This window comes from Hydrogenophaga aromaticivorans (assembly GCF_013387465.1).
Classification (GTDB): domain Bacteria; phylum Pseudomonadota; class Gammaproteobacteria; order Burkholderiales; family Burkholderiaceae_C; genus Hydrogenophaga; species Hydrogenophaga aromaticivorans.
The window spans coordinates 11,232-61,927 of record NZ_VYGV01000015.1 but is presented as its reverse complement, the minus strand read 5'-3'; the positions used below and the strand labels follow the sequence as shown (position 1 = coordinate 61,927).

The 50,696-nt window shown below is 67.2% G+C and carries 53 protein-coding genes and 1 pseudogene; 24 read left to right on the top strand and 30 right to left on the bottom strand.

Features of this window, described 5'->3' with window-relative positions:
* The 5 genes from F3K02_RS27575 to F3K02_RS15580 all read left to right on the top strand — a co-directional run.
* Positions 1-901 (top strand): sigma-54-dependent Fis family transcriptional regulator (locus tag F3K02_RS27575; protein WP_246309524.1); only part of this gene is annotated, 901 nt, incomplete at its 5' end.
* Positions 902-1,089: 188 nt separating this feature from the next.
* Positions 1,090-2,886, top strand: coding sequence for an NAD(P)/FAD-dependent oxidoreductase (locus F3K02_RS15595; RefSeq protein WP_177136551.1), 1,797 nt, complete (start codon positions 1,090-1,092; stop codon positions 2,884-2,886).
* A 174-nt stretch (positions 2,887-3,060) separates the two neighbouring features.
* Positions 3,061-3,459 (top strand): COG4315 family predicted lipoprotein, encoded by a 399-nt coding sequence (locus F3K02_RS15590; RefSeq protein ID WP_177136550.1) that lies wholly within the window; start codon positions 3,061-3,063, stop codon positions 3,457-3,459.
* A gap of 72 nt (positions 3,460-3,531) precedes the next feature.
* Entirely contained in the window at positions 3,532-4,101 is a 570-nt protein-coding gene (locus F3K02_RS15585) for a sigma-70 family RNA polymerase sigma factor (protein WP_177136549.1), read from the top strand.
* A complete protein-coding gene (locus tag F3K02_RS15580; protein ID WP_177136548.1) occupies positions 4,098-4,823 on the top strand; it encodes an anti-sigma factor in 726 nt (241 codons plus the stop codon). The genes F3K02_RS15585 and F3K02_RS15580 overlap by 4 nt, the downstream gene beginning before the upstream one ends.
* 42 nt (positions 4,824-4,865) lie before the next feature.
* Here the strand turns inward: F3K02_RS15580 and F3K02_RS15575 are convergent, their stop codons facing one another.
* From F3K02_RS15575 to F3K02_RS27565, 3 genes and pseudogenes are all read right to left on the bottom strand, one after another.
* Entirely contained in the window at positions 4,866-5,765 is a 900-nt protein-coding gene (locus F3K02_RS15575) for a DMT family transporter (RefSeq protein WP_177136547.1), read from the bottom strand.
* An 86-nt stretch (positions 5,766-5,851) separates the two neighbouring features.
* Entirely contained in the window at positions 5,852-6,310 is a 459-nt protein-coding gene (locus F3K02_RS28015; protein ID WP_343067100.1) for a MarR family winged helix-turn-helix transcriptional regulator, read from the bottom strand.
* A 96-nt stretch (positions 6,311-6,406) separates the two neighbouring features.
* Positions 6,407-6,925, bottom strand: a pseudogene (locus F3K02_RS27565) (flavin reductase family protein); the annotation flags it as partial.
* Positions 6,926-7,012: 87 nt separating this feature from the next.
* On the opposite strand from F3K02_RS27565, the gene F3K02_RS15565 reads away from it, so the two are divergent.
* From F3K02_RS15565 to F3K02_RS15550, 4 genes are all read left to right on the top strand, one after another.
* Entirely contained in the window at positions 7,013-8,062 is a 1,050-nt protein-coding gene (locus F3K02_RS15565; RefSeq protein WP_177136545.1) for a 2,5-dihydroxypyridine 5,6-dioxygenase NicX family protein, read from the top strand.
* Positions 8,059-8,874 carry an alpha/beta fold hydrolase gene (locus tag F3K02_RS15560; protein ID WP_177136785.1) on the top strand — a complete coding sequence of 272 codons (816 nt, stop codon included), beginning with the start codon at positions 8,059-8,061 and terminating at the stop codon, positions 8,872-8,874. Before F3K02_RS15565 ends, F3K02_RS15560 begins: the two co-directional genes overlap by 4 nt.
* 32 nt (positions 8,875-8,906) lie before the next feature.
* A complete protein-coding gene (locus F3K02_RS15555; protein WP_177136544.1) occupies positions 8,907-10,175 on the top strand; it encodes an acyl-CoA dehydrogenase family protein in 1,269 nt (422 codons plus the stop codon).
* Positions 10,176-10,256: 81 nt separating this feature from the next.
* Positions 10,257-11,189, top strand: coding sequence for a M14 family zinc carboxypeptidase (locus tag F3K02_RS15550; RefSeq protein ID WP_177136543.1), 933 nt, complete (start codon positions 10,257-10,259; stop codon positions 11,187-11,189).
* Positions 11,190-11,257: 68 nt separating this feature from the next.
* Here the strand turns inward: F3K02_RS15550 and F3K02_RS15545 are convergent, their stop codons facing one another.
* Both F3K02_RS15545 and F3K02_RS15540 read right to left on the bottom strand, forming a co-directional pair.
* Positions 11,258-12,814, bottom strand: a complete 1,557-nt coding sequence (locus F3K02_RS15545; RefSeq protein ID WP_177136542.1) for an alanine/glycine:cation symporter family protein — start codon at positions 12,812-12,814, stop codon at positions 11,258-11,260.
* 127 nt (positions 12,815-12,941) lie between these two features.
* Entirely contained in the window at positions 12,942-14,300 is a 1,359-nt protein-coding gene (locus tag F3K02_RS15540; protein WP_177136541.1) for a D-amino acid dehydrogenase, read from the bottom strand.
* Between the two features lie 183 nt (positions 14,301-14,483).
* On the opposite strand from F3K02_RS15540, the gene F3K02_RS15535 reads away from it, so the two are divergent.
* Complete coding sequence (locus F3K02_RS15535) at positions 14,484-15,404, top strand: LysR family transcriptional regulator ArgP (RefSeq protein WP_177136540.1); 921 nt, start codon at positions 14,484-14,486, stop codon at positions 15,402-15,404.
* Positions 15,405-15,445: 41 nt separating this feature from the next.
* Here the strand turns inward: F3K02_RS15535 and F3K02_RS15530 are convergent, their stop codons facing one another.
* Positions 15,446-15,898, bottom strand: coding sequence for a fasciclin domain-containing protein (locus F3K02_RS15530; RefSeq protein WP_177136539.1), 453 nt, complete (start codon positions 15,896-15,898; stop codon positions 15,446-15,448).
* Positions 15,899-16,176: 278 nt separating this feature from the next.
* Here F3K02_RS15530 and F3K02_RS15525 point away from each other — a divergent pair, with 278 nt between their 5' ends.
* Entirely contained in the window at positions 16,177-16,815 is a 639-nt protein-coding gene (locus F3K02_RS15525) for a TetR/AcrR family transcriptional regulator (protein ID WP_246309522.1), read from the top strand.
* A 211-nt stretch (positions 16,816-17,026) separates the two neighbouring features.
* On the opposite strand, the gene F3K02_RS15520 is transcribed toward F3K02_RS15525, so the two are convergent.
* From F3K02_RS15520 to F3K02_RS15505, 4 genes are read right to left on the bottom strand one after another with little or no spacing between them, the layout of a single operon-like run.
* On the bottom strand, positions 17,027-17,449 hold the full coding sequence (locus F3K02_RS15520) for a universal stress protein (protein ID WP_177136538.1): 423 nt from the start codon (positions 17,447-17,449) through the stop codon (positions 17,027-17,029).
* A 34-nt stretch (positions 17,450-17,483) separates the two neighbouring features.
* Entirely contained in the window at positions 17,484-18,371 is an 888-nt protein-coding gene (locus tag F3K02_RS15515) for a metallophosphoesterase (protein WP_177136537.1), read from the bottom strand.
* 34 nt (positions 18,372-18,405) lie between these two features.
* Positions 18,406-18,798, bottom strand: a complete 393-nt coding sequence (locus tag F3K02_RS15510; RefSeq protein ID WP_177136536.1) for a universal stress protein — start codon at positions 18,796-18,798, stop codon at positions 18,406-18,408.
* A gap of 41 nt (positions 18,799-18,839) precedes the next feature.
* Positions 18,840-19,805: a LysR family transcriptional regulator gene (locus F3K02_RS15505; RefSeq protein WP_177136535.1), complete on the bottom strand. Its 966-nt coding sequence runs from the start codon at positions 19,803-19,805 to the stop codon at positions 18,840-18,842.
* Between the two features lie 102 nt (positions 19,806-19,907).
* Here F3K02_RS15505 and F3K02_RS15500 point away from each other — a divergent pair, with 102 nt between their 5' ends.
* A complete protein-coding gene (locus F3K02_RS15500) occupies positions 19,908-20,459 on the top strand; it encodes a hypothetical protein (protein ID WP_177136534.1) in 552 nt (183 codons plus the stop codon).
* Between the two features lie 129 nt (positions 20,460-20,588).
* Here F3K02_RS15500 and F3K02_RS15495 read toward each other — a convergent pair whose 3' ends face one another.
* Positions 20,589-22,460 (bottom strand): phosphoenolpyruvate carboxykinase (GTP), encoded by a 1,872-nt coding sequence (locus F3K02_RS15495; protein WP_177136533.1) that lies wholly within the window; start codon positions 22,458-22,460, stop codon positions 20,589-20,591.
* Positions 22,461-22,632: 172 nt separating this feature from the next.
* On the opposite strand from F3K02_RS15495, the gene F3K02_RS15490 reads away from it, so the two are divergent.
* Entirely contained in the window at positions 22,633-22,857 is a 225-nt protein-coding gene (locus F3K02_RS15490) for a hypothetical protein (RefSeq protein ID WP_177136532.1), read from the top strand.
* Here the strand turns inward: F3K02_RS15490 and F3K02_RS15485 are convergent.
* The 4 genes from F3K02_RS15485 to F3K02_RS15470 form a co-directional block, all read right to left on the bottom strand.
* On the bottom strand, positions 22,847-22,990 hold the full coding sequence (locus F3K02_RS15485; RefSeq protein WP_177136531.1) for a hypothetical protein: 144 nt from the start codon (positions 22,988-22,990) through the stop codon (positions 22,847-22,849). The two genes, F3K02_RS15490 and F3K02_RS15485, sit on opposite strands and share 11 nt — an antisense overlap.
* 85 nt (positions 22,991-23,075) lie before the next feature.
* Positions 23,076-23,519: a PaaI family thioesterase gene (locus F3K02_RS15480; protein WP_177136530.1), complete on the bottom strand. Its 444-nt coding sequence runs from the start codon at positions 23,517-23,519 to the stop codon at positions 23,076-23,078.
* An 8-nt stretch (positions 23,520-23,527) separates the two neighbouring features.
* Positions 23,528-24,994, bottom strand: coding sequence for a mechanosensitive ion channel (locus tag F3K02_RS15475; protein ID WP_177136529.1), 1,467 nt, complete (start codon positions 24,992-24,994; stop codon positions 23,528-23,530).
* Positions 24,995-25,190: 196 nt separating this feature from the next.
* The gene (locus F3K02_RS15470) at positions 25,191-26,390 is read right to left on the bottom strand and encodes a threonine ammonia-lyase (protein WP_177136528.1); all 1,200 of its coding nucleotides are present in this window, start codon (positions 26,388-26,390) and stop codon (positions 25,191-25,193) included.
* 317 nt (positions 26,391-26,707) lie between these two features.
* On the opposite strand from F3K02_RS15470, the gene F3K02_RS15465 reads away from it, so the two are divergent.
* Positions 26,708-28,972, top strand: a complete 2,265-nt coding sequence (locus tag F3K02_RS15465) for an ATP-binding protein (RefSeq protein ID WP_425485612.1) — start codon at positions 26,708-26,710, stop codon at positions 28,970-28,972.
* Between the two features lie 143 nt (positions 28,973-29,115).
* Here the strand turns inward: F3K02_RS15465 and F3K02_RS15460 are convergent, their stop codons facing one another.
* The 4 genes from F3K02_RS15460 to F3K02_RS15445 form a co-directional block, all read right to left on the bottom strand.
* Positions 29,116-29,856, bottom strand: coding sequence for a glutamine amidotransferase (locus tag F3K02_RS15460; RefSeq protein ID WP_177136526.1), 741 nt, complete (start codon positions 29,854-29,856; stop codon positions 29,116-29,118).
* A gap of 300 nt (positions 29,857-30,156) precedes the next feature.
* Entirely contained in the window at positions 30,157-30,501 is a 345-nt protein-coding gene (locus F3K02_RS15455; RefSeq protein WP_177136525.1) for a hypothetical protein, read from the bottom strand.
* 189 nt (positions 30,502-30,690) lie between these two features.
* Complete coding sequence (gene recQ / locus F3K02_RS15450; RefSeq protein WP_177136524.1) at positions 30,691-32,592, bottom strand: DNA helicase RecQ; 1,902 nt, start codon at positions 32,590-32,592, stop codon at positions 30,691-30,693.
* A 120-nt stretch (positions 32,593-32,712) separates the two neighbouring features.
* Positions 32,713-33,132, bottom strand: a complete 420-nt coding sequence (locus F3K02_RS15445) for a rhodanese-like domain-containing protein (protein ID WP_177136523.1) — start codon at positions 33,130-33,132, stop codon at positions 32,713-32,715.
* Between the two features lie 133 nt (positions 33,133-33,265).
* Here F3K02_RS15445 and F3K02_RS15440 point away from each other — a divergent pair, with 133 nt between their 5' ends.
* Complete coding sequence (locus F3K02_RS15440; RefSeq protein ID WP_177136522.1) at positions 33,266-34,345, top strand: homocysteine S-methyltransferase family protein; 1,080 nt, start codon at positions 33,266-33,268, stop codon at positions 34,343-34,345.
* Positions 34,346-34,357: 12 nt separating this feature from the next.
* Here the strand turns inward: F3K02_RS15440 and F3K02_RS27310 are convergent, their stop codons facing one another.
* Positions 34,358-34,627 (bottom strand): hypothetical protein, encoded by a 270-nt coding sequence (locus F3K02_RS27310; RefSeq protein WP_218179474.1) that lies wholly within the window; start codon positions 34,625-34,627, stop codon positions 34,358-34,360.
* 540 nt (positions 34,628-35,167) lie between these two features.
* Here F3K02_RS27310 and F3K02_RS15430 point away from each other — a divergent pair.
* Positions 35,168-36,118, top strand: coding sequence for a TerC family protein (locus tag F3K02_RS15430; RefSeq protein WP_177136520.1), 951 nt, complete (start codon positions 35,168-35,170; stop codon positions 36,116-36,118).
* Positions 36,119-36,121: 3 nt separating this feature from the next.
* Here the strand turns inward: F3K02_RS15430 and F3K02_RS15425 are convergent, their stop codons facing one another.
* The 3 genes from F3K02_RS15425 to F3K02_RS15415 are packed head-to-tail and all read right to left on the bottom strand — an operon-like array spanning position 36,122 to position 37,771.
* Positions 36,122-36,484: a DUF1304 domain-containing protein gene (locus F3K02_RS15425; RefSeq protein WP_177136519.1), complete on the bottom strand. Its 363-nt coding sequence runs from the start codon at positions 36,482-36,484 to the stop codon at positions 36,122-36,124.
* 48 nt (positions 36,485-36,532) lie between these two features.
* Positions 36,533-37,195, bottom strand: coding sequence for a hypothetical protein (locus F3K02_RS15420; RefSeq protein ID WP_177136518.1), 663 nt, complete (start codon positions 37,193-37,195; stop codon positions 36,533-36,535).
* 42 nt (positions 37,196-37,237) lie between these two features.
* Positions 37,238-37,771: an Mpo1 family 2-hydroxy fatty acid dioxygenase gene (locus F3K02_RS15415; protein WP_177136517.1), complete on the bottom strand. Its 534-nt coding sequence runs from the start codon at positions 37,769-37,771 to the stop codon at positions 37,238-37,240.
* Positions 37,772-37,870: 99 nt separating this feature from the next.
* Here F3K02_RS15415 and F3K02_RS15410 point away from each other — a divergent pair, with 99 nt between their 5' ends.
* On the top strand, positions 37,871-38,542 hold the full coding sequence (locus F3K02_RS15410; RefSeq protein ID WP_177136516.1) for a Crp/Fnr family transcriptional regulator: 672 nt from the start codon (positions 37,871-37,873) through the stop codon (positions 38,540-38,542).
* A gap of 45 nt (positions 38,543-38,587) precedes the next feature.
* On the opposite strand, the gene F3K02_RS15405 is transcribed toward F3K02_RS15410, so the two are convergent.
* Positions 38,588-39,208 carry a cyclic nucleotide-binding domain-containing protein gene (locus tag F3K02_RS15405; protein ID WP_177136515.1) on the bottom strand — a complete coding sequence of 207 codons (621 nt, stop codon included), beginning with the start codon at positions 39,206-39,208 and terminating at the stop codon, positions 38,588-38,590.
* Between the two features lie 102 nt (positions 39,209-39,310).
* Between F3K02_RS15405 and F3K02_RS15400 the strand changes: the two genes are divergently transcribed.
* From F3K02_RS15400 to cynS, 6 genes are all read left to right on the top strand, one after another.
* Positions 39,311-40,516 (top strand): sensor histidine kinase, encoded by a 1,206-nt coding sequence (locus F3K02_RS15400; protein ID WP_177136514.1) that lies wholly within the window; start codon positions 39,311-39,313, stop codon positions 40,514-40,516.
* Positions 40,513-41,190 (top strand): response regulator transcription factor, encoded by a 678-nt coding sequence (locus F3K02_RS15395; RefSeq protein WP_177136513.1) that lies wholly within the window; start codon positions 40,513-40,515, stop codon positions 41,188-41,190. The genes F3K02_RS15400 and F3K02_RS15395 overlap by 4 nt, the downstream gene beginning before the upstream one ends.
* Positions 41,191-41,335: 145 nt before the next feature.
* Positions 41,336-42,745, top strand: coding sequence for a CmpA/NrtA family ABC transporter substrate-binding protein (locus F3K02_RS15390; RefSeq protein WP_177136512.1), 1,410 nt, complete (start codon positions 41,336-41,338; stop codon positions 42,743-42,745).
* A 2-nt stretch (positions 42,746-42,747) separates the two neighbouring features.
* Positions 42,748-43,611 (top strand): nitrate ABC transporter permease, encoded by an 864-nt coding sequence (ntrB, locus tag F3K02_RS15385; protein WP_177136511.1) that lies wholly within the window; start codon positions 42,748-42,750, stop codon positions 43,609-43,611.
* Positions 43,601-44,473 (top strand): ABC transporter ATP-binding protein, encoded by an 873-nt coding sequence (locus F3K02_RS15380; RefSeq protein ID WP_177136510.1) that lies wholly within the window; start codon positions 43,601-43,603, stop codon positions 44,471-44,473. Before ntrB ends, F3K02_RS15380 begins: the two co-directional genes overlap by 11 nt.
* A gap of 37 nt (positions 44,474-44,510) precedes the next feature.
* Complete coding sequence (gene cynS, locus F3K02_RS15375; RefSeq protein ID WP_177136509.1) at positions 44,511-44,954, top strand: cyanase; 444 nt, start codon at positions 44,511-44,513, stop codon at positions 44,952-44,954.
* A gap of 121 nt (positions 44,955-45,075) precedes the next feature.
* On the opposite strand, the gene F3K02_RS15370 is transcribed toward cynS, so the two are convergent.
* From F3K02_RS15370 to F3K02_RS15355, 4 genes are all read right to left on the bottom strand, one after another.
* Positions 45,076-45,471: a type II toxin-antitoxin system VapC family toxin gene (locus F3K02_RS15370; protein ID WP_177136508.1), complete on the bottom strand. Its 396-nt coding sequence runs from the start codon at positions 45,469-45,471 to the stop codon at positions 45,076-45,078.
* Positions 45,471-45,683 carry an AbrB/MazE/SpoVT family DNA-binding domain-containing protein gene (locus F3K02_RS15365; protein WP_177136507.1) on the bottom strand — a complete coding sequence of 71 codons (213 nt, stop codon included), beginning with the start codon at positions 45,681-45,683 and terminating at the stop codon, positions 45,471-45,473. The genes F3K02_RS15370 and F3K02_RS15365 overlap by 1 nt, the downstream gene beginning before the upstream one ends.
* Before the next feature lie 65 nt (positions 45,684-45,748).
* Entirely contained in the window at positions 45,749-46,618 is an 870-nt protein-coding gene (locus F3K02_RS15360; RefSeq protein WP_177136506.1) for a pirin family protein, read from the bottom strand.
* A 25-nt stretch (positions 46,619-46,643) separates the two neighbouring features.
* Entirely contained in the window at positions 46,644-47,534 is an 891-nt protein-coding gene (locus tag F3K02_RS15355) for a pirin family protein (RefSeq protein WP_177136505.1), read from the bottom strand.
* Positions 47,535-47,634: 100 nt separating this feature from the next.
* Here F3K02_RS15355 and F3K02_RS15350 point away from each other — a divergent pair, with 100 nt between their 5' ends.
* Positions 47,635-48,666: an RNA methyltransferase gene (locus F3K02_RS15350; protein WP_177136504.1), complete on the top strand. Its 1,032-nt coding sequence runs from the start codon at positions 47,635-47,637 to the stop codon at positions 48,664-48,666.
* Between the two features lie 11 nt (positions 48,667-48,677).
* Here F3K02_RS15350 and F3K02_RS15345 read toward each other — a convergent pair whose 3' ends face one another.
* Together F3K02_RS15345 and F3K02_RS15340 are read right to left on the bottom strand one after the other, a co-directional pair.
* Positions 48,678-49,610: an MBL fold metallo-hydrolase gene (locus tag F3K02_RS15345; protein ID WP_177136503.1), complete on the bottom strand. Its 933-nt coding sequence runs from the start codon at positions 49,608-49,610 to the stop codon at positions 48,678-48,680.
* 97 nt (positions 49,611-49,707) lie between these two features.
* The coding region (locus tag F3K02_RS15340) for an FAD-dependent oxidoreductase (RefSeq protein ID WP_246309520.1) at positions 49,708-50,696 on the bottom strand (989 nt) is incomplete at its 5' end.

The window sequence follows — 50,696 nt, the reverse complement described above, 5'->3', positions numbered from 1 at the left end:
GGACCGGCAGGTGGAGCGCGTGGCGCGGCTGGTGAACACGCCGATCAGCCTGCTGATCACGGGCGAGACGGGTTCGGGCAAGGAGTTTTTTGCCAAGGCGGTGCACAGCAGCAGCGAGCGCCGCGCGCGGCCCTTCGTGGCGGTGAACTGCGCGGCGATTCCCGAGCACCTGATCGAGAGCGAGCTGTTCGGCCACCTGCCCGGCAGCTTCTCGGGCGCTTCGCCCAAGGGCAAGCGCGGCCTGATCGCCGAGGCCGACGGCGGCACGCTGTTTCTGGACGAGATCGGCGACATGCCGCTGGCGCTGCAGGCGCGGCTGCTGCGCGTGCTGTCGGAGCGCGAGGTGCTGCCGGTGGGCGCGACAAAACCGGTGCCGGTGAACATCCGCGTGATCGCGGCGACGCACGCGCCGCTGGAGCAGCTGGTGCTGGGCGGGCGTTTCCGCGACGACCTGTATTACCGCCTGAAGGGCGCGCACATCCAGTTGCCGCCGCTGCGCGAGCGCAGCGACCTGGGCGCCATGATCACGCGGCTGCTGGGCGGGCGCTCGCTCACGCCCGCCGCGCTGCAGCGGCTGCTGGCGCACCGCTGGCCGGGCAACCTGCGCGAGCTGCGCAACGTGCTGGACTACGCGGGGAGTCTGTGCGCGGATGGAGCGATCGACCTGGACGATCTGCCGGAGTTGCAGGCGGGTCGGTTGGCGGTGCGTTCTTCTGACCCCGGCGTTGCAACCGTTCCAGAAGACGGGCCGGAAGCCTTGCTGCAGGCGCTGCGTGCGGCGCACTGGAACGTGAGCGCGGTGGCGCGCGCCATGGGGCTGTCGCGCATGACCTTGTACCGAAGAATGAAGCGGGCGGCCATCGTTCCCCCGAACAGGCAGGACGATCCCTCGCTCCACTGAAAGCCCGGCCGCAGGGCTGTGACACCTGTCACTCCGAAGGGTGACAGGTGCACGGGGTGTGACACCCGCACCGCTTCTGGAAGCCTCGGCAAATCAAGCACTTGCGCGTGTCCACCACATGGCACGGGTCTTGAGAAGGGAAGGGTACCGGTCCGCATCGAGGCCGGCATCCACAGGAGACAAGACCCATGACCGACACCACGCCCTCCCAGCGGGCTCAACGCTGGCTGGACGCCTTCGGCGCCGCCCTGGCTTCCGGCAACCCCGAGGCCGTATTGCCGCTGTTCGACGCCGACTGCTACTGGCGCGACCTCGTTGCATTCACCTGGAACATCCGCACGCAGGAAGGCCACGAGGCCGTGCGCGACATGCTCGCGGCGCGCCAGGCCGAGACCGGCGCGTCCAACTTCCAGCTCGACGGCGAGGCCACCGAGGCCGACGGCGTGACCGACGCCTGGTTCACCTTCGAGACCACGGTCTCGCGCGGACGCGGCCACCTGCGCCTGAAAGGTGACAAGGCCTGGACGCTGCTGACCACCATGGTCGAGCTGAAGGGCTTTGAAGAGAAGAAGGGCACGCGCCGCATCAAGGGCGCGGAGCACGGCGCGCAGCAGGGGCGCAAGAGCTGGCTGGAGCGGCGCCACGAAGAAGAGGCGCGCCTGGGCTACGACGAGCAGCCCTACACGGTGATCATCGGCGGCGGCCAGGGCGGCATCATCCTGGCCGCGCGGCTGCGCCGCCTGGGCGTGCCGACCATCGTGATCGAGAAGAACCCGCGGGCGGGCGACAGCTGGCGCAACCGCTACAAGACGCTGTGCCTGCACGACCCGGTCTGGTACGACCACCTGCCCTACATGCCCTTCCCCGACGACTGGCCGGTGTTCGCGCCGAAAGACAAGGTGGGCGACTGGCTGGAGATGTACACCAAGGTCATGGAGATCAACTACTGGGGCTCGACCACCGCGAAGAAGGCCACCTTCAACGAAGCCAAGGGCGAGTGGGAAGTGATCGTGGACCGCGATGGTGAAGAGGTGACGCTGCGACCCAAGCAGCTGGTGTTCGCGCTCGGCGTGTCGGGCTACGCCAACGTGCCCAAGATCCCCGGCGCCGAGAGCTTCGAGGGCGACCAGCACCACTCCAGCAAGCACCCCGGCCCCGAGCAGTACCAGGGCAAGAAGGCGGTGGTGCTCGGCTCGAACAACTCGGCGCACGACATCTGCGCGGCCCTCTGGGAAAACGGCGCCGACGTCACGATGATCCAGCGCACCAGCACGCACATCGCGCCGTCCGATTCGCTGATGGAGCTGGCGCTGGGCGGGCTGTACAGCGAGGAAGCGCTGAAGAACGGCATCGACCACCACAAGGCCGATCTCGTGTTTGCCAGCGTGCCCTACAAGATCATGCACAGCTTCCACATCCCCGTGTACGACGAGATGAAGAAGCGCGACGCCGACCTGTACGGCCGGCTGGAGAAGGCGGGCTTCATGCTCGACTTCGGCGACGACGGCTCGGGCCTGTTCATGAAGTACCTGCGCCGCGGCTCGGGCTACTACATCGACGTGGGCGCGAGCGAGCTGGTGGCCAACGGCAGCATCAAGCTCAAGAGCGGCGTGAACATCGAGCGCATCAACCCGAAGGGCGTGACGCTGACCGACGGCACCGAGCTGCCGGCCGACCTGCTGGTCTACGCCACCGGCTACGGCTCGATGAACCACTGGCTCGCCGATCTCGTGTCACCCGAGGTGGCCGACCGCGTGGGCAAGGTCTGGGGGCTGGGCTCGTCGACGACGAAAGACCCGGGACCGTGGGAAGGCGAGCTGCGCAACATGTGGAAGCCGACCAACCAGAAACAGCTGTGGATCCACGGCGGCAACCTGCACCAGAGCCGCCACTACTCGCAGTTCCTTTCGCTGCAATTGAAGGCGCGCTACGAGGGCCTGGACACGCCGGTCTACGGGCAGGCGGCGGTGCACCACCTGCGCTGACGTTCGATCCGAGCGGCTCGTCGCCCGGGAAAGGGGCGCTCCATCGGGGCGCCCCTTTTTCTTTGCCGCAAAAAATAAGTTCAGCCCGGTGCATCCAGATCGCGTGTCGTTCCGTTCTAGAGGCAGGGCGCCATCCGGTGACCCCTTCAACCTTCAACTCCAGGACGACACACCATGAACTTCCGACACGCTGCCTTCACCTCCCTGTCCCTGGTCGCCATCCTCGCCGGCGCCGCCCATGCCCAGCCCGTCATGCGCGACGGGGTGCTGGTCGACGCGGCCGGCCGCACGGTCTACACCTTCGACAAGGACGAGATGGGCAAGAGCAACTGCAGTGGCGGCTGCCTGACGCTGTGGCCGGCCTTCGTGGCCAAACCCGACGCTGCGGTCAAAGGCGACTTCGGCCTGATCGAGACCAACGGCGTGCGCCAGTGGACGGTCAAGGGCAAGCCGCTGTACTACTACGCCGCCGATGCCAAACCCGGAGAACGCAACGGCGACGGCAAGGGCGGTGTGTGGCACGTGGTCACCGACAAGGCCGCCACCGCCAGTGCGGCCACGTCCACCTACTGAAGCCCGTTGCCGGGGATAGCGCACCACCCGTGCGCTATCCTCGATTTCGTCGCTCACTAGGAGGTCCTTCCGATGGATGGCCGGGATGAAGTCAGTCGGCTGCTGGCGCGCATTGCCCTGCAGGACGCCAAGGCGTTCGAAGCCTTGTTCACGATGGCAGCCGACCGGCTGATGGCGGTGGCCATGCGCGTGACGCAGGACGCGGCCATGGCCGAAGACGTGCTGCAGGAAGTGTTCACCGCGATCTGGAACCGCTCCACCGCAGCGGCGCCGGGGCAGCACCGGACGCTGGCCTGGCTGTGCGTCGTCACCCGGCACCGGGCGATCGACCTCTTGCGCAAGCGAAAGCCCGAAGAGCCGCTCCAGTGGCGCAGCGCCACTGGTGAGGAGCACTCGCACGACGTGGCCGCCGAAGGGGCATCACCGGTCGAGCAGCTGCTGGTGCAGGAGTCCGACGCCCGGTTGTCGCACTGCATCGGCGCGCTGGAGCACGACCCGAGGCGGGCCCTGATGCTGGCTTTCTATGAGGGACTGACCCACGCCGAGATCGCGCTGCGGATGCAGCGACCACTCGGCACGGTCAAGGCCTGGACGCGACGCAGCCTGATGCGGCTCAAGGACTGCCTGGAGGCGCTGACATGAACTGGACCCATCACCCTTCGGTCATCGACCGGCTGGCGGCGGCCTATGTCGCCGGCACCCTGCGCGGCCCGGCGCGGCGTCGGTTCGAAGCGGCCCTGCAGCGCCACCCGGCACTGGTGGACGCGGTCAACGACTGGACGGCGCGGCTTGGCCCCTTGCACACCACCCTGCCGCCGCAAGCGACCAGCGCGGGCCTGTGGCCGCGCATCGCGCGCTCGGCCGGACTGGCTCCGGCCCCGGTCGCGGCCCCTACAACGTGGTGGCGCCGATGGCTGGACCCCGTGCCGGTGGCGGCCCTGGCCATGGGGCTGGTGGTGGGCTCGGTCGTGCCCGTGGTGTGGCAGGCGCGGCTGGAAGCACAGCGCGAGATGGCGCTGCCCGACAGTTACGTGGGCGTGCTGGCCACGGCCAAGGGCGAGCCAGGGCTGATCGTCTCCAGCCTGAGACGCGGGAAGGTCGTCGACCTCAAGCAGCTGACGCCGGTCGAGGTGCCGCAGGGCAAGACCCTGTACCTGTGGCGCATCGACAAGGCCGGCGCGATCACGGCGGTGGCGCCCTTGCCCAGCGGCAAGTTCACCCGCGTGACCCTGGATGAGCCCGCCGAGAAGGTTTTCTTCCCGGCGGTGGAGCTGGCGGTTTCGCTGGAAACCGCGGGCGCCACGCCGGCCATCCCGACACAGCCCTTCGTCTATCGGGGCCTGTGCGGAAAGCTCTGGCGCTGAGCCGGGCGATCCCCGACCCATTGATGCCAGCCGTCGGCCCGCTCAGCCTTTGCGACTGACCAGCACGATGCCGGCCGCCACGCCCAGCAGGGCGAGCACCAGCTGCAGCGTCAGCGGTTCGCCCAGCAGCACCACGCCAAAGATCAGCGCGAACAGCGGTGTGAGGAAGGTGAAGGTGGACATCTGCGTCGCGGGGTAGTGGCGCAGCATCCACATCCAGGTCAGGTAACTCGCGAAGGCGCCCACGGCGGTCTGCAGAAAGACCGAGCCCCAGGCCATGGCCGAGTAACCAAAGCCCCAGCTTTCGCCCAGTGCGATCGAGAGCAGCGGCGTCACGGCGGCGGTCACACCGAGCTGGTAGAACAGCGATTTTTCGGCGGCGGCGGTGGCGATCCTGGTGGTGCGTATCGCCAGCGTGGTCAGGCCCCAGAGCATGCCGGCGGCCAGACCCATGGTGTCACCGATCCACTGGCCCGGTGATGAACCGTGCAGGAAGGCTTCGCTGAACGCCACCGCGACGGCGGCGAAGGCCAGCGTCAGGCCGATCCACTGGATGCGGCGCAGCTTTTCCGCGTGCACAAACCGCGGCAGCAGCAGCGCCACCCAGAACGGGCTGGTGTAGAGGAAGACCGTGAGCCGCGAGGCGCTGGTGTGCGTGAGCCCGAGGTAGATGAAGACAAACTCGCCCGCGAACAGCAGGCCCACCAGCAGGCCGCCCTTGAGCGTGCCGTCGCGCTGGAACAGTGGCACGCCGCGGAACTGGCACCAGAGCCAGAGCAGGGCGGTGGCGCCCCACATGCGGATCGAGGCCTGCCACAGCGGCGGGATTTCGCGCGAGGCGAACTTGATCAGGATCTGCTGGAAGCCCCAGAAAGCGCAGCACACCACGAGCAGGGTGATGGCGAGGGTGTCGAGGTGGTCTTTGCGTTGGACGGGGGTCATTGTGTCAAGGGTATCGCGGGGTCGGGGCGCGCTCTGTCGCGCCCGGGAATCGCTGGCGGTCCGGCGCCGGGCCGCCCCAGGCCGGATCAGCCCCCGGACGCGGGAGGCACCGGGTCCCTTCCCCGTGCCGGGGCAACGACCCGCGCAGCGGCGGCGTGTGGGGGCTCGTTCACGAGCTTTTGAAGGTGCCGCTTGAAGGCTTCGGCCTCGCTGGCCGACCAGCGCGCGAGCAGGGTGGTTTCCTGCTGGCGCGCCTGCGCGATCAGGGCGCTGGCGGCGCGCTGACCGGTGGGGGTGGCGGTCACGAGCGTGCGCCGCTGGTCCCCCGGGTCGGCGTGCAATGCGACCAGACCTTCTTCGGCCATGCGCTGCACCAGCTTGGTCACGGTGGGCTGTTTGGCGAGCACGTCGTGGGCGAGCTGGCCGATGGCGACGCCGGCCGGCTCGTCGGGGGACAGCGCCGCGTCGTGCAGCACGGCGAGCACGCGCCAGGCGATGTGGGTCAGGCCCTGCGCTGCGATGGCGTCTTCAAAGTCGCGGTACACGGCGTGGTTGGCCTGTCCGAGCAGGTACCCCAGGTAGCTGCCGACGAAGCGGTCGTCGGGTGCCTGCGGCGCGCTCGGGTCGGCCTGCGAGCCCTGCAAGGGGTGCTCGGTGTAGAAGCGGCCGCCGTGGTAGAGCAGGGGCGAGGCGGCGGCGCGGCGGCTGCAGCGCTCGACCTCGCCGACGAAGATCACGTGATCGCCTTCGGTGTACTGGCTGCGGTTGAAGCACTCGAACGTGGCGACGCAGCCGGTGAGCAGCGGTGCGCCGCTGACACCTTCCACAAAATCCACGCCCTGCCAGCGGTCCACATCGCGCGCGGCAAAGCGTTCGGCCAGGGCCTGCTGGTCGGCCGCGAGCACGTTGATGGCGTAGTGCTGGCCGTTGGCAAACGCCGCCATCGAGCCGGCCGCCTGGGCCAGGCTCCAGAGCACCAGCGGTGGGTCGAGCGATACCGAGTTGAACGAGCTGGCCGTCAGACCCGCCAATTCACCGGACGCGGTGCGCGCGGTGACGATGGTCACGCCGGTGGCGAACATGCCCAGCGAGGCACGGAACTCGCGCGGTGAGAAATCGGGGGGGCGGGCCTGATGGCCGGCGTTACGGGCTGGGGACATGGCTGCAATTTATATGAAAATTCATGAATAATGGGCCGACCGGCGCCAAACCCCTGTTGGTGACCGGCCCAAAAAAGGAGACTACCGATGCTGCAGGAGCGAGTCGAACCCGCGTGGCTCGACGCATTTGAAACGGTGTTGCGCCGCTGTGCGCTGCAGCCGGGTGACACGGTGGCCATTCTCGGTGAAACCCAGAGCCGCCCGGTGCTCATGGAGTTGGCGCGGCTCGCGGTCGCGCGCATCGGGGCCGATGCCTTCACGCTCACCCTGCCGTCGGTGTTTGTCCGCGGCGAGCCGGTCACGCGCTCCACCGGCGCCACCCCGGCGATCCAGCAACTGGGCCCGGTGATCGCGGCGCTGCAGGCCTGCACGCTGGTGGTGGACATCACGGTCGAGGGCCTGATGCACGCACCGGAGCTGCCGGCCATCCTGCAGGGCAACGGCACGACGCAGCCGCGCATCGTCTACGTGAGCAACGAGCATCCGGAAGCGCTGGCGCGCCTGCTGCCCGACGACGCCACCGAAGCGCGCGTGAAAAACCACGTGAAACGCCTGCGTGGTGCCCAGGCCATGCGCGTGACCTCGCCCGCGGGCACCGATCTCAGCATCGCGCTGCAGGGCGCGGTGGCCGGCGGCAACTGGGGCAGCACCACCCGCCCCGGCACGCTGACCCACTGGCCCGGTGGTCTGGTGCTGGCGTTCCCCGCCGCGGGCAGCGTCAACGGCACGCTGGTGCTGGCCGAGGGCGACGTGAACCTGACCTTCAAGCGCTACATCGAGCGGTCGATCACGCTGACGATCGAGAACGACTACGTGACGCGCATCGAGGGCACGGGGGTCGATGCCGAGCTGCTGCGCTCGTACTTTGAAGCCTGGCAGGAGAAAGAGGCGTATGCCGTGAGCCACGTGGGCTATGGCCTGAACGATGCCGCGCGCTGGGACAGCATGGCGCTCTACGACAAGCGCGATTTCAACGGCACCGAGCTGCGCGCTTTCGCCGGCAACTTCCTCTACAGCACAGGCGCCAACGAAACCGCCGGGCGCTACACGCGGGGCCATTTCGACTGGCCGATGCGCAAATGCACCGTTGTCCTGGACGACTCGGTGGTGGTCAGCGCTGGAAAGGTGAACGACTGATGCCGCTTCCGCAATTCACCACTTTGGGCAGTGGTCCGACGGTCTTGATGCTGCACGGCATCGGCGGCGGTCACCTCGCGTTCGCGCCGCAGGTGGAAACCCTGGCGCAGGCCGGTTACCGCGCGGTGGCCTGGGACATGCCGGGTTACGGCCGCAGCGCACCCATCGAACCCTACACCTTCAAGGCGCTGGCGCAGAGCTGCATCGACCTGATCGACGCGCTGCGGTGCGAGAGCGTGGTGCTGTTGGGCCACAGCATGGGTGGCATGGTGGCGCAGGAGGTGATCGCGCGCCGGCCCGACAAGGTGAAAAAGCTCATCCTCTGCGGCACCTCGGCCGCCTTCGGCAAACGCACCGACGGTCGCTCGGCCGAAGCCTGGGCGCAGCAGTTCATCGGCCAGCGCACCGCCCCGCTCGACGCCGGCAAGACCATGGCCGACATGGCGGCCACGCTGGTGCCGCAGATGGTCGGCCCGGGCGCCTTGCCCGAAGGCGCGCGCCTGGCCGAACACTGCATGGCCGGCGTGCCCGCCGCCACCTACCGGCGCGCGCTCGAATGCCTGGTGACCTTTGACCGCCAGGCCGCGCTGGCGGACATCCGCGTGCCCACGTTGCTGCTCGGTGGCGAGTTCGACCGCGTGGCCGTGCCCGCGGTGATGAAGCAGATGGCCGCCGCCATTCCGCGCGCCCGTTACGCCGAGCTGGCCGGCATCGGTCACCTCATGAACCTTGAAGCGCCCGACGCCTTCGACGCGCTGCTGCTCGCCTTCCTGCGCGAGCCCGCGCCCAAGCCTTTGCCCGATACCCACTGACCCGCACCGAAAAACAGCAGGAGACAAGACGCATGAACAACCCCATCAACCCCCACACCGGGCTCGACTTCACCCCCGCTGTCGGCGACATGGCCTTCACGCCGCTGCAGCGCGAACTGCTGGCCAAAGCCCACGCGCTGGGCCGCGACAAGTTCGCCGCGCGCGCGCAGCAATGGGACACCGAAGCCAGCTTCCCGTTCGCCAACTACGACGACCTGCGCGAGGCCGGTTTCCTCAAGCTCTGCGTGCCCACCTCGCACGGCGGCCTGGGCGCGGACTACACCACCTACATGATGGTCGCGGCCGAGATCGGGCGTTTCTGCGGCGCCACCGCGCTCACCTGGAACATGCACATCTGCTCGACCATGTGGACCGGCGTGCTGGCCGACGGCATTCCGATGAGCGACGCCGAGCGCAGCGAACACGCGGCGCGGCGCGAGCTGCACTTCGGCCGCATCGTCAACGAGGGCGCGCTCTACGCGCAACCCTTCAGCGAAGGCACGGCCGCAGCCGCCGGGCGCGCGCCCTTCGGTACCACAGCGAAGAAGGTCGACGGCGGCTGGCTCATCAACGGCCGGAAGATCTGGGCCAGCCTCTCCGGCGCGGCCGACTATTACGGCGTGCTCTGCACCGAAGACAAGGGCGACCAGCACCCCGACGCGCGCGACACGCTCTACATCAGCGTGCCCGCTACTTCAGAAGGCTTCAGCATCAGCGGCGACTGGGACCCGCTGGGCATGCGCGGCACGGTGAGCCGCAACCTGGCGTTCAAGGACGTGTTCGTGAGCGACGCCGAACAGCTGATGCCGCGCGGCATCTACTTCAAGGGCGCGCAGACCTGGCCCGCCATGTTCTTCACGCTCTCGCCCACCTACCTGGGCGTGGCCAACGCGGCCTACGACTTCACGGTTCAGTACCTGCGCGGCGAGGTGCCGGGCGAGCCGCCCATCAAACGCCGCCAGTTCCCCACCAAACAGATCGCGGTGGCGCAGATGCGCATCCAGCTGGAGAACATGAAGAGCCTCTTCGCGCGCGCCATCGCCGAGGCCAAACCCAACCCGAGCAAGGACGAGAAGATGCGCCTCTACGCCGCGCACTACAGCGTGATGGAAGGCGCCAACGACATCGCGCGCCTGGCGATCCGCACCTGCGGCGGCCAGAGCATGCTCAAGCACCTGCCGCTCGAACGCCTGTACCGCGACAGCCGCTGCGGCGCGCTCATGCTGCCCTGGACGGCCGAGCTGATCCTCGACCGCATGGGCCGCGAGACGCTGTACGAGGCGGGTGAAAAGGACGAGTGAGACCCGCGCCGCCGTGCCGCGGTTCACGGTGATCCAGGGCCTTGTCATCTGCCGGATGAACAAGGTCCCTAGAATGCCGTGATGTCCCGATTTCCTTCCCTGACACCCACCCTTTCCCTGGCCGTGGCCGCATGCCTGCTGTGGCCGCTGGCGGGTACCGCGAAGCCCACCGAAACGAACCCGGCCCGGGGCCCCGGGCACCCATTGACCAACCTGCAGGGCAGCGACCCCTGCCGGGAGTTTGTGGCGCGATTGCCCAACGTGAAAGCGCCCCTGTGCGCCAGTGCCGAGCTCAAGCCCACGGTCGGCCGGTCGGTCCAGGGGCGCACCCTGTTCCAGCGCGACGTGGTCGCACCCGAAGCCCGCATCCGCGTGCTGGTGGTCGGAGCCATGCACGGCGATGAGCTGTCGTCGGCCTCGGTGGCCTTGCACTGGATCCAGCTCGCCCTGCAGACCCCGTCCAATGCGCACTGGCGCTTCATCCCCGCGCTCAACCCGGACGGCCTCATGGTGCGCCCGGCCAAGCGCGTGAACGCCAACGGCGTGGACCTCAACCGCAACTTCCCCACGCCCAACTGGCGGCGCGACGCCAAGATCTACTGGGAAGAGCGCACGCGCAAGGACCCGCGCCGCTGGCCCGGCCCGAAGCCGCTGTCCGAGCCCGAATCGCAGTACCTGTACAACGAGATGGAGCGCTTCCAGCCCGACCTGATCGTCAGCATCCACGCGCCCTACGGCGTGCTGGACTTCGATGGCCCGAGCGTGCCACCGGCCCGCCTGGGGCGCCTGTACCTGGATCAGGTCGGCATCTTCCCCGGCAGCCTGGGCAATTTCGGCGGCGTGCACAAGGGCATGCCGGTGGTCACCATCGAATTGCCGAGCGCCTTCCGCACCCCACTGGATGCCGAGATGCGCCAGATGTGGCTGGACCTGCTGCGCTGGATGAGTGAACGCGTGGTGCCCGAGCAGCCAGACCCCCGGGTGGTGCCGGTGAAGGCGAAGAAGACCAGCTGAGCGGTCCAGAACCGGTCGAACAAAAGCCCGCAACTGCGGGCTTTTGTTCGGGTGGCCGGCCCTTTGCCTCAACTGGTGGTGGTGATGCGGCCGTTCTGGATGCCGGCGCGGTAGTGCTGGAGTTCGCGCTTCACGACCGGCATCAGGACGTACAGGCCGACGATGTTGGCCAGCGCCATGGCGAAGATCATTGAATCCGAAAAATCGATCACCGGACCCAGGCCCATGCTGGCGCCCACCACCACGAAGACAAGGAACAGCAGCTTGAACGTGAGTTCCGACGCGAAGCTCTCGCCCAGCAGGTAGGTCCAGGCCTTCATGCCGTAGTAGCTCCAGGTGATCATGGTCGAGAAGGCGAACAGCACCACAGCCAGCGCCAGCACATACGGGAACCAGCTCACCGCGCTGCCAAAGGCCACCGACGTCAGGCCCACACCGGTGGCGCCACCGGCCTGCGCCGTGAGGCCGCCGGCGTCCACATGGCCGGTGATGATGATCACCAAGGCCGTCATGGTGCAGATCACCACGGTGTCGATGAAGGGTTCGAGCAGTGCGGCAAAGCCCTGCGACACCGGCTGGTTGGTCTGCACAGCGGAGTGCGCGATGGCCGCCGAGCCCACGCCCGCTTCGTTGGAAAACGCCGCGCGCTTGAAGCCCTGGATCAGAGCCCCCACCACGCCGCCCACCACACCTTCGGACGAAAACGCCCCGAGGAAGATCTGGCCAACGGCCCAGGGCAAGCGGTCCACGTAGACGAACAGCACGACCAGACCCGAGATCAGATAGAGCCCGGCCATGAAGGGCACCAGTTTTTCGGTCACCCGGGCGATGGACTTGATGCCGCCGATGATGACCAGGCCCACCGACACCGCCATGATCAACCCGAACAGCCAGCCCTTGCCGGCGAAGAAGCTCGCGTCACCACCGGTCACGCCCACGATCTGCTGGAAGCTCTGGTTGGCCTGGAACATGTTGCCGCCGCCGATGGCGCCACCGACGCAGCAGATGGCGAAGAACACCGCGAGGAACTTGCCGAGGCGCGGGAAACCCTGTTCGGCCAGGCCCTTGGAAAGGTAACGCATGGGGCCGCCCGAGACGGTGCCCACGGCGTGGTTCACGTCGCGGTACTTCACGCCCAGCGTCACCTCGGTGAACTTCGAGGCCATGCCCAGCAGGCCGGCCAGGATCATCCAGAAGGTGGCGCCGGCGCCGCCGATGCCCACGGCCACCGCCACACCGGCGATGTTGCCCAGGCCCACGGTGCCCGAGACCGCAGCGGTCAGGGCCTGGAAGGGCGTCACTTCACCCGGCATGGACGGATCGGAATAGCGGCCGCGCACGACCTGGATCGCGTGCGAGAAGCCACGCAGCTGGATGAAGCGGAAGTGAATGGTGAAGATCAGCGCCGCCAGGATCAGCCAGCCCACGATGAGCGGGAAGCTGGTGCCGCCGACCGGCACCGAATAGAAGATGGCGCCAGCCACGGCGTCGGAATACGGCTGCACCGCGGCGCTGATGCGCGCGTCGAGGCTGTCGCCCTGGGCGCTGGCGGCACCGTGGGCCAGCAGCAGGGTGGCGCCGAGGCCGATACCGCGCGGCAGGGCGGTGGAGGGTTGGGGGTTCATGTCTGTCTCCTGTCGTTGTCATGGTGCGGTCACGGGTGGTGCCGCGGTCTCCGGCGGCTGGGTTGGTCGCCGGATGTGAAAAGGCCGGGTGCTGCGGTTTGCAGCACCCGGCCAATGAGGGGTTTGTTCAGGCCTGTTGCGGCGGCGCTGCGTGGCGCAGGCGGCCGGCGTTGACCGCTGCGCTGCGCCGCGCGGCGGGCTGGCCGACAAAGCCGAAGTTCATCGCCGGCACCTCGCCGCTGATGAGTTCGGCGAGGGCCTTGCCCGAGCCGGCGCCGTGTGTCCAGCCCAGCGTGCCGTGGCCGGCATTGACCCAGAGCTTGCCGACTTTCGTGCTGCCGATCAGCGGGATGTTGGTCGGTGTGGCCGGGCGCAGGCCGCACCAGAACTGCGGGTCGCCACCTTCTTCGGGCGTGCGCGTGTCGGCCACACCCGGGAACACTTCTTCGATGCGCTTGACCAGCATCTGTGCCCGGGTGCGCGCCAGCGGCGTGTCCAGCGACAGGTCGAAGCCGCCGAGTTCTATGGTGCCCGCCACGCGCAGCTGGTCGCCCAGGCGCGAGATCGCGATCTTGAGCTGGTCGTCCAGCAGGCTCACCTGAGAAGCCGCTTCGGGCTTGAGCAGTTTCAGCGTGGCGCTGTAGCCCTTGCCGGGGTAGATCGGCACGTGCACGCCCACCTGCTTGAGCAGCGCGGTGGAGTAGGAGCCGGCGGCCACCACGAAGGCATCGGCCTGGAGTTCGCGCGCCTGGCCGGTCGCCCGGTCGTGCACGCTCACGCTGTCCACCTGGCCACCGCTGGCGCGGATGCGCTGGATGTCGTGGCCCATCAGGGACAACATGCCCTGCTCGCGGCACAGCTGGGCCAGCTTCTGGGTGAAGGCCATGCAGTCGCCCGACTCGTCGCTCTCGGTGTAGGTGCCGCCCACGATGCGGTCGGCAAAACTGCGCAGCGCGGGTTCGATCTTCAGCAGCTCGTCTTTGCTCACCACCTTGCGGTTCACGCCGTGGCGGCGCATCAGCTCGGCCGCGCCGCCGGCGGCGTCGAACGATTTCTGGCTGGTGTAGTAGTGGGCGATGCCCTTGGTAAGCCGGTTGTATTGCAGGCCGGTGGCGGCTACCACGTCTTTCAGCGCCGCGTGGCTGTAGCTGCCCAGCGCCACCAGCTGCGCCACGTTGCGCTCAAAGGCGGCGTCGTTGCACTGGCCCAGGAATTGCATGCCCCAGAGCCACTGCGCCGGGTCCAGCTGCGGGCGGAATTTGAGCGGACCCTCCGGGTCGAACAGCCACTTCAGCGCCTTCAGTGGCGCCTCGCGGTTGGCCCAGGGTTCGCAGTAGCTGACCGAAATCTGCGCCGCGTTGCCGAAACTGGTTTCCAGCGCGGCGTCCGCCTGCCGGTCGACCAGTGTGACCTCGTGACCACGCTGCATCAGATGCCACGCCGTGCTCACCCCGATGATGCCTGCACCCAGTACAACGACTCGCATGGCCCGCTCCTGAAAAAAGTGGAAAAACTGGGGCGAAGTATGGGAAAAGCCGCGGTGTTAGTGAAGCGAAATTAAACTAAAATCTTCGGCATCATGTTGGCTAATGGAAGAGGCGCTTCGATCCCCGTGTGAAACGCCCGTCCCGTTCGTCCACGTCACCGCCTCTTTTTCCCGTTCAACCGCATGAGCACTTTTGATCCCGACGCCCTGGAATGCCTGGCCGCCATCATCGAAGAGGGGGGGTTCGAGCGCGCCGCGCAGCGCCTGTCCATCACCCAGTCGGCGGTGTCGCAGCGGCTGCGTGCGCTGGAGGCGCAGGTGGGCACGGTGCTGATCGTGCGCAGCCGGCCGCTCAAGCCGACGCCGGCCGGCCAGCTCATGCTCAAGCACGCCAAGATGCAGCGCCTGCTGCGCGCCGACCTGGAAAAAGACCTCAAGGAACTCGCACCGAGCTCCACTGGCAATGGCCGCGAAGAGGAGCGCATCTCGGTCGCCATCAACGCCGACAGCATCGCCACCTGGGCGCTGCCCGCGCTCAACGGGCTGGCGCAGGGCGGCCTGCCGATCGAAATCATCACCGACGACCAGGAATTCACCCACGAGTGGCTGCGCGAAGGCCAGGTGCTGGGCTGCGTCACCTCGCTCGGCCAGGCGTTGCGCGGCTGCAAGATGGAGGCGCTGGGCAGCATGGGCTACGTGGTGGTGGCGCAGGCGGCTTACGCGGCAGCGCACTGCCCCAAGGGCCTGAATGCGCACAACTTCCACAAGCTGCCCTTCGTCGCTTTCAACCGCAAGGACCACCTGCAGCACGGTTTCGTGGAGCAGGCCTTTGAGCTGCCGCGTGTCATGCTCAAACAGCTCTTCGTGCCCTCCAGCGAAGGCCAGGTGCGGGCGGTGCGGGCGGGCTGGGGCGTGAGCGTGTTGCCCGAGCTGAGCGTGCACGAACTCATCGCCAGCGGCGAACTGGTCAACCTCGCGCCGCGCCACCGGCTGGAGGTGGCCCTGTACTGGCACTGCTGGAACCTGAGTTCGGATGTGCTGGACGCGCTGAGCAGCGCGCTGCGAAGCGCCGCGGCGCAGAACCTGCTTCAGGCGAAGGCGTAAAAAAGCCCCGCCAGGGCGGGGCTTGAGGTCGGGAGCGGACCTTATTTCGGCATGACCACACTGTCGATCACGTGGATCACGCCGTTGTCGGCCACGATGTCGGTCTTCACCACGTTGGCCGCGTCCACCTTCACGCCGCCCATGGTGCTCACGGTCAGTTCGCTGCCTTGCACCGTCTTCACTTTGCCGGCCTTCACGTCGGCCGCCATCACCTTGCCCGCGACCACGTGGTAGGTCAGCACCGCGGTGAGCTTGGCCTTGTCTTTCAGCAAGGCGTCCAGATCGGCCTTGGGCACCTTGGCGAAGGCTTCGTCGGTGGGGGCGAACACGGTGAACGGACCCTTGCCCTTGAGCGTGTCCACCAGGCCGGCGGCCTGCAGGGCCGTGGCCAGGGTCTTGAACGAACCGGCCGCAACGGCCGTGTCCACGATGTCGGCGGCCTGAGCGGTGAAGGCGCCGAAGGCGAGCGTGGCGGCGATGAGGGTCTTTTTCATACGGAACTCCAGTGAGGTTGGACAACAGGGATGGAAGCCGGCCGTGCGGGGCAGCGGAGGTGTTGGCCGCTGCTTTCTCGCTCACCGGACTTCGGAACAACAGCGTCACCGGGTGGCTTGCCGATTCGGCTCACCCCGGCAAAGTCGGCCGTCGGAGCGAATATTACACTGATTAGGATAAAAAGATACTGATCAGTATGTAACAAGACTTGATGGTGCTTATGTCGACCTTGTCGTCAATTTCGGGCAGAATCCGGGCAAGCATTCAAAGGTTGTTCATGGTCAGCGTTGTCCTCAAGTCGTCCCCACCCGTCCCACCCAAGCGCAGCTTTCGCGAGCAGATGCACATCGCGCGCGAGGACGCCATCGTGTCGGCGGTGAACCGGTTGCTGGCCGAAAAAGGTTTTGAGGCGATGACCGTGGATGAAGTGGCGGCCGAAGTCGGCATCGCCAAGGCCAGCCTCTACAAGCACTTCCCGAGCAAGGAAGACCTGGCCGCGGCGGCCATGGTGCGTGTGATGGACCGGGCGCGTGCGTTCCTGGACACGCTGGACGCCCAGCGCCCGCCGCTGGAGCAGTTGCGCGAGGTGGCGCGCTGGACGATGGCGGTGCAACTGGCGGGCGAAATGCCGTCACTGCCGAGCGAAAACTCCAGCCTGCGCGCGGCGCTGACCACCAACAAGGCCTATGTTGATGGCCTGATGGACGTGAGCGATCGCCTCGGCGCCTGGATCACCGCAGCCCAGGCCGATGGCAGCCTGAACAGCGCCCTGCCGCCGATCGCGGTGCTCTACACCCTGTATGCGCGCGCCTGCGACCCGGTGCTGGGCTTCCTCAAAGGCGCGGGGCTCTACAGCAACGAGCAGATCATCGACATGGTGCTGAGCACCTGTTTCGACGGACTGCGGAAGCGGTGACCCCCCGCGCCGCTTCGCGGCACCCTCCAGGGGGCGATGCGAGTGGCCCGGCAAAGCCGGTTCCACCGCATCCTGGGTCAGGGCTGGCGCGCTGGAAAGAAAGCCGGAGGGCTCCGAGGGGGAGTTCATCCCAGGGCACCGCGGAACCGGCTTTGCCGGGCCGCCAGTGCCGCCCCCTGGGGGGTGACGCGAAGCGGCGCGGGGGGAGCGTTTACCTCACAAGCAACACCGGCACCTCGCAGTGCGCCAGCACCTGGGTGGTCACCGAACCCATGACCAGGTTGCCCAGGGCGCTGTGGCCGTGTGAACCCATCACCACCAGATCAAACTTGCCCGCGTTGGCCGCCTTGGCGATCTGTTCGCCCGCCGTGCCGACCTTGTGCACGACCTTGGGTTCCATGCCGTGGCGCTTGAGAAACTTGACCACCGGCGCGGTGACCTTTTCGGCCTCTTCAGCGTAGTAGCTGTTGGCCACTTCGGCGCCCACGGCGGCCCGTGCACGGGCGGGCAGGGGCAGCTGCACCGTGAACAGGGTGAGATCGTTGTTCGAGCCGAACATCTCTTCGTGGGTGGTCAGGTAAGCGAGCATTTTTTTGGTGTAGGCGCTGCCATCCACCGCGAGCAGGATCTTCATCGGGGTCTCCAGTTCATTGAGGTTGGCGCCGAGTTTACGGCCTGCCGGCGCGGGCCGGTACCCGCGCTGCACCCTGTGGGTTTACCGTGATCAGCTGGGTCGGCAGGAATCCCAGCTGTTCGTTCTTCTCGGCGTAACCGAGCGGGTTGGCGACGATGCGGCAGCGGCCCAGTTGCAGGTCCTGCGGGCAGTGCAGATGACCGTGCAGCCACAGATCGGCCAGCGGCAGCAGATCGTCCAGTCCGTTGCAGAAACCGGCGGTGCCCGGGCTCAGGCCGTAGCGCGGATCGGCGCTGTGCAGGGTGGGGGCAAAGTGGGTGATCACGACCGTGGTCCCGTCGAACGGCTGGGCCAGCGCCTGGCGCAGCCAGTCCTGGCATTCCAGCCCGAGCTCGCGCATGGCCGCGGCGTCGAACAGGCGCCCGTGGCGCTGCCCGTTCATCTTGTTCAGGTAGAAGTTGGCCGCGCGGAAGGCTTTCTGGCGCTGGTGCAGGCGGTTGGTGAGCGGATCGCGGGTGCGGCCTTCGGTCTGGGGCTGACTGGCCAGGGCGTCGTAGTCGCTCCACAGCGTGGTGCCGATCAGCCGCACGCCGTCCAGCAACAGCGTTTCGCGCTCCAGCCACTGGATGCCCAGCCGGTCGCAGGTGGCGCGCAACCCGGCGTGCGCCTCGTCCACATCCAGCGCATCGTATTCGTGGTTGCCGGGCACATAGACCACCGGCACCGGCCAGGCCGCGTACTGCGGCAGGGGCGAGAAGCGCTGCAGGCACCAGTCGGGTTCGGCCATCACGCTGCCGTCGCGCCGGTTCTGGTAGGAGCCGATGTCGCCGGCGAGCACCAGCAGGTCGGCACCGGGGGCCGGCGTGGCGACAAAGTCGGGATTGGCTTCGAGGTGCAGGTCGCTCAGAAGCTGGATGTTCATGCCCGCATTGTCGGGTGAACAACGGGTTGCACGTTCAGCGCACGACCAGCACCGGGACGTGTGAGTGGGCCAGCACCGCGGCGGTGACCGAACCCAACACCATGCTTTCGATCGCCGATTGACCGCGGCAGCCCATGACGAGCAGGTTGCTCTGGAACTGCTTGGCCGCCACCACCAGCTCTTTGGCCGGTTCGCCCTGGCGCGTCACACACAGCGGCGTGAAGCCGTGGGCTTGCAGGAACTGGTTGGGTTCCTCCAGCAGGGCGTTGTTGGCCGCCACGTCGTAGCGGTTGCCCTCGCCGGGCTGGACATTGAACAGCACGTAGTCGTAGAAGGGCCGGAACAGCAGTTCGTTGGAAACGATGTAGGTCAGCATGCGCCGCGTGTAGCGGCTGCCGTCCACCGCCAGCAGGAGTTTCATGGACATGGTGAGGTCCTCCCGGTGAAATTGCGATCTTCGTCACGTTTTTACACCTTATCGACGCGAAAGCCTTGGACTGAAGCCCGCACCACCGCGTCCCTCAACCAGCTGTGGGCACTGTTGTGGGACGACTGGCGGTGCCACAGCGTGTCCACATGCACCGCGGGCACCGGCAGCGGCAACTCGCTCAGGGCCAGCTCGTGTTCCATGCCGGTGGCGCCCACGAAATGGCGCGGCAACACCGTCAGCAGGTCGGTGGTCGCCACCACGCGCCCGGCGGTGAAGAACTGGTTCACGGTCAGCACCACGCGCCGCTGGCGCGAGAGTGCGGCCAGCGCCTCGTCAACGAAGCCAAACGGGCGCCCGGAGAAGCTCACCAGCAGGTGGCGCGCGGCGCAGTAGCTGTCCAGATCGATGGGGCGCCCGGCCAGCGGGTGGCCGCGGCGCATGACGACCACGTACTCGCCGTCGTACAGGCGCTGGTTCAGGAAGCGGGGGCTGTGTTCCTGCAGGTGGCTGGCGCTGAGCTCGGCCAGCACGCCGGGGAAATGGCCGATCGCCAGGTCCGCCGAGCCCGATTCCAGCAGCTCGCGCGGGTCGCGCGTGGTCAGCGGCAGCACCCGCAGGTTCACCCCGGGGGCTTCGTTTTCCAGGATGTCCATCAGGCCGGGCACCAGCTTGGCGGCGGTGGCATCGGCCATGGCGAGCACGAAGGCGTTGTGCGCGGTGGCCGGGTCGAAACCGCCCGGCGCCAGCGATTCGCGCAGCTGCTGCAGCGCGTCGCGCACCGTGGGCCACAGCGCCAGCGCCATGGGCGTGGGTTCCACGCCGTAGCCCGCGCGCCGCACCAGCTCGTCGCCCAGGGTCTCGCGCAGCCGCTTGAGCGCGTTGCTCACCGCCGGCTGGGTCATGGCCAGGTTGTGGGCCGCGCGCGTGAGGTTGCGCTCGACCATCACCTCGTCGAAAACCCGCAGCAGGTTCAGGTCGAGGGTGCGAAAGTTCAGTTCATTCATATGATTTGTGAATGTAATTCATCACAAAAATAAATTGGCGTGACATGCGGGTTAACCCTAGTATCCACCTGTCCAAAAGACATTTCTTTCAAGGAGTCCGCCATGAGCACCGTCTTTTCCCCCTCCCCCGCATCCTTGGGGCTGTCCCCCACCTCGTCGCCCGACGCAGCGGGTACCTACCGGGTCCGGCCCAGCCGCGATGGCGCCCGGGGGCTGGCCGCCTTGCTGTTGGCCGCCGCAGTGGCTGCGCTCGTGGTGCTGGCCGACCGCCTCATCAGCACCTGGGCCGACGGCCACCTGCTTCTGGCCTGGGTCGCTCTGTGGGTCGTGATTTTCGCGGGCCTGGCGCTGTTCGCGGGCACCGCCCGCAACCTGGCGCAGCGCACCCTGCGTTCGCTGGACAGCTGGTCGGCCACGCTGGCTGAAGCCCGTGCCGAGATGCGCCTGTGGGAGCTGGCCCGTCGCGACCCGCGCCTGATGAACGAACTGATGCAGGCCCGCATGCGCGATACCGACGACGGCGACTTTGAAACCGCGCTGGCGCCCATGGGTCTGGAGCCCGGTGTGGTGCAGAAGCCGGTCAGCGGCTGGGGACGTTTCCCCGAGCGGCTCGCCGAAAGCCGTGCGCGCAACATCCACCTGTATTACATCTGACGCCGCCGGGCCAAAAGGCCTGAGTCCCAGCAAAAAAGCCACCGGGTCCGGTGGCTTTTTTTTCGCCCGGACCGTTCATCCGGGGGCGTGGCGCTGGAAGGGCAGATCGTGCCCTTCCAACGTGTTTCCTCAGGTGGCCAGGCGCTTTTCCAGCGCGGCCTTGGTGTCGACCAGGGCCTTCGGCAAGTGGTAGGCCAGCTGCTCGAAGTGCGACTCGTGCAGCTTGAGTTCGTCAACCCAGGCGGCCTTGTCGATGCTGGTCACGGTCTTGAACTGCTCGGCGCTGAAGTCCAGGCCGGTCCAGTTGATTTCGGCGTAGGTCGGGGCGGTGCCGAACATCGTGGTCTCGCCTTGGGCAGAGCCTTCGATGCGGTCGATCATCCACTTGAGCACGCGCATGTTGTCGCCATATCCGGGCCAGACGAACTTGCCGTCGGCGTCCTTGCGGAACCAGTTCACGCAGAACATCTTGGGCAGCGAATGACCCTGAGCCTGCAGCTGGTCGCCCATGTCGAGCCAGTGCTGGAAGTAGTCGCTCATGTTGTAGCCGCAGAACGGCAGCATGGCGAACGGGTCGCGGCGCACCACGCCCTGCGCACCAAAGGCGGCGGCGGTGGTTTCGCTGCCCATGGTCGCGGCCATGTACACGCCTTCGGTCCAGCTGCGGGCTTCGGTCACCAGCGGCACGGTGGTGCTGCGGCGGCCGCCGAACATGAAGGCGTCGATCGCCACGCCGTTGGCGTCGTCCCACTGCGGGTCCAGCGCCGGGTTGTTGCCGGCGGCGACGGTGAAGCGCGAGTTCGGGTGCGCGGCCTTGGCGCCGGTGGCCTTGGCGATCTCGGGCGTCCAGTCCTTGCCTTGCCAGTCGATCAGGTGCGCGGGCACGCCGCCGCCGTCTTTCTCCATGCCTTCCCACCAGACGTCGCCGTCATCGGTCAGCGCCACGTTGGTGAAGATCACGTTCTTGTCCAGCGAGCGCATGCAGTTCGGGTTGGTGTGCATGTTGGTGCCGGGGGCGACGCCGAAATAACCCGCTTCGGGATTGATGGCGTAGAGCTTGCCGTCGGCGTGCGGCTTGATCCAGGCGATGTCGTCACCGATGGTGGTGACCTTCCAGCCCGCGAAGCCGGCCTCGGGCGGCACCAGCATGGAGAAGTTGGTCTTGCCGCAGGCGCTGGGGAAAGCGGCGGCGACGTGGTACTTCTTGCCTTGCGGATTGGTCACGCCGAGGATCAGCATGTGCTCGGCCAGCCAGCCCTGGTCGCGGCCCATGTTGGAGGCGATGCGCAGCGCGAAGCACTTCTTGCCCAGCAGCGCGTTGCCGCCATAGCCCGAACCGTAGGACCAGATTTCGCGCGTCTCGGGGAAATGCACGATGTACTTGGTGGTCGGGTTGCAGGGCCAGGTGGTGGTGTCCTTTTCACCGGCGGCCAGTGGCGCGCCCACGGTGTGCATGCAGGGCACGAAGGCGCCGTCGGTGCCGAGCACGTCGTACACGGCCTTGCCCATGCGGGTCATCAGCTTCTGGTTCACGGCCACGTAGGCGCTGTCGGTCAGCTCGATGCCGATGTGGGCAATGTGCGAACCCAGCGGGCCCATGGAGAAGGGCACCACGTACATGGTGCGGCCCTTCATGCAGCCGTCAAACAGCGGCTGCAGGGTCTGGCGCATCTGTGCCGGGTCCATCCAGTTGTTGGTCGGGCCAGCGTTTTCCTTCTTCTCGGAGCAGATGAAGGTGCGGTCTTCCACGCGCGCCACGTCCGACGGGTCGGAGCAGGCCAGGTAGCTGCCCGGGCGCTTGGCGGGGTTGAGTTTCTTGAAGGTGCCGGCGTCCACCAGCTGCTGGCACAGGCGGTTGTATTCCTCCTCGCTGCCATCGCACCAGACCACGTCGGCCGGCTTGCACAGGGCGACCATGTCGGCCACCCAGGCGATCAGCCGGGCGTTTTTCACGTAGACGGGTGTGTTGAGGTTCAGGCCCTGCATCACGGGAGAATTCATGGAAATGGCTCCAGAAGTTTGTAAAGCGGCAAGCCCAAGAGACACCAACAGCCGCTGGCCACAAACAAATGGGCGCGCGGCTGGTCAAGATCCCTTGGGCAAATAAGGGCGGTCGGCGCTCGGTGCTGCGGTGCGGATGGCAGGTGCAGCCAGATGGGCAAAAGGCGGGTGGATGGACCCGGGTTTTGATCCGCGTGTCGGCCAAAACCTCGATTTTATGAAAGTGGTGGGTCAGTTACCGGCAAGTTACATGCAAAACATGCATAACCTGATGCGCCAATTGATGGGTTGCGGTTCCGGATCTGCCCTGATCCAGACGCCGGTCGGACAAGAAAAAAGCCGAAGGCCCGGGCGGGCGTTCGGCTGGACGCTGCCGGACGGCGGCTTCAGGCCATGAAGACCGCGATGAAGGCCAGCAGGAAAATCAGAACGCCACCGGCCACAGGCAACACGATGGGCATGAGGGGAACGATGGACTCCACCACGTCATGGGGCTGGTCGCTGTGGCTGTCGTGTTGGTGGTGGGACATGGTTTCTCCAGGGTATTTGACAAATATCAACAAGATTTTAAGGGCAGCGGGCGTCCTGGCGCTGGCCCGGGCCTCGTGACATACCCTAAAGCAGGGCGTAGGTGGTGCTGGCCCGGCAGACACTCTTGCCGTCGCCCGCGGCCACGATGTCGATTTCGCCGAACACCAGGTTCTTGCCAGCCCGGATCACGCGGGCCGTGACCAGCGCGTCCTGGTTGGCCAGCGGTTTCAGGAAGCTGGTGTTGAGCTGCACGGTGGTCATGGGCCGCTGGTTACCGAGCTGCGTCACGATGGCCAGCACCATGGCGGTGTCGGCCGCCGCCATCAGCGCCTGGCCGCACACCATGCCGCCGATGCGGCTGAGTTCGGGGTTCTGCGGCAGGCGCAGCGTGACCTCGCCGGGGCCGAAACCCTGCACCCGCATGCCCAGCGCCTGGACCCAGGGGGCGAACCAGTCGCTCAGCGCGGACTGCAGGGTGTCGGTGGTGACCGTGGGCGCGGTGTCGGAGGTGTGCAGGGCAGATGTCATGGGTCGCGTCAGGGTTCGTTGTTGCGGCGGAAGCGGGACAGCCAGTGTTCCATGAGTTTGCCCGCGGCCTCGCGCCCGCCCAGGCCGAACGAGAGTGCGACGGCCACGGCCACGGCGCCCAGCGTGAGGCCGAAGGCGAGATTGACGATGTCGTCGGCGATGCCCATGGCGCGCAGGCCCATGGCCAGCACCAGGGCCAGGATGGCGAAGCGCGCGATACGGGCCAGCCCCTGGCTGTTGGCACCGCTGGCGCGGTCAATCGCGGTGTAGGCCACATTGGCGAGCCAGAAGCCGATGACCAGGATGGCCGATCCGAGCAGCACGTCGCCGCCAAAGGTGATGAACGTGGTCACGACACCGCTGACCTGGCTGAAGCCGAGCTGGGAGGCCGCCTCGACCGTGGCGAACAGCATGGCGAAAAACATCGCGACGTGACCCACAAAGCTGGAGGCGCTGGTCTTCTCGAAGGCGTGGGCCATGCCGATGCGTGCGGGCAGCGTGTCGAAGCCCACGGTGGCGAGCAGGCTGGCCAGCAGCTTGCTGGCGAACGAGGCCACCAGCCAGGTGATGACGAGGATCAGCGCCGCGGCGAGGATGTGTGGCACGGCGGCCAGGATCATGGCCAGCATCTGGGTGGCGGGCTGCGAGATGGCTTCCACCTTGAGCGCGTCCAGCGCGGCGATCAGCGACGGCAGGAACACCGCGACGAACACCAGCAGGCCGACCACACTGGAGAGCTGCACGGCGCTGGAGAGGCCGGCACGGCCGCCGATCTTGTCGATACCGGCGGTGCGCGTGAGGTTGGTGGTGAGGTTGCGCAGCACGGTGGCCACGATCCAGCCCACACCGCCGATCACGAACGCGGCCACCGCGTTGGGCAGCATGTCCAGCGTCTTGGCCACCATGTCGCGCAGCGGGTCCAGCAGGCCCTGCATCTCCAGCGCGCCCAGGATGGCGGGCACGAACAGCAGGATCACCAGCCAGAACAGGGCGCCGGCCAGGCTCTCGCTGATGGGGTCCATGTCCGCGTGTTCGGACAGCTTCTCGTCGAGCGAGCTGCGGTCCAGCAGCTTCTGCGTCATCGTGCGCACCAGACTGGCCACCAGCCAGGCGACCAGCGCCAACACCAGACCCGCGAGCAGGCGCGGCGCGTATTCGAACACCTTGGTGATCAGCGCGCTGAAGGGGCCGGACACCATCGCCAGGTCCAGCGAGTTGAAGACCGCCATCAGCGTGACCAGGATCACCGCCCAGAACAGGCCCAGGGCCACCGCGCTCTCGATGTCCACACCGTTGCCGGTGAGGCGGCTGAAGCGGTGGTTGACGCCGGCAAAGCCCAGGCTCTTGCGCACGGCGGCGCGCACCAGCACGGCGATGAACCAGCCCAGCACGAAAATGGCCAGGGCCCCCAGCAACTGGGGAATGTGGCCGCCCAGGCTGTTCTGCAAGGACTCCCACAAGGCGTTCATGTTCATGGTTTTTCTCCTGTGAACGGGTCAAACACCGGACCATGATGCAAGTAGGGGCATGACACGTCAACCTCTGGTGAAAAAGCGTTCACCGGAATGGCGTGTTTTGAGATCGGGATGCGCGGACATGCCGTCCATTGCCGGCAGATGTGCAGCAGGCGCAACCGTGTCGGCGGGCGCCGGCCGGCGCCGCGGCGGGCCTTCAGATCACCGTGGCCTCAAAGCCCGCGGCCTGGAGGTGCTCGATCACCTGCGCCAGGTGTTCGCGGCCGCGCGTCTGCAGCACCAGCTCGATCGCCACGTTCTGCGCCGCCAGCAGCGTGAAGGCGCGCTGGTGGTGCACCTCGTCGACGTTGGCGCCGGCGTCGGCCACGATGGCGGTGATGCGCGCCAGGTTGCCCGGCACATCGCGCGCGTTGACCTGGATGCGCGCCAGCCGCCCGGCGCGCACCATGCCGCGTTCGATGATGGAGGCCAGCAGCAGCGGGTCGATGTTGCCGCCGCAGAGCACCAGCCCGACCTTCTTGCCGGCAAAGCGCTGCGGGTGTTTGATCAGGGCCGCGAGGCCCGCCGCGCCGGCGCCTTCCACCAGGGTCTTCTCGATCTCCAGCAGCATCACGATGGCCTGCTCGATGTCGCCTTCGTCGACCAGCACGATGTCATCCACCTTGTCCCGGATGATGGCCTCGGTGACCGCGCCGGGTGTGCCGACCGCGATGCCCTCGGCGATGGTGCTGTTGCCCTGGGGCAGGTGTGTGCCCTTGATGGCGTTGTACATGGCCGGAAACCGCTCGGTCTGCACGCCCACGATCTCGATGCCCGGCTTGATCGCGCGCGCCGCCGTGGCCATGCCGCCGATCAGACCACCACCACCGATCGCGATCACCAGCGTGTCCAGATCGGGCTGGACGCGCAGCATCTCCAGCGCCACCGTGCCTTGCCCGGCCACGATGGCTTCATCGTCGTAGGGGTGCACAAACACCAGGCCGTCGCGCGCCGACAGCTCGCGCGCGTGGGTCCGGGCCTCGTCCAGCGTGTCGCCGTGCAGCACCACCTCGGCACCAAAGCCGCGCGTGCGTTCAACTTTCACGCCCGGCGTGAAGCGCGGCATCACGATCACCGCACGAATGCCCAGGCGCTGCGCGTGATACGCCACGCCCTGGGCATGGTTGCCGGCGCTCATGGCCACCACGCCACGGGCCCGTTCGTCGGCGCTGAGCTGCGAGAGCTTGTTGCAGGCACCGCGCTCCTTGAACGAGGCGGTGTACTGCAGGTTCTCGAACTTCAGGAACACCTGACAGCCGAGGAGTTGGGAGAGCGTGCGCGATTCCACACAGGGTGTGTCGAGCACCTGGCCCGCGATCCGCTGCGCGGCGGCTTCTATGTCATTGAGTTCCAGCATGGCGCGATTGTGGCCCGGCAAGCCCGGAAGCGGCCCCCGGGAAAAGCCCCACAAATTCGTCATACATGCTCCATCAATCACTTCCATGATGGATCAAGCTGAGTTATGGTCCGCTTCAAAGCCGGTATCTGGTCCGCCGTCCCCTGTTGTCACGACTGGAGGTAGTCCGAATGAGCAAACGCCTGTTGCAGCCTGTCGGGCCTGTGACACGCACGGTGTCCGAGCCGCGTGCGGGTGCCGAGGCGCGCCACACGGTGTCGCCGGATGCGCGCGTGTTCGTGCCGCCGGGACTGCGCCAGGCGCCGGTGCTGGACCTCATGTGTTCGCACTTCGTGCTCAGCCTGGCGGCGCGCCAGGGGCCACGCTTCAATGTGCGGCGCGACCTCAACACCCTGCTCGCGCTGGCCGGTCGCCACCTCATCTGGCCGCTGACGGTGTTGCACCGCCTGCGGGACTTTCTGGAGCGCCGCTGCAAGGGCAACGAACTCTGGAGCGGTTTCGAAAAACTGTCCACCGCGGCGTTCATGGAGCGCTACGGCGTCTGGCGTGGACCCTACGAAGAAGGCACGCTGTTCTTCTACCTTGACGAATACGCCAAGGAGTCGCCGAAGGACCTGCTCGCCGTGCTCGCCGTGACAGGCGACTGGCTGAGCCAGTCGCTCAAGAAGCAGTCCACCCTGGTGGAGAAGAACATCGACGCCCTGGCCGGCCTGCTGCAGCTCAACCGCGCCGAGCGTGCCCTGCTGCTCTACGGCACGCTGGCGCGCTACCAGCGCGACCTGCGCTCCATCCTGGTGGAGTTCAAGGTCAACAACGCACCCGAGGCCTATGCGGCGATCGCCGACGTGGCCGGCGTCAAGGCCAGCGAGGTGGGCGAGGCGCTGCGCGCCGGCTCGCGCCTGGAGCGCATCGGCATGGTGGAGAACCTGATCTCCGAGCACAACATCACCGACCTCGCCGACCTGATGAAGGTCAGCGAAAAGCTGCCCCCCGTGTTGATGCGCGAGTACCGCAACCAGAGCGAGCTGATGGCGGTGTTCACCCGCCCGGCCGCGCGCTCCGCGCTCACCAGCAAGGACTTTGAATACGTGGGCGAAGACGTGCGCCTGCTCTGCGCTCTGTTGCGCGAAGCGGTGGCGCGCAAGGAGCCCGGCGTCAACGTGCTGCTCTACGGCCCGCCCGGCACCGGCAAGACCGAGCTCGCGCGCGTGGTGGCGCAGGCGGCGGGGCTGGAGCTGTTCGAGGTGGAATACGCCGACCGCGATGGCAACGCGCTCAGCGGCCGTGACCGCTACCGCTCGCTGCAGATCGCCCAGGTGTTTCTCAAGGGAACGGCGCAGTCCGCGCTGCTGTTCGACGAGGTGGAAGACGTCTTTCCGCCCATCTCCAGCGAAGCGGCGCAGATCATTGCGCGCGCCGAACACGTCGCCGCACCCCACACGGGCAGCGTCAGTGGCAAGGCCTGGGTGAACCAGATCCTCGAATCCAACGCCGTGCCCACGCTGTGGGTCACCAACCGCATCGAACAGATCGACCCGGCCTTCCGCCGCCGCTTCGCCTACCACCTCGAACTCAAGAGCCCGCCGCCCGGCGCGCGCGAGCAGCTGGTGCGCAAGACACTCGAAGGCGCTGCGGTGTCCGACGCCCTGGTCGCGCGCCTCACCGAGCGCAAGGGGCTCACGCCGGCCCAGATCCGCACCGCCCTGCGCTTTGCGCAGCTCGCGGCCCATCCGGCCAAACCCGCGGCACGCCGGGGCGCGAAGCGACGTGCGGCCGATGCCCCAATGCTGGACGACCTGATCGAACGCCAGCTGAAGAACGCCGACCAGGCCCTCGGGCGGCAGCCCGACCTCGCGCTGCGCCCGAGCGTGACGCAGTACAGTCTGGACATGCTCAACGTCGAATCGCGTTACGAGTTGCCGCGCATCGTCGCGGCGCTCAAGGCGCGCGGGCATGGCTGCCTGTGTTTCCACGGCGCGCCCGGCACCGGCAAGACCGCGCTCGCCGAACACATCGCCCAGCAGCTGGAGCGCCCGCTCATGATCCGACGCGCCAGCGATCTGGTGAGCAAGTTCGTGGGCGAGACCGAGCAGCAGATGGCCGCCATGTTCCGCGAGGCGCAGGCCGAAAAAGCGGTCTTGCTGCTCGACGAAGCCGACAGCTTCCTGCAGGACCGGCGCGGTGCCCAGCGCACCTACGAAGTGACCGAGGTCAACGAGATGCTGCAAGGCATGGAGCGCTACGACGGCATCTTCATCTGCACCACCAACCTGATGGACAGCATCGACCAGGCGGCGCTGCGGCGCTTCACCTTCAAGATCCACTTCAAGCCGCTGACCGCCCCGCAGCGCGAAACCATGTTCATCGTGGAGGCGCTGGGTGGCCAATTGGCGGCGCTGGAGCCCGCGCTGCGCGAGCGCCTGTCCAGGCTCGATCAGCTGTGCCCGGGGGACTTTGCGGCGGTGAAGCGCCAGGTGGAGATCCTGGGCGAGTCCATCGAGCCGGCCGAATTCCTCGCCCAGCTGGAGGCCGAGCACCGCATCAAACCGGGCGTGCGCGAGGCGCGGAAAATCGGATTTTGATCCCCCCGCCGACCCCCCCCAAGGGGCGGGACCGGCGGCCCGGCAAAGCCGGTTCCGCGGTGCCCTTGGATCAACGCCCCCTCGAACACCACGCTGCTCTTACCTCCCGCCTGATGAAGACGCCGGGTTGGCAAAGTTGCGGGTCACGGCATGTCACGTTGTTTGTCCAGCGCGAGCCGTGCAAACCGTGGAAGCACCGATGCCGCTTCGGGCGTGTCTTTCAGCTGGCTCGTGATCTGCGTCGCGTCGCGTCCTTCGCGCCCGAGCGTCGGGCCCAGTCCGTCCAGATAGGCCCTGAGGGCTTCGGCGGAAAACTCGGGGTGGAACTGCACGCCCCAGGCGTTGGGGCCGACGCGGAAAGCGTGGTGTGGTTCGTGCGCATTGCCCGCCAGCAGCACCGCGCCCGGTGGCAGGCGGCGCACCGACTGCCAGTGCGTGGCCTGGGCATCAAACTCGTCGGGCAGGGCGCCCAGCAAGGGGTCTGTCTGCGCGGCCGCGTGGCGCTGCACGCGCACGGTGCCGATCTCCACGCCCTCGGGGTGGTGGGCCACCTCACCGCCCAGCGCGTGGGCCAGCAGCTGGTGGCCGTAGCAGATGCCCAGCACCGGTGTTTCTGCCCTCACCGCCTGTTGCAGCCAGGGCACCAGCGCCTCGCTCCAGATCTCACGCTCGCTGACCATGGCGTGCGAACCCGTGAGCACGATGCCGGCCAGCGTCTCGGGCGCGGGCGGCGGCGTGTCGCCGAGCGGGTCGTAGGTCTGCACCTCGGCGCCGCCGGCGCGCAGGCCCGCCGCAATCCAGTCGTCGAAATCACCGAGGCGTTCGCGGATGTGGTCGTGCGTGCGACCGGTCTGGACGATGAGCAGGGGGCGGGGTGAAGTCATGCGGCGATTTTAGGAAGCCCGTCGCAACGAAAGAACGCACAAGAAAAAGCCCGTCTCAAGGACGGGCCAAATTTGGAGACCAGCAAGAAAAGAGAGAAGAGGAGAGTGCTCGCCGGAGCGAAGTGCCTCAACCCAGAACGCCGCGGAACCGGCTTTGCCGGGCCGCCAGCGTTGCCCCCTGGGGGGCTGAGGGCCGCGGCTCCAAGCCTGCCTGCGCAGGCTTGGACAGCCCGAAGTGACACCGGCTCCGACGGTGGCGCGGCCTGCAAGGCACGCGCCTTTAGGCGCGGCGCGGGGGGGTCAATGCAGCAACGCCATCGGCCCCGAAGGCAGCTCTTCCGACGTGTGGTCCGGGTGGTGGTCGACGAAGAAGCGCAGCTTCTGGTCCAGACGGGCGACGCGGCGGTTGGCCTCGTTTTCGCAGTGGTGCTTGGAAATCAGGTTGAACAGCTTGCCGCGCAGGAACCACAGGTCCTTGGGGCTCTGGCAGCAAACCAGGGCCGCGTGCATGCGGGTGCGGATGGGGTCCTTGATGTCGGCCATGGCTTCGTGGAATTCGTCCACGAGGAAGTCCATCTCCAGCACCTGCGTGTCGTGGTAGTTGTCTTTTTTGGTCCTGTTGAACCAGGGCAACTTGAAAAACATGCTGTGCTCCATCGGGTGTGTTCGCCGGCCACGGACAGGATATTCCCGGGCTCACCTTGAACATCGGCAGATGGGGCTGCGCCTTGAGGCTTCAGGGGGTCGAAAACCCCGGCTTCCCGACGAGTGGTCGACCCTGGACGAAGGGGTCAGACGATGGTTGACACCCGGCTCCCGCCAGGCGCCAAACCCTCATTCAAAAGCACTCACGACCCGCAGCACCTCGGCGCCATAGGCCTCGCGCTTTTTCTGGCCGATGCCGGCCACACCATCCAGATCGGCCATCGAGCGTGGTTTCTGAGCGGCGATCGCGCGCAGGGTGGCGTCGTGAAAGATCACGAACGCCGGCAGGTTGTGTTCGCGGGCCACTTCGGCACGCCAGGCCTTGAGCGCGTCCAGGCATTCGCGTTCGGCCAGCGAGAGCGGCTGGCCGTCGGGCGCCAGCGCCGCCTGGCTGCTGCGGCCGCTCTTGCTGCGCGAAACGGCTTTTTTCTTCTCGCTCAGGGGCCGCAGCCAGACCTGGGTTTCACCCTTGAGGATGGCGCGCGCCGCGTCGGCCAGGTGCAGGGTGTTGAAGTGGGCCGAATCGACGTGGATCGCTTCGCGCGCGACCAGCTGGCGCATCAGCGCGCGCCACTGCGTTTCGCCCAGGTCGGCGCCGATGCCGAAGGTGCTGAGCTTGTCGTGGCCGTACTGCGTCACCTTCTCGGTGACCTTGCCACGCAGGATGTCCATGATGTGGCCGGCGCCGAAGGCCATGCCGCTGGACTGCTGCACGCGGTAGATGCACGAGAGCAGCTTGCGCGCGGACTCGGTGCCATCGTCCAGCGCGGGCGGGCTGATGCAGTTGTCGCAATTGCCGCAGGGCGTGCTGGCTTCACCAAAGTAGGCCAGCAGACGAACGCGCCGGCAGTCGCTCGCTTCGGCCAGCGTGAGCAGGGCGTCGAGCTTGCCGCGCAGCACCTGCTTGAACTCGTCGGCCGCCGGGCTTTCGTCGATCATGCGGCGCTGGTTCACCACGTCCTGCAGGCCGTAGACCATCCACGCCGTGGCGGGCTCGCCGTCGCGCCCGGCGCGGCCGGTCTCCTGGTAATAGCCTTCGATGTTCTTGGGCATGTCCAGGTGCGCGACGAAGCGCACGTCGGGCTTGTCGATGCCCATGCCAAAGGCGATGGTCGCCACCATGATCACGCCCTCTTCGCGCAGGAAGCGGTCCTGGTGCCGCTGCCGCACGGCCGCGTCCAGGCCGGCGTGGTAGGGCAGGGCGTTGAGGCCCGCGTCGCACAGCATGCCGGCCACTTCTTCCACCCGCTTGCGCGACTGGCAGTAGACGATGCCGGCGTCGTGGCCGCTCGCGCCCATGTGCTCGTCGCGGATGAAGCGCAGCAACTGGGTCGATCCGTCCTTCTTCTCGACGATGGTGTAGCGGATGTTCGGCCGGTCGAAACTGCTGATGAAGCGCCGCGCGTCCTGCAGCTGCAGGTGGTTCACGATGTCTTCGCGCGTCAGGTCGTCGGCGGTGGCGGTGAGCGCCACGCGCGGCACGCCGGCAAAGCGTTCGTGCAGCACCACCAGCGCGCGGTACTCGGGCCGGAAGTCGTGGCCCCACTGGCTCACGCAGTGCGCTTCGTCGATGGCAAACATCGAGAGCTTGCCGCGCTCGTGCAGCGCGTCCAGCAGCGCCAGGAAGCGCGGCGTGGTCAGACGCTCGGGCGCGGCGTAGAGCAGCGTGATCTCGCCGCGCAGCATCTGCTTCTCGATCGACTGCGCCTCTTCGCTGCTGAGACTGGAATTCAGGAAGGCCGCGGCCACGCCCGCTTCCAGCAACGCGCCCACCTGGTCGTGCATCAGCGCGATCAGCGGCGAGACCACCACCGTCAGGCCCAGGCCGCCGCGCGCGCGCACGATGGCCGGGATCTGGAAACACAGCGACTTGCCGCCGCCCGTGGGCATCAGCACCAGCGCGTCGCCACCCTCGCTCACATGCCGTACGATGTCGGCCTGCGGGCCACGGAAGGCGTCGTAGCCAAACACTTCCTGCAGCACACCGGCGCAGGCTTCCAGGGTTTCACCGTTTTCTGAAATATCAATCATGTGAAGTGCGGTGCGAAACCGGTGACTTGGGTCGGCCGATGGTTAGGCGCCAGCGCGCAGACAGTGCTTCAGCACGGCAAGCGATGGCAACAACGCCATCGGGCGATCCCAAGACACCGGTCACATCTGCTCCCAGGGCAGGCCGTCGTACCGCCAGCCGTTGAGCGACGAGCGTTTGAACGCGTCGTTGAGGTCGCCCTCGAAGCCGTGCACCACGTGCGTCACGTCGGCAAAACCGGCCGCCTCCAGCGCCGCGGCCGCGTCCAGGGTGCGCTTGCCGCTGCGGCAGATCAGCAGCACCGGGCGGTCCTTCGCGCCCGCCTCCGCTTCCACCGCGGCGGCAAAGCGCACCGGGTCGGGCGTGAGGTCCGGGTACTCGTACCAGGGGATGTTGTCCACGCCGGGTGGGCGGCCCACGTACAGCGACTCGATCTCCATGCGCACGTCGACAAACAAGGGTGCGTCCTGGCCGAGCGCCGCGCGGCGCCCGGTTTCGGCCTGCAGCCAGGCCCAGGCTTCCTTGGGGAGCAGGTGTTTCATGGCGCCTATTGTCGGGGATGGCCGGAGGGCGATACCCCGGGGGAAGGTGGCCCGCGGTGGGTTGACCTTTTCGCCGCCGGGTCGACCGACCACCGTGAAGCCTTTTCCGCGCACCCTTTCTACAATCAGGCCCATGAACGCCCCGACCTATACCCGCGCCCAAGCGCTGCCCGCCATCCTCTCGCAACGCATCGCCATCCTCGACGGCGCCATGGGCACCATGATCCAGCGCTTCAAGCTCGGCGAGGCGCAGTACCGCGGCGAGGGCTACAACGGCCCGGACGGCGCCGGTGAGCGCTTCAAGGATTTCCCGCGCGACGTGAAGGGCAACAACGAGTTGCTGAGCCTCACGCGCCCCGACGTGATCCGCGACATCCACGAGAGCTACCTGGCCGCCGGCGCCGACCTGATCGAGACCAACACCTTCGGCGCCACGACGATTGCGCAGGAAGACTACGGCATGGCCGATCTGGCGCGCGAGATGAACCTGGCTTCGGCCCGGCTCGCCCGCGCCGCCTGCGACAAGTTCAGCACGCCCGACAAGCCGCGCTTTGTCGCCGGCGCCCTGGGCCCGACGCCCAAGACCGCCAGCATCAGCCCCGACGTGAACGACGCCGGCGCCCGCAACGTGACCTTCGAGCAGCTGCGCGCCGCCTACTACGAGCAGACCGAAGCGCTGGTCGAAGGCGGGGCCGATGTGTTGCTGGTCGAGACCATCTTCGACACGCTCAACGCCAAGGCCGCGCTGTTCGCGATTGACGAGTATTTCGAGAAGAGTGGCGAGCGCCTGCCCGTCATCATCAGCGGCACCGTGACCGACGCCTCCGGCCGCATCCTCAGCGGCCAGACCGTCACCGCCTTCTGGGCCAGCGTGCGCCACATCCAGCCCCTGGCCGTGGGCCTGAACTGCGCGCTCGGCGCCACGCTGATGCGCCCCTACATCCAGGAACTGGCCAAGGTCGCGGGCGACACCTTCATCAGCTGCTACCCCAACGCCGGCCTGCCCAACCCCATGAGCGACACCGGCTTCGACGAGACGCCCGACGTCACCAGCCGCCTGCTGCGCGAGTTCGCCGCCGAGGGGCTGGTGAACATCGTGGGCGGCTGCTGCGGCACCACACCGCAGCACATCGGGGCGATCCATGAGGCGGTGGCCAGCCAGGCGCCGCGGACGCTGGGGCGGGCCGCCGGCTTCTACCGCGAGGCGGCCTGAGGTCTTCGGGTTTCAGATCCCGCGAAATAACAGGTTGGCGCAAATGGCCATCAGCACCACATCCAGCACAAGGCCCGAGGTTCGCCAGCCGACATTGGGCAGGTTGGCCTTGTGGCGCTCCTGTCCGATGACTGTTGTTCGCCCGTGGGTGAACGCCCAGATGTCATATGCGCAGAACAGCGCCAAGCCGGTCACAGCAAGCGCTTCGAGCCCGTTCGCCGGGCCAGCTGACGTTGCGTAGACCAGCCAGGCGTACAGCACAAAGGCGGTGAGGGTGCCCACGATGGCTTTGCCTACCCGTCGGCCCCAGGGGTCCAACCCCATGGACACCAGGGCCCAGCGGGCGCTGCCGAAGTGGGGTGGTTCTTCGGCCTTCCAACGAGCGAGAACCTTGGCACCGAATGCTTTGCCGCAGGACGGGCAACTTTCCGTGTCGGGTATCACCTGCTCATTGCAATGGGGGCAAAAGGGAAAGCGGGAGAGGTGGGCCATGGGGGAGAGCGACGCAGGACGAAAAATATCGCATTGTCCATGGGTGCCAAGGACGATCTTGGGCTGAACCTTCGGATTTTCCTGAAGCACCTTCGGCTTGTGGGGTCAGCCACCCGCCCCCACAATCACGGCTCCCATCAAGGGGAGTAACCAACCCGCCACCGGACGCACAGCCCGGCCCCGGCGGGTGGGGTTTCCGTCAGTACGTGGCCTGATCTTCAGTGAGCAGGCCACCGGAAACCCCGGGCCGGGCGCCATGCCCGGCTCCGGCCAGACCTTGGAGGGTGTTTGTTCATCAACACCGTCCGTTCAGAAAAGGTCTTGTCATTCATGGAAACCATCGTGCCCCTGTGGCTCTGGCTGGTGTTCGTCGGCTTCGTGCTGGCGGCGCTGTTTGTCGATTTCGCCGTGCTGAAGAAGCAGGGCGCCCACGCCGTGGGCATCAAGGAAGCGGTCAACTGGTCGCTGATCTGGGTGGGCCTGAGCTTCCTGTTCAACGGCCTGCTGTGGTGGGCGGTGAAGGACAGCACCGGCTCCAGCGAGCTGGCGAACCAGAAATCGCTTGAGTTCCTGACCGGCTACCTGATCGAGAAGAGCCTGGCGGTGGACAACATCTTTGTCTTCCTGCTGATCTTCAGCTATTTCGCGGTGCCCGCGGCCTACCAGAAGCGGGTGCTGATGATCGGCATCGTCGGCGCCATCGTGCTGCGCACGGTGATGATCCTGGTGGGCGGCTGGCTGCTGGCGCAGTTCCACTGGCTGCTGTATGTGTTTGGCGCTTTCCTGGTGCTCACGGGCGTGAAGATGTGGCGCGGCGCGGGTGAGGAGCCGGCGCTGGGCGACAACCCGGCCCTGAAGCTGTTGCGCCGGTTGATGCCGGTGAGCCAGCACTACAACGGTGAAAAGTTCTGGACGGTGGAGAACGGCAAGAAGATCGCCACGCCGCTGCTGATGGTGATCGCCATGGTGGGTCTGACGGACGTGATCTTTGCCGTGGACTCCATTCCCGCCATCTTCGCCATCACCAAGGACCCGTTCATCGTGCTGACCAGCAACGTGTTCGCCATCCTGGGCCTGCGCGCCATGTTCTTCCTGCTGCAGGCCGCGGCCAGCCGCTTCCACCTGCTGAACTATGGCCTGGCCGTGATCCTGGTGTTCATCGGCAGCAAGATGGTGCTGATCGACGTGTTCAAGATCCCGGTGGCGGTGTCGCTGGGTGTGGTGATCGGCATCCTGGCGATCACCATGGTCTGGAGTGCCAAGACGGAGCCCAACACCTGAGTGTCAGACGGGCAAACCGAAAACGTACAGCGCCAGCAGCGCAGCGGTGGCCGGCACGGTCTGGATGAAGAGGATCTTCTTGCTGGAGGTGGCGGCGCCGTAAAGCCCGGCCACCGCCACGCAGCCCAGGAAGAAGGCGAGGGCGGGCGAATCGACCCGCCACAGCGCCCAGGCAATGCCGGCGGCCAGGAAGCCGTTGTACAGACCCTGGTTGGCGGCCAGCACCTTGGTGGCCTTGGCGAAGTCGGGCTTCAGGCCAAAGGCCTTGTGGCCCTTGGGTGTGTCCCACCACAGCATCTCCAGCACGACGATGTAGACGTGGATGAGGCAGACGATCAGGGCGAGGGCAATGGTCAGGGTGTGCATGTTGTGGGTCTTGGTGAATGGGGATTGAGGTTTGTAACCGATGAAATGTCAGGCGGCGCGGGCGCGCCGGTGGTTCCGCAGGGCAAGCACCGCGCTGACCACCACGCCCGCGGCGAGCAACCAGCCGAGCGTGCGCGAAGCAGCGAGTTCGCCTTCGCGCGCGGCGCCCATGAAGAAGAGCACGAGGGCCAGGGCGTGCACGCCCCAGCGCTGCAGGCGCACCCACAGGGCTTCGGAGCGCCAGAGCCAGGCGATCAGCACGTCCGCCACCCACCAGACAGCGAACACGGTGTCCAGGCGCGGGGCGCTCACGCGCGGCGTGTGCAGGATGCGCGACCAGTCGTTGCCGAAGATGACGACCACCGCCCAGTAGAAATGGACCAGGAAAACGACCAGTGACGCGGTCCAGAACGCCAGCCAGTAACGCGCCGCGGTGTCTGAGCGGTCGCGGAACGGCAGCAGGCACAGGGCCGGCACCACCAGGATGAGCGCGGCCCAGATGGTGAAGAAGGTGGTGTGCAGGTCCTGCCGCTGGCTGGGCAACATGTCCGCCGCGCCGCCGCCGGGCGGCGTGAGCGCGAACAGCGGCAGCTCGCGCGTCCACCACGCGGCGGCAAAGGCCAGCAGGAGCAGCAGCGCAGCGGCGGCGCTGGCCCGCGCCAAGGGACGGGCGTCGGGTCTTGGGGTGGGGGATCGTGGAGGCGTGTTCATGAGCCGCGGAGTTCTTCGATCTCGGTGGGTCGTCCGACGGGCTTACTCCGGGTGCTTTCCAGCAGGCCCGTGGCGCCGCACCGGGCCGGCGGCGGCCTCGATCGCCGCGTGCAAGGCGCGGCCCGCGCCCAGCGCAAAGCCGAGTTCGGCCACCACGAACATCGGACCGATCAGCAGGCCGCGCAGGTCGTCCACGAAGGCGGGTTTGCGACCCTCCCAGTAGTGACCGACGAACTGGAACACCCAGCCGATCACAAAACAACCCAGGCTCCAGGCGAGCCATGTGTGCAGGGGCGCCGTGCCCAGCGGGTGCGCGAGGGCCACCAGCAGGGCCAGAACCCCGGCGGTGCTCAGGGTCAGCGCCCGTTGCCCGAGCGTGAGGTACCACGCGGTCACCAGGGTCCAGACCACCCAGTCGGCGCTGATCACCAGGCCCGCGGTCGCCCACTGGGCGCGGGCCAGCAGAGCGGCGATGGCGAAGGCGATGAGCGGGATGCCGATGGTGTGGGTGGCGATGTTGCGCGGGTCGCGGTGGTAGCAGGCGTAGTGCACCAGCTGGTGGGTCGCGTTGTCCATGCTTGTCTCCGTCGTTCTTGTGGAGCCGCGAGAATGCCCGTTCCGGCGCCGCCTGTCTGTCAAAATTTCGACAATCCCGCACGCCCCCAGCGTCAACCCATGCCCCACTCAGAACCTGTGCCCGCCGCGTTGCGGGCCGCCCTGGCCAGCGACGACTGGTTTGCGGCCTGCCCGGCGGCGCTGCAGGACGTGCTGCTGCAGCTGGGGCGCATGCACCCGCTGGCCCACGGGCAGTCGCTGTTCTCGCGCGGCGGGCAGGCCGACGGGCTGTGCTGTGTGACGGCAGGCGGCCTGCACATCGGCGCGCTCGATGCCGAGGGCCAGCCGGCGGAACTGGCCTACCTGGAGCCCTACCAGTGGTTTGGCGAGATCGCCCTGATCGACGGTTTGCCACGCACCCACGACGCGGTGGCCGAAGGCGGTACGCGGGTGCTGGTGGTGCCGCGCGACCCGCTGGTGGACTGGCTGGACCGCCACCCGGCCCAGTGGCGCGAGCTGGCCCGGCTGGCCTGCCGCAAACTGCGGGTGGCGTTTGCCGTGCTGGAGGAGCTGGCGATGTTGCCGCTCGAAGAACGCCTGCAGCGCCGGCTGCGCCTGCTGGCGCAAGGCTACGGCAGCCGCGAAGCACCGCGCCGCCGCATCCGCCTCGGGCAGGAGGTGCTGGCGCGCATGATGGGCGTGAGCCGCCAGAGCGTGAACAAGGCGCTCAAGACGCTGGAAACCCGGGGGGTGCTGCGCCTGTACTACGGCGAGATCGAGTTGCTGGACTGAACGGGGCAGCGACCCGCGCAGCGGTGGAGCGCGGGGGCGCAGTGCCTACAGCCGCCGGTCCGGTGTCGGCATCAGCGCGTCGATCTCCTGCTGCATGGTCTGCACCAGCTGGCTGTAGATCCGCAGCTTGTGGCCGCTGTCGCGCAGGCGTTCGGCCAGGCGCTGGGCCACGGCGGTCATGAGCTTGGCGGCGGTGGCCGGCTGTTCGGCGATCAGGGCTTCGAGCGCTTCGCGCGTCAGCACGGCGCAGTGCACATCGCTGCTGGCGGTGCACGAGGCCGAACGCGCGGCGCCGTCCACCAGCGACATCTCGCCGATCAGGCTGCCCGGGCCGAGCACCGTGACCGTGACGGGGTTGCTGCGGCGCGCGATCAGGGTCTCCACCGTGATCTCGCCGCCCAGCACCAGCACCATGAAGCCGGTGTCGGACGCTTCGCCCTGGCGGATGATGGTGGTGCCGCTCGCGAAGCGGCGCGGGCGCATGAAGCCCACCACCGTCAGCGCCTCGGCCTCGCTGAGCTGCATCAGCGCGGTGGGCGCACGCAGCAGGCGCGCGGCTTCGTGCGCGCTGGGCGAACCGTCCACCGCGGCCTGGCGCTCGGCGGGCAGGCGCGACTCGGGGCGGTCTTCGGGGCGTGAGCCGAACAGTCTGTCGAACAAGGCCATGTCGATGGTGGGTGGGGGTATCGCACCATTGTGCCGCGCCCGCCGGGGCCTGGGGGGGTGACCGAGTGCACCGCTTTGGCACATCCATTGCTTGGGAAGGGCATGCACTCCGATGCCCCCACCACCTTCCGCCCCCCGCAGGCCCCGCCGGCCGAGGCCTGGCGCGACCCGCTGGCGCTGCTGCTCGCGTCCACGGGTGAAGGCATCTACGGCGTCGACCTCGACGGGGGTTGTGTCTTCATCAACCCGGCCGGTGCGCGCCTGATCGGCTACGAGCCCGAAGAGCTGACCGGGCTCAACATGCACGAGCTCACGCACCACTCCCGCCCCGATGGCAGCGCCTACCCGGAAGCCGAGTGCCCGATCTTCAACGCCTTCCGCCAGGGCCTGCCCTGCCGCATCGACAGCGAGGTGTTCTGGCGCCGCGACGGCACGGCTTTTCCGGTCGAGTACTCGAGCCACCCCATCGTGGAAGACGGCCAGGTGCGCGGCGCGGTGATCACCTTCGTGGACATCACCGAGCGCCGCCGCGCCGCCGACGCGCTGCAACGCGCCAAGGACCAGCTGGAAGAGCGTGTAGGTGAGCGCACGCTCGCGCTGGCCACCGCATTGAAGCAGGTGCGCGAGCTGGCGGCCTGGTCGGAATCCGTGCGCGAGGACGAGCGCACGCGCATCGCGCGCGAGGTGCACGACGAGCTCGGCAGCCTGCTGGTGGCGCTGAAGATGGACGTCAACTGGATGGAAAAGCGCCTGGCCGAGCAGGCGCAGCGCAGCGCCGACGCGGCCGAAGACATGCGCACGCGCATGCGCTGCAAGTGCCAGAACATGAGCCGCCTGATCGAGAACGCGGTGGACAACGTGGGCCGCATCATCACCGACCTGCGCCCCAGCATCCTGGACCACCAGGGCCTGTGGGCGGCGCTGGAGTGGCAGGCGCAGGAGTTCGTGCAGTCGGCCGAGTTGGCACTGGACTGGTGCATGGACGTGGACGACGCCCCCGACCCGCCCGAGCCGCTGGCCATGGCGGTGTTCCGCATCTTCCAGGAGATGCTGAGCAACGTGGGCCGGCACGCGCGCGCGCAGCACCTGCGGGTGGCGATCCAGGTGACGGGGGGTGAACTGTCGCTGCTGGTGCAGGACGACGGCGTGGGCGCGCCCGCGCTCGCCTTCGAAGCGGCGGACGCTTACGGCGTGATGGGCATGCGCGAACGCGCGCGCCACTTCGGCGGCCGCATCGACATCGCCAGCGCGCCGGGCGAGGGCACACGCATGTGCCTCACCATCGCCTTGCCGCGGGGAGCAACATGAACGCCGCTGTCACCAGCAACACCATCCGTGTGCTGATCGGCGACGACCACCGCATCGTGCGCGAAGGGCTCAAGCAGATCCTGGCCGACGCACCCGACGTGATGGTGGTGGCCGAGGCGCAGAGCGGTCCCGAGGTGCTGGAGCAGGTGGCTGCGCTGCAGGGCCGCACCGGGCTCGACCTGGTGCTGCTCGACATCGCGCTGCCCGGCATCGACGGGCTCGATGTCTTGCAAGCGCTCAAGCGCGAGCACCCGAAGCTGCCGGTGCTCATGCTCAGCACCTACCCCGAGAAGCAGTACGCCGTGCGCTGCATCAAGCTCGGTGCCAGCGGCTACCTGAACAAGAGCGCCGACCCGGACGACATGCTGGCCGCGGTGCGCAAGGTGGCGGCCGGGGGCGTGTTCCTCACGCCGACCACGGCCGAAGCGCTGGCCGCCGCGGTGGGCCAGAGCGGTGCGCAGGCCGGGCCCGAAGCGCTCTCCCACCGCGAGCACCAGGTCTACCGCCTGCTCACCCAGGGTCAGACCGTGAGCGAAATTGGTGCGCAACTCGGGCTGGCCCCCAACACGGTGAGCACCTACCGCGCGCGCATCCTGGAAAAGACCGGCACCAAGAACGATGTGGAGCTCGCGCTGTACGCCGAGCGCCACGCGCGCGCGCCCAAAACGCCCTGAAACGTTCGCCCGTGTAGGGCCAGCCCTACACGGGGTCGGTGGGGTGTCTGCGAAATGCGGCAAGCGCCCCGAAATCCGCCGATCTGGCCCGCTGCTGGCCCGTCGCTTGCAATGCACACCCCGTCATCAACTCACGAGGTGTGCCATGTCCGAATTCTTCGATCCCTACAACGCCGATCGACCGCTCATGATGAAGTGCAGCTGTGGTCGCGACCACACGCTGGCCGACCACCACGCCGAGGTCGCGGCCGACAGCGCGGCCATCGAGCTGCGCCGCCGCAGCGAGACCGCCGAGTTCGAGGCCTACAGCAACGAGTTCATCGAGGCCACGCTGGTCAAGGCCATCTTCCCGCACGACGAAGAGCGCCGCAACTTCCTGCGCGCCGTCGGCAAGGGCACGGCCATGGCGGCGATTGCCAGCGTGCTGCCGGTGGCCAGCATGCAGGCCATGGCCCAGGAGAAGCAGGGCTCGCTGGAGAAGACCGACCTGAAGATCGGCTTCATACCGATCACCTGCGCCACGCCGCTGATCATGGCGCACCCGCTGGGCTTCTACAGCAAGCAGGGTCTCAACGTGTCGGTCACCAAGACCGCGGGTTGGGCGCTGGTGCGAGACAAGATGATCAACAAGGAATACGACGCTTCGCACTTCCTCTCGCCCATGCCGCTGGCCATCAGCATGGGGCTGGGCAGCAACGCCACGCCGATGAACGTGGCCACGATCCAGAACATCAACGGCCAGGCCATCACGCTGGCGTTGAAGCACAAGGACAACCGCGATCCGAAGAACTGGAAGGGCTTCAAGTTCGGCATCCCGTTCGACTTCTCGATGCACAACTTCCTGTTGCGCTACTACCTGGCCGAGAACGGCCTGAACCCCGACACCGACGTGCAGCTGCGCGTGATCCCGCCGGCCGAGATGGTGGCCAACCTGCGTGCCGGCAACATCGACGGTTTCCTCGGCCCCGATCCCTTCAACCAGCGCGCGGTGTTTGACGAGGTGGGTTTCATCCACGTGCTGACCAAGGACCTCTGGAATGGCCACCCCTGCTGCGCCTTCGGCACCAGCACCGAGTTCATCCAGAAGAACCCCAACACCTTCGCCGCGCTGTACCGCGCCGTGCTCACCGCCGCGGCCATGGCACGCCAGCCCAAGAACCGCGAACTCATCGCCAAGGTGATCGCGCCGAGCCAGTACCTGAACCAACCCGAGGCCGTGTTGAACCAGGTGCTCTCGGGCAAGTTCGCCGACGGTCTGGGCAAGATCCAGAACGTGCCCGACCGCGCCGACTTCGACCCGATGCCGTGGCAGAGCATGGCGGTGTGGATGCTCACTCAGATGAAGCGCTGGGGCTATGTCAAGGGCGATGTGAACTACAAGCAGATCGCCGAGAAGGTGTTCCTGATCACCGACGCGCGCAAGCACATGAAGGACCTGGGCATGCCCTTCACCGCCGGCCCGACCTACACCAAGCACACCATCATGGGCAAGGCGTTCGACGCGGCCAAGCCCGATGAGTACCTGAAGAGCTTCGCCATCAGCAAGGTGGCGTGATCATGAAAGCCGTCAGTCTCAACCTGCGCGCGGCGGTGGTCTCGCTGTTGATCTTCGTGTGCTTCATCGGCGCCTGGCAGCTCGCGACCACCGGGCCGTCCATCGGCGGCTCGTCGGCCGGTATGACGGCCGAAGAGATCGAGTACGCCAAGATGATGGGCAAGGACCCCGGTGCCGAAAAAAGCTCGGGCTTCCCGCCGCCCATCGAGGTGGCCAAGGCGAGCTGGGCGCACCTGTCCGACCCGTTCTACGACAAGGGGCCGAACGACAAAGGCATCGGCATCCAGCTCGCGCATTCGCTGGGCCGTGTCGGTCTCGGTTTCCTGCTGGCGATGGCGGTGGCGTTGCCGCTGGGTTTCCTGATCGGCATGTCGCCGCTAATGCAGAAAGCGTTCAACCCTTTCGTGCAGGTGCTCAAACCCATCAGCCCCCTGGCCTGGATGCCGCTGGCGCTCTACACGCTCAAGGACTCGGACGTGAGTGGCATCTTCGTGATCTTCATCTGCTCGATCTGGCCGATGCTGATCAACACCGCCTTCGGAGTGGCTGGGGTCAAGCGCGAATGGCTCAACGTGGCCAGCACGCTGGAAGTGAACCCGATCCGCAAGGCCTTTCAAGTGATCCTGCCGGCCGCGGCGCCCACCATCCTGACGGGCATGCGCATCAGCATGGGCATTGCGTGGCTGGTGATCGTGGCGGCCGAGATGCTGGTCGGTGGCACCGGCGTGGGCTACTTCGTGTGGAACGAGTGGAACAACCTCTCGCTCACCAACGTGATCTTTGCCGTGCTGCTGATCGGCGTGGTCGGCATGCTGCTCGACCTGATGTTTGCGCAACTGCAGAAGGCGGTGACCTATGTGGAGTGATGCCAGCGTGCGCGAAAGCGCAGCCCTTGTGGCGCCTGTGAGCGCCCCTACCAAAAAGGTTTCTCCGATGTCCGGTTTCCTCAAAGTCGAACAGCTCGCCAAGGCCTACCAGGCGGACAAGCCGGTGTTCGCCGACGTCTCGTTCACCATCGACAAGGGCGAGTTCGTCTGCATCATCGGCCACAGCGGCTGCGGCAAGACCACCATCCTCAACGTGCTCGCGGGGCTGGACACCGCGACCAGCGGCAACTGTTTCATGGACGGTCGTGAGATCAACGGCCCCAGCCTGGAGCGCGGCGTGGTGTTCCAGAGCCACGCGCTCATGCCCTGGCTCACCGTGCGGCAGAACATCGCCTTCGCCGTCAAGTCGCGCTGGCCCGAATGGAAGACGCCGCAGATCAACCTGCACGTGGAAAAGTTCGTCGCCCTGGTCGGCCTGCTGCCCGCGATCGACAAGAAGCCGAGCCAGCTCTCGGGTGGCATGAAGCAGCGCGTGGGCATTGCGCGCGCATTCGCCATCCAGCCCAAGATGCTGCTGCTCGACGAGCCCTTCGGCGCGCTCGACGCGCTCACGCGCGGCACCATCCAGGATGAACTGATGGCCATCGTGCGCGAGACGCACCAGACCGTCTTCATGATCACGCACGACGTGGACGAAGCCATCCTGCTGGCCGACCGCATCCTGCTCATGACCAACGGCCAGGAAACCGACCAGGGCTACCGGCCCGGCGGCATGGCCGAGGTGGTGGTCAACCCGTTGCCGCGCAGCCGCACGCGCGCACAGCTGCACCACCTGGACGGCTACTACGACTTGCGCAATCACATAGTCGATTTCCTCGTATCCAGGGCCAAAGCCCATTGATTCCATTTCCCACTTCTTCAACACCAAGAGGCAACACATGAGCCGACTCGACGTCACCGAAAAAATCATTTCCACCAAAGTCAGCAAAGGCCTGAGCTGGGCCGACGTGGCCAAGAAGGTGGGCCAGTCCAAGGAATGGACCACGGCCCTGTGCCTGGGCCAGATGACCGCCACGCCGGCGCAGGCCAAGGTGCTGGGCAAGATCTTCGGCCTGAGTGCCGACGAGCAGAAGTGGCTGATGGTGGTGCCCTACAAGGGCTCGCTGCCCACCAGCGTGCCGACCGATCCGCTGATCTACCGCTTCTACGAACTGGTCAGCGTCTACGGCACCACCTTCAAGGAACTGATCCACGAAGAGTTTGGCGACGGCATCATGAGCGCGATCGATTTCAAGATGGACATGCAGCGCCAGGCCGACCCGAACGGTGACCGCGTGAACATCGTGATGTCGGGCAAGTTCCTGCCCTATAAACAATATTGACCCCCCGCGCCGCCTGCGGCGTCACCCCCCCAGGGGGCGGCGCTGGCGGCCCGGCGAAGCCGGTTCCGCGGCGCCCTGGGTTGGGCCACTTCGCGCCGGTGGCCGCCCTGGTCGGACTGGTTCAGCGAACAGCCGCTTTGGGGAAAAGCACGGCGCCAGGCAGGCCTTTGAAATGCGCATCGCAGGTCAGCAGTTCGGCGCCGTGTTTCACGGTCGTGGCGTAGACGATGGCGTCGGCGGTGGCGAGTTTGTGCTGGCGGTGCAGGTCGGCTGCGAGCAAGGCCGTCGCCGTGTCCAGCGGCTCCACCCGGCATTTCATCGTGTAGGCGATCACCTGATCGGCTTGCGCCTCGCCCAGTTCTCGCCACAGCCATTTGGACAGCTCCAGCTGCACGATGGTGGGCACGATGCAGAGGGACTTCTCAGGAAACTCTTTCGCGAGCTTCTTGCCAACGGCTGAACCCACCAGCCACTCGATCCAGGCCGAGGTATCGACCACGCGCAAGGGCGCTGCCATCAGAAGCGGTCCTTGCGGTCGCGGTAGTCTTCCTTGCGCGCACCTTTGGCGATGCCGGCCAGCTCTTGGAGCTGTGGCACCGGCATCATGAGGACGCCTTTGTCTTTGGGGATGAACACGAATTCCTGCCCCGCTTCCCAATGCAGTTCTTCTCGAACGGCTTTGGGAATGGAGATCTGGAACTTGCTGGAGAGGGTGGCGGTGGTTGGCATTTTCTGGCTCAATTCTGATCGATGGTGAATTGGTAAGAATACCGCAAACGCCCTCTAAAGGGAAGTCAGCCCGGCAACGGAATCCACTCGTCCTTGTCGTCCGGCGGCAGCGGGATGCGGCCGGCCGCCCAGTCGGCCTTGGCCTGTTCGATGCGCTCTTTGCGCGAGGACACGAAGTTCCAGAAGAGGTGGCGCTCGCCCAGCGGCTCGCCGCCAAAGAGCATCAGCGTGGCGGGCGTGCGGGCGGTGATCACCGCGTCGACGTCGTCGCCGAACACCAGCAGCTGACCGGGCTGGTAGACCTCGCCCGCGTGTTGAATCTCGCCCTTGGCCACGTACACCGCCTGTTCCTTGTGGCCGCCGGGCAGGGCCTTGCTGGCACCGGCCTGCCACTCGGTGTGCAGGTAGAACAGCGGCGAGTGTGTGCGCACCGGGCTGCTCTCGCCATAGGCGCTGCCGGCCACCAGGCGCATCCACACACCATCCGATTCGATCACCGGCAGATCGATGGCGGGGTAGTGGGTGAAGGCGGGTTCACACTCTTCGTCGGCCTCGGGCAGCGCCACCCAGAGCTGCATCAGCTCCAGCCCGCCGTCGGCATACGAATCGGGGTGCGTGAAGCGTTCGCTGTGCGAGATGCCGTGCCCGGCCGTCATCCAGTTCACCTCGCCGGGGCGGATGACCTGCAGCGTGCCCAGGCTGTCGCGGTGCGTGATCTGGCCGCTGAGCAGATAGCTCACCGTGGACAGGCCGATGTGCGGGTGCGGGCGCACATCGGCGGCGCGGTCGTACTGCGGTGGCAGCGGCACCGGGCCGGCGTGGTCCAGGAAGACGAAGGGGCCGACGTTGCGGCGCTTCGCAAAGGGCAGCACACGCCGCACCGTCAGGCCGTGGCCGAGATCGGCGGCGCGGGCATTGATCACCATGTCGAGCATCGTTTTCTCCTTTTGTTCAGGTGTTTCAAAGCCGTCCCATGCGGCCGCTCTGGAAGTCGGAAAAAGCCTGGTGGATTTCCGCCTCGCTGTTCATCACGAACGGGCCATAGCCCACCACCGGTTCGTCGATCGGTTCACCCGCCAGCCAGAGCAGGGTGGTGTCGGTCACCGCGGTGAGCGTCACGCCTTCGCCTGCGCGCTCGTAGACGATCATCTCGGCGTCGGTGGCTTCGGCGCCGTCCTGCGTCTTCACCCGGCCCTTGAGCACCAGCGGCACGGTGGTGTGGCCTTCGGGTGCGGGCAGGGTCACGGTGTGGCCTTCGGGTGCGGGCAGGGTCACGGTGTGGCCGGCCTTGATCTGCACATCCCACACCTGCATGGGCGTGAAGGTCCTGGCCGGGCCTTGCGCGTCGAGCAACGAGCCCGCGATCAGGCGCGCCGTGCCGGCGCCATCGGGCAGGTCCACCGTGGGCGTCTGCGCGGCGGTGATGCCCTGGTAACCGGGCGGCGCCATCTTGTCGCGCGCGGGCAGGTTCACCCACAGCTGCACCATCTGGAACGGCCCGCCGCTGCGGCCGAAAGCTTCGCTGTGGAATTCCTCGTGCACGATGCCCGAGGCGGCCGTCATCCACTGCACGTCGCCTGGGCCGATGGTGCCGCCCGCGCCGGTGGAGTCGCGGTGCGAAACCTCGCCGTCGTAGACGATGGTCACGGTCTCGAAACCGCGGTGCGGGTGGGCGCCGACGCCCCGGCGTTTTGTCGTCGGGTCGAAGGTGGTGGGGCCGCCGAAGTCGAGCAGCAGGAAGGGCGAGAACGCGCGCGGGTTGTCGTCGTACGAAAAGATGCTGCGCACCGGAAAGCCGTCGCCGACCCAATGGCCGTGCGGGTTGCGCTGGATATGGGACACGGATTTCATCGTGGGGTCTCCTGAGGAAGCGCATTGTCCGCCGCGGCGCCGGATTCTTCCACCGACGTGGGCATGGTGCTTGTGGTACTTGCTGGGACAATCACCCCCTATGCACATTCAGACCCTGCGCGAGCGCCTGCGCGCGCTCGGCGCCAACCCCCGCCACGAGCAGCGCGTGCTGCGCCTGTGGAGCCTCGCCCTGCCGCAGACCAGCGGCAGGCGCCAGGTGGAGCACTTTCTGCCCTCGGCCCTGGTGGCCGAGCTGCCGGCCATCGCCGACGAGCTGGCCGCGCTGGCGCGACTCGAATCACAACACCCGGGCGAAGACGGCTCGGCGCGCCTGCTGGTGAAGCTGGGTGACGGCCAGATGGTCGAGACCGTGCTGCTTCCGCGGGACGGGGTTTGCGTCTCGACCCAGATCGGTTGCGCGGTGGGCTGTGTGTTTTGCATGACCGGCACCACGGGGCTGATCCGCCAGGTGGGCAGCGCCGAGATCGTGGCGCAGGTGGCGCTGGCGCGCAGCCTGCGCCCGGTCAAGAAAGTGGTGTTCATGGGCATGGGCGAGCCCGCGCACAACCTGGACAACGTGCTCGAAGCGATCGACCTGCTGGGCACGGTGGGCAACATCGGCCACAAGAACCTGGTGTTCTCCACCGTGGGCGACCCGCGCGTGTTCGAGGCGCTGCCTCGGGGCCGCGTGAAGCCGGCCCTCGCGCTCTCGCTGCACACCACCCGGGCCGATCTGCGCGAGCGGCTGCTGCCGCGCGCGCCGCGTCTGTCACCCGAAGAACTGGTGGAAGCGGGCGAGATCTACGCCCGCGCCACCGACTACCCCATTCAATACCAGTGGACGCTGCTCGACGGCATCAACGACAGCGACGAAGAACTCGACGGCATCGTGCGCCTGCTCACGGGCAAGTACGCGATCCTGAACATGATCCCGTTCAACAGCGTCGAAGGTATGCCCTGGCAGCGCCCGAGCTGGGAGAAGGCCGCCGACATCGCGCGCCGCCTGCACCGCCGCGGCATCCTGACCAAACTGCGCCAGTCGGCCGGGCAGGACGTGGATGGCGGCTGCGGCCAATTGCGCGCCCGGGCTTCGACGCCGGCGCGGCGTGTGATCCCGGTGACCGTGGCCTGAGGGCCGGCGGCTTATTCCCGTTCCAATTCCAGGTAGGTGCGGCTCGCGTTGCCGGGGTGCAGCTCGGCGGCGTTGAGCAGACCCATCCAGGGCTGGGCGTCGAAGGCCTTGATGGCGGTGCTGATCTCGGTGCCGTCGTCCACCGCTTTCTTCATGTGCGTGCGCAGCGCGCGCAGGTAGTCGCGCGTCTGTGCCTGCGCCTTGGGCAGATCGCACACGTCGCCGTGGCCGGGCACGATGCGCGCGGGTTGCAGGGCTTCCAGCACGGTAAAACTGTCCAGCCAGCGGCCGGTGTGGCTGAAGGGCAGTACGCCAAGCAAACGGTCCACGTAGACGATGTCGCCGCTGAACACCACGCGCTGCTGCGGCAGCCAGACCATCAGGTCGCCCGGGGTGTGGCCGCCCTTGCGGTGCTTCACTTCGATGGCCATGCCACCGAGGTTCAGTGTTTCGTCCTGGCTGCTGAGCCAGCGCGTGGGCAGGGCGGGCACGGTGCCGTCTAGTTTTTCCTTCAGCTCGTTCTTCAGGCTGGCGATGTGGTCACCGCCGCGCGCGAGCATGTCGGCCTTGGCATCAGCGTGGGCGATCACCTCAACGCCCTGGGTGATGAAGTAGCCGTTGCCCAGCCAGCGGTGGTCCTGCCCGCCGGTGTTGATGACCCATTTCACCTGTTGCGTCGTCACCTTCTTTACCGCGTCATGGATCTGCTTCGCGCCCTGGAAGCTCGCGCCACTGTCCACCAGCAACGCGCCCGCGGGCGTGACCACCAGGCCGATGTTGGCGTTCAGGCCCTCGTTCTGGTGCGTGCGGCCGCCCTTTTCGCCGACGAAGGCGTAGACGCCGGGGGCGACCGGCTCGAATTTGATGTCGACGGCGTGGGCCAGGGGAACAAGGGCACACAGTGAAAGGCCGAGCAGATGGCGGCGCAGCAGGCGAAGGGGCATGGCAGGTCTCCGGTGCCCTGGCCATCGGGGTGGCCGGGCGTTGTCATCAAACGGGTGGGGGTATCCACCGCAAATGATAGTCCGCGCCCGTCCGTACTCAGTGCAGCGTCATCGGGTGCGAGGTGGTCTTCACCCGCACCACCGCAGGCTTCGCTTCGTAGGGCGCCGGCTCGCGGCCGCAGATGTGCGCCGCAATCGCCCGAGCCTGCCGTGCGATGGGTTCGATGTAGCGGCTGGCCTGGCCGTTGATGGTGATGCAGTCGCCCAGGGCGTGGATGCGTTCGTCGCTGGTGCGCAGCGTGGCCGCGTCCACGGCGATGCCGTTGTTCCAGTCCAGCGCGGCGCTTTGCGCCAGGCGCGGCGGGGTCATCAGGCCGGCGGCGGCGATCACCTGGTCGGCCACGAACTTCTGGCCGCAGACGGTGGTGATGCGGTAGCTGTCGCCCAGTTTTTCAACGCTGGCCACCTGCACGCCGCCGACGAAGCGGATGGGCAGGTCTTGCCAGGCACCGAGCAGTTGCGCGCCGGCCTGCTCGGCCTGCCAGCGCGCAAGCGGCTTGGCCATCACGTCGAGCAGGGTGATGCGGTGGCCGCCGAGTGCGAGGTCGTTGGCGAGTTCGCTGCCGATCAGGCCGGCGCCGACGATGACCACGTCTTTCGCGGTGTCACCGAGCGCCGCGCGCAGGCGCTGGTACGCGCCCAGGTGGTTGATGCGCCAGCAATATGCAGCGGGCAGGGCGGGCGGCAGCGCAGCCTGCGCGCCGTGGGCCAGCACCAGCTGGTCGTAGCGCAGCGTGCCGCGCGTGGTGCGCAGGCTTCGCGTGTCGGGGCAGATGCGCACGGCGTCGGTGTGGGCGAGCAGGCGCACGCCCAGGCGCTTCGCGGCGCCGGCGCCGGTTTCCTTGACGAGTTTGCCGGGGTCCATCTGGCGAGCCACCGCCACCGAGAGCAGGGGCTTGTCGTACACGTCGGCGGCGCAGGCGCTCACAAGGGTGATGGGCAAGGTGGCGTCGAGCGCGCGCAGGGCCTCGGCCATCTGCCAGCCGGCGCGGCCACCGCCCACGATGAGCACGCCCGGCGTGCCGC

Bases quoted from the DNA above. Each gene is read 5' to 3' on its own strand.
- F3K02_RS15510 (WP_177136536.1), bottom strand. From the start codon at position 18,798: ATGTCCATGAAACTCCTGCTGGCGGTGGACGGCAGCCGCTACACGCGG.
- F3K02_RS15480 (WP_177136530.1), bottom strand. From the start codon at position 23,519: ATGACATCTGCCCTGCACACCTCCGACACCGCGCCCACGGTCACCACC.
- F3K02_RS15410 (WP_177136516.1), top strand. From the start codon at position 37,871: ATGCCCCACTCAGAACCTGTGCCCGCCGCGTTGCGGGCCGCCCTGGCC.
- F3K02_RS15590 (WP_177136550.1), top strand. From the start codon at position 3,061: ATGAACTTCCGACACGCTGCCTTCACCTCCCTGTCCCTGGTCGCCATC.
- cynS (WP_177136509.1), top strand. From the start codon at position 44,511: ATGAGCCGACTCGACGTCACCGAAAAAATCATTTCCACCAAAGTCAGC.
- F3K02_RS15345 (WP_177136503.1), bottom strand. From the start codon at position 49,610: ATGCCCCTTCGCCTGCTGCGCCGCCATCTGCTCGGCCTTTCACTGTGT.
- F3K02_RS15475 (WP_177136529.1), bottom strand. From the start codon at position 24,994: ATGAACATGAACGCCTTGTGGGAGTCCTTGCAGAACAGCCTGGGCGGC.
- F3K02_RS15495 (WP_177136533.1), bottom strand. From the start codon at position 22,460: ATGAATTCTCCCGTGATGCAGGGCCTGAACCTCAACACACCCGTCTAC.
- F3K02_RS15555 (WP_177136544.1), top strand. From the start codon at position 8,907: ATGAACAACCCCATCAACCCCCACACCGGGCTCGACTTCACCCCCGCT.
- F3K02_RS15455 (WP_177136525.1), bottom strand. From the start codon at position 30,501: ATGTTTTTCAAGTTGCCCTGGTTCAACAGGACCAAAAAAGACAACTAC.
- F3K02_RS15470 (WP_177136528.1), bottom strand. From the start codon at position 26,390: ATGCTGGAACTCAATGACATAGAAGCCGCCGCGCAGCGGATCGCGGGC.
- F3K02_RS15550 (WP_177136543.1), top strand. From the start codon at position 10,257: ATGTCCCGATTTCCTTCCCTGACACCCACCCTTTCCCTGGCCGTGGCC.
- F3K02_RS15365 (WP_177136507.1), bottom strand. From the start codon at position 45,683: ATGCCAACCACCGCCACCCTCTCCAGCAAGTTCCAGATCTCCATTCCC.
- F3K02_RS15370 (WP_177136508.1), bottom strand. From the start codon at position 45,471: ATGGCAGCGCCCTTGCGCGTGGTCGATACCTCGGCCTGGATCGAGTGG.
- F3K02_RS15355 (WP_177136505.1), bottom strand. From the start codon at position 47,534: ATGAAATCCGTGTCCCATATCCAGCGCAACCCGCACGGCCATTGGGTC.
- F3K02_RS15580 (WP_177136548.1), top strand. From the start codon at position 4,098: ATGAACTGGACCCATCACCCTTCGGTCATCGACCGGCTGGCGGCGGCC.
- F3K02_RS15380 (WP_177136510.1), top strand. From the start codon at position 43,601: ATGTGGAGTGATGCCAGCGTGCGCGAAAGCGCAGCCCTTGTGGCGCCT.
- F3K02_RS15430 (WP_177136520.1), top strand. From the start codon at position 35,168: ATGGAAACCATCGTGCCCCTGTGGCTCTGGCTGGTGTTCGTCGGCTTC.
- ntrB (WP_177136511.1), top strand. From the start codon at position 42,748: ATGAAAGCCGTCAGTCTCAACCTGCGCGCGGCGGTGGTCTCGCTGTTG.
- F3K02_RS15425 (WP_177136519.1), bottom strand. From the start codon at position 36,484: ATGCACACCCTGACCATTGCCCTCGCCCTGATCGTCTGCCTCATCCAC.
- F3K02_RS15460 (WP_177136526.1), bottom strand. From the start codon at position 29,856: ATGACTTCACCCCGCCCCCTGCTCATCGTCCAGACCGGTCGCACGCAC.
- F3K02_RS15500 (WP_177136534.1), top strand. From the start codon at position 19,908: ATGAGCACCGTCTTTTCCCCCTCCCCCGCATCCTTGGGGCTGTCCCCC.
- F3K02_RS15485 (WP_177136531.1), bottom strand. From the start codon at position 22,990: ATGTCCCACCACCAACACGACAGCCACAGCGACCAGCCCCATGACGTG.
- F3K02_RS15465 (WP_425485612.1), top strand. From the start codon at position 26,708: ATGTGTTCGCACTTCGTGCTCAGCCTGGCGGCGCGCCAGGGGCCACGC.
- F3K02_RS15440 (WP_177136522.1), top strand. From the start codon at position 33,266: ATGAACGCCCCGACCTATACCCGCGCCCAAGCGCTGCCCGCCATCCTC.
- F3K02_RS15515 (WP_177136537.1), bottom strand. From the start codon at position 18,371: ATGAACATCCAGCTTCTGAGCGACCTGCACCTCGAAGCCAATCCCGAC.
- F3K02_RS15540 (WP_177136541.1), bottom strand. From the start codon at position 14,300: ATGCGAGTCGTTGTACTGGGTGCAGGCATCATCGGGGTGAGCACGGCG.
- F3K02_RS15530 (WP_177136539.1), bottom strand. From the start codon at position 15,898: ATGAAAAAGACCCTCATCGCCGCCACGCTCGCCTTCGGCGCCTTCACC.
- F3K02_RS15395 (WP_177136513.1), top strand. From the start codon at position 40,513: ATGAACGCCGCTGTCACCAGCAACACCATCCGTGTGCTGATCGGCGAC.
- F3K02_RS15400 (WP_177136514.1), top strand. From the start codon at position 39,311: ATGCACTCCGATGCCCCCACCACCTTCCGCCCCCCGCAGGCCCCGCCG.
- F3K02_RS15490 (WP_177136532.1), top strand. From the start codon at position 22,633: ATGGACCCGGGTTTTGATCCGCGTGTCGGCCAAAACCTCGATTTTATG.
- F3K02_RS15565 (WP_177136545.1), top strand. From the start codon at position 7,013: ATGCTGCAGGAGCGAGTCGAACCCGCGTGGCTCGACGCATTTGAAACG.
- F3K02_RS15390 (WP_177136512.1), top strand. From the start codon at position 41,336: ATGTCCGAATTCTTCGATCCCTACAACGCCGATCGACCGCTCATGATG.
- F3K02_RS15360 (WP_177136506.1), bottom strand. From the start codon at position 46,618: ATGCTCGACATGGTGATCAATGCCCGCGCCGCCGATCTCGGCCACGGC.
- F3K02_RS15535 (WP_177136540.1), top strand. From the start codon at position 14,484: ATGAGCACTTTTGATCCCGACGCCCTGGAATGCCTGGCCGCCATCATC.
- F3K02_RS15415 (WP_177136517.1), bottom strand. From the start codon at position 37,771: ATGGACAACGCGACCCACCAGCTGGTGCACTACGCCTGCTACCACCGC.
- F3K02_RS15520 (WP_177136538.1), bottom strand. From the start codon at position 17,449: ATGAAGATCCTGCTCGCGGTGGATGGCAGCGCCTACACCAAAAAAATG.
- F3K02_RS15585 (WP_177136549.1), top strand. From the start codon at position 3,532: ATGGATGGCCGGGATGAAGTCAGTCGGCTGCTGGCGCGCATTGCCCTG.
- recQ (WP_177136524.1), bottom strand. From the start codon at position 32,592: ATGATTGATATTTCAGAAAACGGTGAAACCCTGGAAGCCTGCGCCGGT.
- F3K02_RS15405 (WP_177136515.1), bottom strand. From the start codon at position 39,208: ATGGCCTTGTTCGACAGACTGTTCGGCTCACGCCCCGAAGACCGCCCC.
- F3K02_RS15350 (WP_177136504.1), top strand. From the start codon at position 47,635: ATGCACATTCAGACCCTGCGCGAGCGCCTGCGCGCGCTCGGCGCCAAC.
- F3K02_RS15505 (WP_177136535.1), bottom strand. From the start codon at position 19,805: ATGAATGAACTGAACTTTCGCACCCTCGACCTGAACCTGCTGCGGGTT.
- F3K02_RS15525 (WP_246309522.1), top strand. From the start codon at position 16,177: ATGGTCAGCGTTGTCCTCAAGTCGTCCCCACCCGTCCCACCCAAGCGC.
- F3K02_RS15420 (WP_177136518.1), bottom strand. From the start codon at position 37,195: ATGAACACGCCTCCACGATCCCCCACCCCAAGACCCGACGCCCGTCCC.
- F3K02_RS15545 (WP_177136542.1), bottom strand. From the start codon at position 12,814: ATGAACCCCCAACCCTCCACCGCCCTGCCGCGCGGTATCGGCCTCGGC.
- F3K02_RS15445 (WP_177136523.1), bottom strand. From the start codon at position 33,132: ATGAAACACCTGCTCCCCAAGGAAGCCTGGGCCTGGCTGCAGGCCGAA.
- F3K02_RS15595 (WP_177136551.1), top strand. From the start codon at position 1,090: ATGACCGACACCACGCCCTCCCAGCGGGCTCAACGCTGGCTGGACGCC.
- F3K02_RS15575 (WP_177136547.1), bottom strand. From the start codon at position 5,765: ATGACCCCCGTCCAACGCAAAGACCACCTCGACACCCTCGCCATCACC.